The sequence below is a fragment of the Clostridium sp. NkU-1 genome, from assembly GCA_001312405.1.
In genome coordinates, this window is record BBDR01000003.1 from 1 (window position 1) to 56,538 (window position 56,538).

At 43.6% G+C, this 56,538-nt stretch carries 60 protein-coding genes, 5 tRNA genes and 16 pseudogenes (1 of these 81 only partly in view); 71 read left to right on the forward strand and 10 right to left on the reverse strand.

The window, feature by feature from the left end; all coding sequences use genetic code 11:
* From JCM10519_RS05315 to JCM10519_RS26740, 12 genes and pseudogenes are all read left to right on the forward strand, one after another.
* Positions 1–382: S1 RNA-binding domain-containing protein (locus tag JCM10519_RS05315; RefSeq protein ID WP_347843232.1), on the forward strand; the 382-nt coding region annotated here is incomplete at its 5' end.
* 245 nt (positions 383–627) lie between these two features.
* Positions 628–1,309: pseudogene (locus JCM10519_RS05320) on the forward strand (GTP pyrophosphokinase family protein).
* A 95-nt stretch (positions 1,310–1,404) separates the two neighbouring features.
* The gene (locus tag JCM10519_RS26710; protein WP_347843233.1) at positions 1,405–1,866 is read left to right on the forward strand and encodes a hypothetical protein; all 462 of its coding nucleotides are present in this window, start codon (positions 1,405–1,407) and stop codon (positions 1,864–1,866) included.
* On the forward strand, positions 1,811–2,452 hold the full coding sequence (locus tag JCM10519_RS26715; protein WP_347843234.1) for a hypothetical protein: 642 nt from the start codon (positions 1,811–1,813) through the stop codon (positions 2,450–2,452). The genes JCM10519_RS26710 and JCM10519_RS26715 overlap by 56 nt, the downstream gene beginning before the upstream one ends.
* Positions 2,407–3,204: a glycerophosphodiester phosphodiesterase gene (locus JCM10519_RS26720; protein ID WP_347843235.1), complete on the forward strand. Its 798-nt coding sequence runs from the start codon at positions 2,407–2,409 to the stop codon at positions 3,202–3,204. Before JCM10519_RS26715 ends, JCM10519_RS26720 begins: the two co-directional genes overlap by 46 nt.
* A 14-nt stretch (positions 3,205–3,218) precedes the next feature.
* Positions 3,219–3,670: pseudogene (dtd, locus tag JCM10519_RS05330) on the forward strand (D-aminoacyl-tRNA deacylase).
* 58 nt (positions 3,671–3,728) lie between these two features.
* Positions 3,729–5,123: pseudogene (locus JCM10519_RS05335) on the forward strand (aminopeptidase).
* A 127-nt stretch (positions 5,124–5,250) separates the two neighbouring features.
* On the forward strand, positions 5,251–5,709 hold the full coding sequence (locus tag JCM10519_RS26725; RefSeq protein WP_347843236.1) for a trigger factor: 459 nt from the start codon (positions 5,251–5,253) through the stop codon (positions 5,707–5,709).
* A complete protein-coding gene (locus JCM10519_RS26730; RefSeq protein ID WP_347843237.1) occupies positions 5,690–6,346 on the forward strand; it encodes a hypothetical protein in 657 nt (218 codons plus the stop codon). Before JCM10519_RS26725 ends, JCM10519_RS26730 begins: the two co-directional genes overlap by 20 nt.
* A 28-nt stretch (positions 6,347–6,374) precedes the next feature.
* Positions 6,375–6,960 (forward strand): annotated as a pseudogene (locus tag JCM10519_RS05345) (xanthine phosphoribosyltransferase).
* Positions 6,957–7,379: an HAD family hydrolase gene (locus tag JCM10519_RS26735; RefSeq protein WP_347843238.1), complete on the forward strand. Its 423-nt coding sequence runs from the start codon at positions 6,957–6,959 to the stop codon at positions 7,377–7,379. Before JCM10519_RS05345 ends, JCM10519_RS26735 begins: the two are co-directional and overlap by 4 nt.
* On the forward strand, positions 7,336–7,755 hold the full coding sequence (locus JCM10519_RS26740) for an HAD hydrolase family protein (protein WP_347843239.1): 420 nt from the start codon (positions 7,336–7,338) through the stop codon (positions 7,753–7,755). Before JCM10519_RS26735 ends, JCM10519_RS26740 begins: the two co-directional genes overlap by 44 nt.
* A gap of 83 nt (positions 7,756–7,838) precedes the next feature.
* Here JCM10519_RS26740 and JCM10519_RS05355 read toward each other — a convergent pair.
* From JCM10519_RS05355 to JCM10519_RS26755, 4 genes and pseudogenes are all read right to left on the reverse strand, one after another.
* Positions 7,839–9,247, reverse strand: a pseudogene (locus tag JCM10519_RS05355) (NAD(P)/FAD-dependent oxidoreductase).
* A gap of 157 nt (positions 9,248–9,404) precedes the next feature.
* Positions 9,405–9,764 carry a DUF4091 domain-containing protein gene (locus JCM10519_RS26745; protein ID WP_347843470.1) on the reverse strand — a complete coding sequence of 120 codons (360 nt, stop codon included), beginning with the start codon at positions 9,762–9,764 and terminating at the stop codon, positions 9,405–9,407.
* Positions 9,701–10,717 (reverse strand): glycoside hydrolase domain-containing protein, encoded by a 1,017-nt coding sequence (locus tag JCM10519_RS26750; RefSeq protein ID WP_347843240.1) that lies wholly within the window; start codon positions 10,715–10,717, stop codon positions 9,701–9,703. Before JCM10519_RS26750 ends, JCM10519_RS26745 begins: the two co-directional genes overlap by 64 nt.
* Positions 10,718–10,779: 62 nt before the next feature.
* Positions 10,780–11,058 carry a hypothetical protein gene (locus tag JCM10519_RS26755; protein WP_347843241.1) on the reverse strand — a complete coding sequence of 93 codons (279 nt, stop codon included), beginning with the start codon at positions 11,056–11,058 and terminating at the stop codon, positions 10,780–10,782.
* Between the two features lie 271 nt (positions 11,059–11,329).
* Here JCM10519_RS26755 and pth point away from each other — a divergent pair.
* The 5 genes and pseudogenes from pth to JCM10519_RS05385 all read left to right on the forward strand — a co-directional run bounded on the left by pth (position 11,330) and on the right by JCM10519_RS05385 (position 16,702).
* Positions 11,330–11,894, forward strand: a pseudogene (pth, locus tag JCM10519_RS05365) (aminoacyl-tRNA hydrolase).
* Between the two features lie 9 nt (positions 11,895–11,903).
* Positions 11,904–15,468, forward strand: a pseudogene (gene mfd / locus JCM10519_RS05370) (transcription-repair coupling factor).
* 117 nt (positions 15,469–15,585) lie between these two features.
* Positions 15,586–15,771: a hypothetical protein gene (locus JCM10519_RS05375; protein WP_054738453.1), complete on the forward strand. Its 186-nt coding sequence runs from the start codon at positions 15,586–15,588 to the stop codon at positions 15,769–15,771.
* Between the two features lie 195 nt (positions 15,772–15,966).
* On the forward strand, positions 15,967–16,515 hold the full coding sequence (gene spoVT / locus JCM10519_RS05380) for a stage V sporulation protein T (protein ID WP_054738197.1): 549 nt from the start codon (positions 15,967–15,969) through the stop codon (positions 16,513–16,515).
* A gap of 43 nt (positions 16,516–16,558) precedes the next feature.
* The gene (locus JCM10519_RS05385; protein ID WP_013274632.1) at positions 16,559–16,702 is read left to right on the forward strand and encodes a hypothetical protein; all 144 of its coding nucleotides are present in this window, start codon (positions 16,559–16,561) and stop codon (positions 16,700–16,702) included.
* A 104-nt stretch (positions 16,703–16,806) separates the two neighbouring features.
* Here the strand turns inward: JCM10519_RS05385 and JCM10519_RS05390 are convergent, their stop codons facing one another.
* Complete coding sequence (locus JCM10519_RS05390) at positions 16,807–17,748, reverse strand: MBL fold metallo-hydrolase (RefSeq protein ID WP_347843242.1); 942 nt, start codon at positions 17,746–17,748, stop codon at positions 16,807–16,809.
* A gap of 252 nt (positions 17,749–18,000) precedes the next feature.
* Between JCM10519_RS05390 and JCM10519_RS05395 the strand changes: the two genes are divergently transcribed.
* From JCM10519_RS05395 to JCM10519_RS05455, 15 genes and pseudogenes are all read left to right on the forward strand, one after another.
* Complete coding sequence (locus tag JCM10519_RS05395; RefSeq protein ID WP_347843243.1) at positions 18,001–18,453, forward strand: MazG nucleotide pyrophosphohydrolase domain-containing protein; 453 nt, start codon at positions 18,001–18,003, stop codon at positions 18,451–18,453.
* 31 nt (positions 18,454–18,484) lie between these two features.
* Entirely contained in the window at positions 18,485–18,760 is a 276-nt protein-coding gene (locus tag JCM10519_RS05400; RefSeq protein ID WP_013274629.1) for an HU family DNA-binding protein, read from the forward strand.
* 3 nt (positions 18,761–18,763) lie between these two features.
* A complete protein-coding gene (locus JCM10519_RS05405) occupies positions 18,764–19,003 on the forward strand; it encodes a S4 domain-containing protein (RefSeq protein WP_054738198.1) in 240 nt (79 codons plus the stop codon).
* 89 nt (positions 19,004–19,092) lie between these two features.
* Positions 19,093–19,377 carry a sporulation protein YabP gene (gene yabP, locus JCM10519_RS05410; protein ID WP_054738199.1) on the forward strand — a complete coding sequence of 95 codons (285 nt, stop codon included), beginning with the start codon at positions 19,093–19,095 and terminating at the stop codon, positions 19,375–19,377.
* A 17-nt stretch (positions 19,378–19,394) separates the two neighbouring features.
* Entirely contained in the window at positions 19,395–19,751 is a 357-nt protein-coding gene (gene yabQ / locus JCM10519_RS05415; RefSeq protein ID WP_054738200.1) for a spore cortex biosynthesis protein YabQ, read from the forward strand.
* A gap of 2 nt (positions 19,752–19,753) precedes the next feature.
* The gene (locus tag JCM10519_RS05420; protein ID WP_347843244.1) at positions 19,754–20,092 is read left to right on the forward strand and encodes a septum formation initiator family protein; all 339 of its coding nucleotides are present in this window, start codon (positions 19,754–19,756) and stop codon (positions 20,090–20,092) included.
* 247 nt (positions 20,093–20,339) lie between these two features.
* The gene (locus JCM10519_RS26760; protein ID WP_347843245.1) at positions 20,340–21,047 is read left to right on the forward strand and encodes a hypothetical protein; all 708 of its coding nucleotides are present in this window, start codon (positions 20,340–20,342) and stop codon (positions 21,045–21,047) included.
* The gene (locus tag JCM10519_RS26765) at positions 20,953–21,756 is read left to right on the forward strand and encodes a SpoIIE family protein phosphatase (protein ID WP_347843246.1); all 804 of its coding nucleotides are present in this window, start codon (positions 20,953–20,955) and stop codon (positions 21,754–21,756) included. Before JCM10519_RS26760 ends, JCM10519_RS26765 begins: the two co-directional genes overlap by 95 nt.
* A gap of 74 nt (positions 21,757–21,830) precedes the next feature.
* Positions 21,831–22,939, forward strand: a pseudogene (tilS, locus tag JCM10519_RS05430) (tRNA lysidine(34) synthetase TilS).
* 28 nt (positions 22,940–22,967) lie between these two features.
* Positions 22,968–23,153: pseudogene (tilS, locus tag JCM10519_RS26770) on the forward strand (tRNA lysidine(34) synthetase TilS); the annotation flags it as partial.
* Positions 23,154–23,249: 96 nt separating this feature from the next.
* A pseudogene (hpt, locus tag JCM10519_RS05435) lies at positions 23,250–23,776 on the forward strand (hypoxanthine phosphoribosyltransferase).
* A 9-nt stretch (positions 23,777–23,785) separates the two neighbouring features.
* Positions 23,786–25,607: pseudogene (gene ftsH, locus JCM10519_RS05440) on the forward strand (ATP-dependent zinc metalloprotease FtsH).
* Between the two features lie 372 nt (positions 25,608–25,979).
* A pseudogene (locus tag JCM10519_RS05445) lies at positions 25,980–28,045 on the forward strand (glycoside hydrolase family 13 protein).
* Between the two features lie 82 nt (positions 28,046–28,127).
* A tRNA-Tyr gene (locus tag JCM10519_RS05450) sits at positions 28,128–28,209 on the forward strand.
* 40 nt (positions 28,210–28,249) lie between these two features.
* Positions 28,250–28,335 (forward strand) — tRNA-Leu (locus JCM10519_RS05455).
* An 83-nt stretch (positions 28,336–28,418) separates the two neighbouring features.
* Here JCM10519_RS05455 and JCM10519_RS05460 read toward each other — a convergent pair.
* Positions 28,419–29,048: pseudogene (locus JCM10519_RS05460) on the reverse strand (LysR family transcriptional regulator substrate-binding protein); the annotation flags it as partial.
* Between the two features lie 416 nt (positions 29,049–29,464).
* Between JCM10519_RS05460 and JCM10519_RS05465 the strand changes: the two are divergent.
* From JCM10519_RS05465 to JCM10519_RS05475, 3 genes and pseudogenes are all read left to right on the forward strand, one after another.
* Positions 29,465–30,943, forward strand: a pseudogene (locus JCM10519_RS05465) (aspartate ammonia-lyase).
* 191 nt (positions 30,944–31,134) lie between these two features.
* A complete protein-coding gene (locus tag JCM10519_RS05470) occupies positions 31,135–32,880 on the forward strand; it encodes a methyl-accepting chemotaxis protein (RefSeq protein ID WP_054738201.1) in 1,746 nt (581 codons plus the stop codon).
* On the forward strand, positions 32,880–33,080 hold the full coding sequence (locus JCM10519_RS05475) for a hypothetical protein (RefSeq protein ID WP_347843247.1): 201 nt from the start codon (positions 32,880–32,882) through the stop codon (positions 33,078–33,080). Before JCM10519_RS05470 ends, JCM10519_RS05475 begins: the two co-directional genes overlap by 1 nt.
* A gap of 34 nt (positions 33,081–33,114) precedes the next feature.
* Here the strand turns inward: JCM10519_RS05475 and JCM10519_RS05480 are convergent, their stop codons facing one another.
* Positions 33,115–33,507 carry a desulfoferrodoxin family protein gene (locus tag JCM10519_RS05480; RefSeq protein ID WP_054738203.1) on the reverse strand — a complete coding sequence of 131 codons (393 nt, stop codon included), beginning with the start codon at positions 33,505–33,507 and terminating at the stop codon, positions 33,115–33,117.
* A 240-nt stretch (positions 33,508–33,747) separates the two neighbouring features.
* Here JCM10519_RS05480 and JCM10519_RS05485 point away from each other — a divergent pair, with 240 nt between their 5' ends.
* The 6 genes and pseudogenes from JCM10519_RS05485 (at position 33,748) to JCM10519_RS05510 (ending at position 36,628) form a co-directional block, all read left to right on the forward strand.
* Positions 33,748–34,683, forward strand: a complete 936-nt coding sequence (locus tag JCM10519_RS05485) for a DUF1848 family protein (protein WP_054738204.1) — start codon at positions 33,748–33,750, stop codon at positions 34,681–34,683.
* 121 nt (positions 34,684–34,804) lie between these two features.
* Positions 34,805–35,699, forward strand: a pseudogene (locus JCM10519_RS05490) (MBL fold metallo-hydrolase).
* Between the two features lie 204 nt (positions 35,700–35,903).
* Positions 35,904–35,976, forward strand: a tRNA-Phe gene (locus tag JCM10519_RS05495).
* 43 nt (positions 35,977–36,019) lie between these two features.
* Positions 36,020–36,090 (forward strand) — tRNA-Gly (locus JCM10519_RS05500).
* A 108-nt stretch (positions 36,091–36,198) separates the two neighbouring features.
* A complete protein-coding gene (locus JCM10519_RS05505) occupies positions 36,199–36,456 on the forward strand; it encodes a hypothetical protein (RefSeq protein ID WP_054738205.1) in 258 nt (85 codons plus the stop codon).
* A gap of 99 nt (positions 36,457–36,555) precedes the next feature.
* Positions 36,556–36,628, forward strand: a tRNA-Gly gene (locus JCM10519_RS05510).
* A 123-nt stretch (positions 36,629–36,751) separates the two neighbouring features.
* Here the strand turns inward: JCM10519_RS05510 and JCM10519_RS05515 are convergent.
* From JCM10519_RS05515 to JCM10519_RS05525, 3 genes are all read right to left on the reverse strand, one after another.
* Entirely contained in the window at positions 36,752–37,369 is a 618-nt protein-coding gene (locus tag JCM10519_RS05515) for a tyrosine-type recombinase/integrase (RefSeq protein WP_347843248.1), read from the reverse strand.
* Positions 37,370–37,449: 80 nt separating this feature from the next.
* Entirely contained in the window at positions 37,450–37,950 is a 501-nt protein-coding gene (locus JCM10519_RS05520) for a hypothetical protein (RefSeq protein WP_054738207.1), read from the reverse strand.
* A 436-nt stretch (positions 37,951–38,386) separates the two neighbouring features.
* Complete coding sequence (locus tag JCM10519_RS05525) at positions 38,387–38,641, reverse strand: hypothetical protein (protein WP_054738208.1); 255 nt, start codon at positions 38,639–38,641, stop codon at positions 38,387–38,389.
* 362 nt (positions 38,642–39,003) lie between these two features.
* On the opposite strand from JCM10519_RS05525, the gene JCM10519_RS05530 reads away from it, so the two are divergent.
* From JCM10519_RS05530 to JCM10519_RS05670, 30 genes and pseudogenes are all read left to right on the forward strand, one after another.
* Positions 39,004–39,186 (forward strand): hypothetical protein, encoded by a 183-nt coding sequence (locus JCM10519_RS05530; protein ID WP_054738209.1) that lies wholly within the window; start codon positions 39,004–39,006, stop codon positions 39,184–39,186.
* 76 nt (positions 39,187–39,262) lie between these two features.
* Positions 39,263–39,430 (forward strand): hypothetical protein, encoded by a 168-nt coding sequence (locus JCM10519_RS26775; RefSeq protein ID WP_347843249.1) that lies wholly within the window; start codon positions 39,263–39,265, stop codon positions 39,428–39,430.
* Between the two features lie 332 nt (positions 39,431–39,762).
* Positions 39,763–40,083: an HTH domain-containing protein gene (locus tag JCM10519_RS05540; RefSeq protein WP_347843250.1), complete on the forward strand. Its 321-nt coding sequence runs from the start codon at positions 39,763–39,765 to the stop codon at positions 40,081–40,083.
* 36 nt (positions 40,084–40,119) lie between these two features.
* Positions 40,120–40,431 carry a hypothetical protein gene (locus JCM10519_RS05545; RefSeq protein ID WP_054738212.1) on the forward strand — a complete coding sequence of 104 codons (312 nt, stop codon included), beginning with the start codon at positions 40,120–40,122 and terminating at the stop codon, positions 40,429–40,431.
* Between the two features lie 430 nt (positions 40,432–40,861).
* Positions 40,862–41,356 carry a hypothetical protein gene (locus tag JCM10519_RS26780; protein WP_347843251.1) on the forward strand — a complete coding sequence of 165 codons (495 nt, stop codon included), beginning with the start codon at positions 40,862–40,864 and terminating at the stop codon, positions 41,354–41,356.
* 228 nt (positions 41,357–41,584) lie between these two features.
* A complete protein-coding gene (locus JCM10519_RS05555; RefSeq protein ID WP_054738213.1) occupies positions 41,585–41,815 on the forward strand; it encodes a hypothetical protein in 231 nt (76 codons plus the stop codon).
* Entirely contained in the window at positions 41,812–42,024 is a 213-nt protein-coding gene (locus tag JCM10519_RS05560; protein WP_054738214.1) for a hypothetical protein, read from the forward strand. The genes JCM10519_RS05555 and JCM10519_RS05560 overlap by 4 nt, the downstream gene beginning before the upstream one ends.
* Before the next feature lie 134 nt (positions 42,025–42,158).
* The gene (locus JCM10519_RS05565) at positions 42,159–42,536 is read left to right on the forward strand and encodes a VRR-NUC domain-containing protein (RefSeq protein WP_347843252.1); all 378 of its coding nucleotides are present in this window, start codon (positions 42,159–42,161) and stop codon (positions 42,534–42,536) included.
* Complete coding sequence (locus tag JCM10519_RS05570) at positions 42,533–43,315, forward strand: AAA family ATPase (protein ID WP_054738215.1); 783 nt, start codon at positions 42,533–42,535, stop codon at positions 43,313–43,315. Before JCM10519_RS05565 ends, JCM10519_RS05570 begins: the two co-directional genes overlap by 4 nt.
* A complete protein-coding gene (locus tag JCM10519_RS05575; RefSeq protein WP_054738216.1) occupies positions 43,316–43,780 on the forward strand; it encodes a ParB N-terminal domain-containing protein in 465 nt (154 codons plus the stop codon).
* A 68-nt stretch (positions 43,781–43,848) separates the two neighbouring features.
* The gene (locus JCM10519_RS05580; RefSeq protein WP_054738217.1) at positions 43,849–44,100 is read left to right on the forward strand and encodes a hypothetical protein; all 252 of its coding nucleotides are present in this window, start codon (positions 43,849–43,851) and stop codon (positions 44,098–44,100) included.
* A 404-nt stretch (positions 44,101–44,504) separates the two neighbouring features.
* A complete protein-coding gene (locus JCM10519_RS05585) occupies positions 44,505–45,512 on the forward strand; it encodes a tyrosine-type recombinase/integrase (protein WP_054738218.1) in 1,008 nt (335 codons plus the stop codon).
* A gap of 258 nt (positions 45,513–45,770) precedes the next feature.
* Positions 45,771–46,906, forward strand: a pseudogene (locus JCM10519_RS05590) (DUF4317 domain-containing protein).
* Positions 46,907–46,931: 25 nt separating this feature from the next.
* Positions 46,932–47,117, forward strand: coding sequence for a hypothetical protein (locus tag JCM10519_RS05595; RefSeq protein ID WP_054738219.1), 186 nt, complete (start codon positions 46,932–46,934; stop codon positions 47,115–47,117).
* A gap of 28 nt (positions 47,118–47,145) precedes the next feature.
* Positions 47,146–47,496 (forward strand): hypothetical protein, encoded by a 351-nt coding sequence (locus JCM10519_RS05600; RefSeq protein ID WP_054738220.1) that lies wholly within the window; start codon positions 47,146–47,148, stop codon positions 47,494–47,496.
* 18 nt (positions 47,497–47,514) lie between these two features.
* Positions 47,515–47,910 carry a hypothetical protein gene (locus JCM10519_RS05605; RefSeq protein ID WP_347843253.1) on the forward strand — a complete coding sequence of 132 codons (396 nt, stop codon included), beginning with the start codon at positions 47,515–47,517 and terminating at the stop codon, positions 47,908–47,910.
* Positions 47,897–48,112 (forward strand): hypothetical protein, encoded by a 216-nt coding sequence (locus JCM10519_RS05610; protein ID WP_054738221.1) that lies wholly within the window; start codon positions 47,897–47,899, stop codon positions 48,110–48,112. The genes JCM10519_RS05605 and JCM10519_RS05610 overlap by 14 nt, the downstream gene beginning before the upstream one ends.
* Positions 48,113–48,267: 155 nt before the next feature.
* On the forward strand, positions 48,268–48,789 hold the full coding sequence (locus JCM10519_RS05615) for a DUF3560 domain-containing protein (RefSeq protein WP_347843254.1): 522 nt from the start codon (positions 48,268–48,270) through the stop codon (positions 48,787–48,789).
* 66 nt (positions 48,790–48,855) lie between these two features.
* A complete protein-coding gene (locus tag JCM10519_RS05620) occupies positions 48,856–49,941 on the forward strand; it encodes a site-specific DNA-methyltransferase (RefSeq protein ID WP_347843255.1) in 1,086 nt (361 codons plus the stop codon).
* Between the two features lie 58 nt (positions 49,942–49,999).
* Positions 50,000–50,230 carry a hypothetical protein gene (locus JCM10519_RS05625; RefSeq protein ID WP_054738222.1) on the forward strand — a complete coding sequence of 77 codons (231 nt, stop codon included), beginning with the start codon at positions 50,000–50,002 and terminating at the stop codon, positions 50,228–50,230.
* Positions 50,231–50,241: 11 nt separating this feature from the next.
* Positions 50,242–50,472 carry a hypothetical protein gene (locus JCM10519_RS05630; RefSeq protein WP_054738223.1) on the forward strand — a complete coding sequence of 77 codons (231 nt, stop codon included), beginning with the start codon at positions 50,242–50,244 and terminating at the stop codon, positions 50,470–50,472.
* A 41-nt stretch (positions 50,473–50,513) separates the two neighbouring features.
* Positions 50,514–50,915, forward strand: a complete 402-nt coding sequence (locus JCM10519_RS05635; RefSeq protein ID WP_054738224.1) for a hypothetical protein — start codon at positions 50,514–50,516, stop codon at positions 50,913–50,915.
* Between the two features lie 217 nt (positions 50,916–51,132).
* Positions 51,133–51,546 (forward strand): hypothetical protein, encoded by a 414-nt coding sequence (locus JCM10519_RS05640; protein ID WP_054738225.1) that lies wholly within the window; start codon positions 51,133–51,135, stop codon positions 51,544–51,546.
* Positions 51,547–51,612: 66 nt separating this feature from the next.
* Entirely contained in the window at positions 51,613–51,954 is a 342-nt protein-coding gene (locus tag JCM10519_RS05645; RefSeq protein ID WP_054738226.1) for a hypothetical protein, read from the forward strand.
* A 180-nt stretch (positions 51,955–52,134) separates the two neighbouring features.
* Positions 52,135–52,482, forward strand: coding sequence for a hypothetical protein (locus JCM10519_RS05650; protein ID WP_054738227.1), 348 nt, complete (start codon positions 52,135–52,137; stop codon positions 52,480–52,482).
* Positions 52,479–53,189 (forward strand): terminase large subunit, encoded by a 711-nt coding sequence (locus JCM10519_RS26785; RefSeq protein WP_347843256.1) that lies wholly within the window; start codon positions 52,479–52,481, stop codon positions 53,187–53,189. The genes JCM10519_RS05650 and JCM10519_RS26785 overlap by 4 nt, the downstream gene beginning before the upstream one ends.
* Before the next feature lie 76 nt (positions 53,190–53,265).
* Positions 53,266–54,132, forward strand: coding sequence for a terminase TerL endonuclease subunit (locus tag JCM10519_RS26790; protein WP_347843257.1), 867 nt, complete (start codon positions 53,266–53,268; stop codon positions 54,130–54,132).
* A 14-nt stretch (positions 54,133–54,146) separates the two neighbouring features.
* Complete coding sequence (locus JCM10519_RS05660; RefSeq protein ID WP_347843258.1) at positions 54,147–55,400, forward strand: phage portal protein; 1,254 nt, start codon at positions 54,147–54,149, stop codon at positions 55,398–55,400.
* Positions 55,384–56,016: a head maturation protease, ClpP-related gene (locus JCM10519_RS05665; RefSeq protein WP_054738228.1), complete on the forward strand. Its 633-nt coding sequence runs from the start codon at positions 55,384–55,386 to the stop codon at positions 56,014–56,016. The genes JCM10519_RS05660 and JCM10519_RS05665 overlap by 17 nt, the downstream gene beginning before the upstream one ends.
* Positions 56,017–56,085: 69 nt before the next feature.
* Positions 56,086–56,538 carry the beginning of a phage major capsid protein gene (locus JCM10519_RS05670; RefSeq protein ID WP_054738229.1) on the forward strand. It continues 750 nt past the right edge of the window, so only the first 453 of its 1,203 coding nucleotides appear in the window; its start codon is at positions 56,086–56,088; its stop codon lies off the right edge, out of view.

Consider the following 56,538-nt stretch of genomic DNA (forward strand, 5'->3'; position numbering starts at 1 on the left):
CGAGGAAAATAAGAAGCTGGTGCTTTCAGGCAAAGAGCCTGCCCTTATGAAGCAGAAGGAAGAAACAAACAAAAAAATCGCAAAGTGCGAAGTAGGGTCCATCATGGAAGGAACGGTGGACAGCTTAAAGAATTACGGCGCATTTATTAACCTGGAAAACGGGCTTTCCGGCCTTCTTCACATTTCACAGATCAGCAGCCAGAGGATCAAGCATCCTGGTGTCGTGTTAAAGGAGGGACAGACGGTTAAGGTGAAGATCATATCCATAGCGGATAATAAGATAAGCTTAAGCATGAAGCCATCCAGGAGGAGGAAGCCAACGAAGAGGTCTTTGATTACAAAGAGGAAGGTTCTGCATTTACAGGGCTTTCAGCGCTCTTAAAGGGATTGAAATTTTAGAAAGTCGGAAAAAGAATATAAAATATCAGGTTTTTATGGTATACTATTCTTGAGGAGCAGGGGCTGCCGGGCGATGGGGCTGCCCCTTTCTCACTGACTTGCGCGAGCAATGAGCCGGACGAATATGCAGCATATTCATTGGGCGAATGCCGCGTCAACTAAGAAAAACCGGCTTGGCGTGTTATTCTTAGTTGGAAATGCGGGGGCGAGAGAGAGGGGGAATGTGGAATGAATATTCCCAAATCATTCAATCAGGTCGATCAGTGGAAATCTGTGATGTTTTTGTACGATTCGGCATTAAAGGAAATCAGTACAAAATTGAGATACTTAATAATGAGTTTGTGCATATCTACAATTACAATCCCATTGAACACATCAAGTCAAGGCTTAAGACCCCGGACAGCATTGTAAAGAAGCTGAAGCGGTACGGCTATGACGTGACCATTGATAACATGGTGGAAAAATTAAATGATATTGCAGGGATACGGATCATCTGTTCTTTTACATCAGATATTTACCAGATTGCAGAGATGATAACAAAGCAAAGCGATGTTACGGTCCTTAATGTGAAGGATTATATTAAGTATCCAAAGCCTAATGGTTATAAAAGCTATCATATGGTGGTAACCATTCCCATCTATTTAACGGATGGCCGGTGGACACTAAGGTTGAGATTCAGATCAGGACGATTGCCATGGATTTCTGGGCAAGCCTGGAGCATAAGATATATTATAAATTTGAAGGCAATGCACCGGCGTACTTACAGCAGGAGCTGAAGGCCTGCGCGGATGTGGTGAATATGCTGGATGGGAAGATGTTTTCCTTAAACCAGTCGATTCTGGAACTGAGCGAGGCACAGCAGCGGGAGACAGCAGAAGAGGACACGATGGAAGAGGACGATTTGACTTAAAAGATGCAGCCTTGACGATTCCGCTCGCTGAGGCTGCTTTTTGCACGGGCAATGCGGGTTTTTCTTAGTTCTCTCCGCAAAAAGAAGGTTATAGTATGAGCATATTGACAAAAGACACCTGGAAGATCATAAAGTTCAATCAAAAGAATGCGTTTGTTTTTGAATTGCTGTTTCGGCTGGTCACCATGACCCTGTACCTGCTTCTCTTAAACAAAGGACTTTTATTTGCGCTGCGCATGGCAGGATACAGTTATCTGACTGCCGGAAACATTGGCTATTTCCTGGCTAAGCCCTGGACGCTTCTTATAATGGTTGCCCTGTTGTTCGTTGGAATCCTGATTCTTACACTGGAGACCGGCTGTCTTCTTACGCTGTATGAGGGGGCTTTTTATTCCCGGAAACTGAAGCTGTGGGAGATCCTGGAAGGCGGCTTTTTTAAGCTGGGCCATGAGATCCGCAGAAAAAAACTGGCGGCTGGGTCTTCTCATTCTGGCGGATTACGTGCTTGTAAACCTGTATCTCATATACCAGATGCTGACCCATGTAAAGCCTCTTAATTTTGTTATATCCGAGATTTTAAATAAGCCTGTAGGAAAGGTGTCCTTGGCCCTTCTGCTGATTTTTCTATTGGCTGCCGTCATTCCGGGAATCTATACCTTTCACACCTGTATGGTGGAACAGAAGAATTTCCGGGATGGGTATTTTAGAAGCTTATGGCTTTTAAGACGCCGGATATTAAAGGTTGTAGTCCTTTTGACCATCTATTACGCATTGACTGTGGTGGGACTTTGGCTGGTCTATGCATTCTGTGTGCTGATCGCCGCTGTGGGAGTGACCCTGTTCACTGACAACAGTCTGGCCCTTGCCGTCCTTCCGGCGGCATGCGACCGGATTGAGCTGGTCCTGATCTTTTTGACCAGCATCTTCTTTACCGTGGGAAACTGGGGAGCATTGAGCGTCCAGTATTTCAGTTTTACCAACAACTTTGCAAAAAGAAGCAAAAGCAGCGATTATACAGGCAGCAGGTATGGGGACGGGAAGCTGGCAGTTCTTTTCATGGCAGCGGCAGCGGCATTCAGCCTGTTTTCCCTTTTTGGGTGGTGCGGAACGGTTCTGCAATTACCACCGATATGCTCAGCATGATTCAGATCACCGCCCACCGGGGCAGCTCCAGGGAAGCACCTGAAAATACCATGGCAGCCATGTCAAAGGCCATTGACGACCTGGCGGACTATGTGGAAATCGATGTCCAGGAGACAAAGGATGGAGTAGTGGTGCTGGGACATGACATCAGCTTAAAAAGAGTGTCAGGGATAAACCGGACCATCAGCTCCTATACCTTTGAGGAATTGCAGCATTTAGATGTAGGAAAGTGGTTTTCCGACGATTTCGAAGGCGAACGGATCCCCTCGTTAGAAGAAACCATGAAATTATGCAAAGGACGGATCAACATAAACATTGAGATCAAGGACTTGGGAAGGGGCAGTGAGCTGCCGGATAAGGTCTTTGAACTGATTGAGAAATACCAGATGAAGGAACAGTGCGTGGTGACCTCTGTCCGCCTGCCCTATTTAACCAGGATCAAGGAGCTGGATCCTGAGATCCGTACCGGATATATAATTTCAGCTGCCTATGGGGATTATTATTCCAGCGATGCCATCGACTTTATCAGCCTCCGTTCCAGCTTTGTAAGCGAAAGGCTGGTGGAAGCCGCCCATAAAAAAGGAAAGGCGGTTCATGCCTGGACGGTGAACAACAAAAGTGAAATGGAGCGGATGAAGATGCTGGGAGTAGACAATATTATAACGGATTACCCGGTGCTTGCCAGAGAGATCGTGTACCGGAAAGCGGCCACTGAGAGCCTTATGGAATACTTAAGACTGGTATTAAAATAGACAGGAGAATGGATATGAAGATTGTTTTGCAGCGGGTTGCCCATGCAAAGGTTACTGTTGATGAGCAGCAGATCGGCGCCATTGGGAATGGCTTTCTGCTTCTTTTGGGAGTATCCGATACAGATACGGAAGCCATTGCCGAAAAAAAATGGTTGATAAAATATATAAGTTAAGGATTTTTCCTGATGAAAGTGGAAAAACCAACCTTTCCCTAAAGGATGTTGGAGGGGAGATCCTGGTAGTAAGCCAGTTTACCCTTTATGCAGACTGCAAAAAGGGCAACCGCCCCAGCTTTGCAAAGGCAGGAGGACCGCAGCTTGCAAACAGCCTCTATGAATACGTTGTTGAGCGGTTAAAGACCTACGGAAACCGGGTAGAGCATGGAAGCTTTGGAGCCGACATGAAGGTAGAGCTTTTAAATGACGGACCGTTTACTCTGGTCCTTGACAGCAATGAAATCTGTTAATCAGTTACAGGATCACTTTGGGCAAAAGCCTTAAGAAAAATTATGGAGGAATCATAAAATGGAGAAAACAAAAGGACAACAATTACAGGAGGAACTGACATTCAAATTCCCGCATATCGCAAAGGAAGCACCTCATCAGCGTGAAGAAGCGCAGATGTTCTGCGAGGGCTATAAGAGGTTTCTGGATAATGGAAAAACCGAAAGGGAATGTGTCAGAGAGGCTGTGGCAATGCTTGAGATGCAGGGATACCGTCCCTTTGAGACCGGCAGGAGTTATAAGGCAGGCGACAAGGTATATTATGTAAACCGGGGAAAGGCCATCATTGCAACCACCTTCGGCAAAGCCGGAATGGAACAGGGGCTTCGCATCAACGGCGCTCATATAGATTCTCCAAGGCTTGATTTAAAGCCAAACCCTGTTTTTGAAAAAAAATGACCTGGCCTATTTTAAAACCCATTATTACGGCGGAATCCGTAAATACCAGTGGGGAACTGTTCCTTTAGCCATCCACGGGGTAATCATAAAGAAAAACGGTGAAGTTGTGGAACTAAACATCGGAGAAAAAGAAGGGGATCCCGTTTTCTGCGTTACAGATCTGCTTCCTCATCTTGCAGCAGAGCAAAATGAAAGAAAATTAAGGGATGGACTAAAGGGCGAGGAACTGAATGTGATCATCAGCTCAATTCCTTTTATTGACGAGGCGGAGCTTAAGGAGCCTGTGAAGCTTCTGGCCCTGAAGCTGCTTAACGACCGTTACGGAATTACAGAAGCGGACTTCTTCCGCGCTGAGATCGAGCTGGTGCCGGTCCAGAAGGCCTGTGACGTAGGACTGGATAACAGCCTTATCGGTGCTTACGGACAGGATGACAGGGTATGCGCCTATACGGCTCTGATGGCTGAGATCGATGCCAACATGCCTGAATATACTACAGTCACCATTCTTGCAGATAAAGAGGAAGTCGGTTCCGAGGGAAATACCGGCTTAGATTCCGATTTTGTGCTTCACTATATTCAGGATCTGGCTGACATGGCCCAGGTGGATGTAAGAAAGGTGCTTAGAAACTCCATCTGCTTATCCTCTGATGTCAATGCGGCCTATGATCCACCTTTGCACAGGTATTTGAGGATCGCAATTCCTGCTTTTTAAACAAAGGCTGTGTCCTGACCAAGTATACCGGTGTACGTGGAAAATCAGGTTCCAACGATGCCAGTGCGGAGCTGATGGCAAAGATCATAGCAATGATGGACCAGGAGGGCATTTACTGGCAGATCGGGGAGCTTGGCGCAGTGGACCAGGGCGGCGGCGGCACCATTGCCAAATATGTGGCTCATATGAATGTGGACGTGGTAGACTTAGGAGTGCCCATTCTTTCCATGCATTCCCCCTTTGAGCTTTCTTCCAAGCTTGATGTATACAATACATACAAGGCTTTCCGGGTATTTTACAAATAATAACGGAAGTTTGAAATTTTTGTTAATTTCGGGAAAAAGCTTTTTTTACCTTGCCCGATATGGTATAACTGACTGGAAGCAATTTTTTTATCAATATATTAAAAATAGAAAGAAAAAGGATTGTATTATGAAAAAGATTTTTAAAGTTTGTATGTGTGGTCTGGTTGCCGCTGCTCTTATTACCGGCTGCTCTAAAAAGCCTGCAGCAAAGCCTGCAGAGACAGAGACGGAAGCAACAGAAAGCTCAGCAGAGGAAACTGTGGCTGTTGAAGATTTAACGGGTATGGATAACGGTACTGTCACCCTGGGAGATTACAAGGGGATTGAAGTGACCAAGGATACGGTAGAAGTAACTGATGATGAAGTGAACCAGGCGGTACAAAACGATTTATCCGTAAGTGCAAAGGATGTAGAGGTTGACCGGGCCGTTCAGAAGGACGATGTGGTTAATATTGACTATGTGGGAACCAAGGATGGCGTTGCATTTGACGGTGGTACTGCTCAGGGATATGACCTGGCAATCGGTTCCGGCCAGTTTATTGAAGGCTTTGAAGACGGTCTTGTAGGTGCGAAAAAAAGGGGATAAGGTGTCCTTAAACCTCACTTTCCCTGAAAGCTATCAGAATGCGGATCTGGCTGGAGCGGCTGTGGTATTTGATGTAACCGTCAATTCCGTTAAGGAAAAGCAGGTTCCGGAATTAAATGATGCTTTTGTCCAGGAAACTACGTCCTTTAAGACAGTAGATGAATACAAGGAAGACAAGAAGCAGACTCTTTTAAAGGATAAGAATGATCAGGCAGAGCAGAAGCTGAAAAGTGATATTTACACTGCCATCTTAAATGGTTCTAAGGTGGAGCCAAAGCAGGAAGCAGTTGATGCCAATTTCAATAACATGGTTGCCAGATATACAAACCAGGCAGCATCTTACGGCATGGACTTTAAAACCTTTGTAGGAGCATTTACCGGAATGGGAGAAGATGAGTTTAAGGGCATCTTAAAGACCCAGGCAGAGGCCACCGTAGAACAGAGGCTGGTAGTGAACGCCATTGCGGAAAAAGAAGGAATTACAATTACAGATGAAGACCGTAAGGAAGTTGCAGAACAGATGGGCTATGAAAGCGCTGAGAAGATGATCGAGACCGCTGGACAGTTCGACGTAGATGATTATATTATGAACAATAAGGTAATGGATTTCCTGACAGAGAATGCAGTTATCAAATAATGAATAATTTACGATAGGGGGAACCTTTATGCAGCTTTTAAAGGACAGAATACGCAAGGATGGGAAGATTAAGTCAGGTGACGTGCTGAAAGTAGACAGTTTTTTTAAATCACCAGATGGATATCAAGCTGTTCGTGGAAATTGGAAAGGAATTTAAGAGACGCTTTGCCGATTATGAGGTCAATAAAATCTTAACCATTGAGCTTCCGGCATTGGCATAGCCTGTATCGTGGCCCAGTATTTTGATGTACCGGTAGTATTTGCAAAGAAATCCAAGACAAAGAATATAGCAGGTGACGTATATACCACTCAGGTGGAGTCCTTTACCCATGGAAGGACCTATGACATCATGGTTGCCAAGGAATTCCTGGGAGCCGGTGACAAGGTACTGCTGATTGATGATTTTTTTGGCTAACGGAAAAGCCCTGGAAGGTCTGGCAGCGATTGTAAAGGATTCCGGTGCAAAGCTGGTCGGTGCGGGAATCGTGATTGAAAAGGGTTTCCAGCCAGGAGGAGATCGATTAAGAGCGGAAGGAATCCGGGTTGAGTCCCTGGCTATTGTGGAAAGCATGAATGAAACAACAGGAACCATATGCTTTCGGGGTGACCGATGAGTGATGGAAGAAAGGCCCTGTTTTTCGACATAGACGGCACCCTTCTTTCTGAGGTGAACCGGAATGTTCCGGGGAGCGCAAAAGAGGCACTTGACCAGGCACGAAAGAATGGCCATCTGGTATTCATCAATTCCGGACGGACCTATTGCCTGATCGGTTCCATCAAAAAGCTGGTCCAGGTAGATGGCTACTGCTGCGGATGCGGGACCCGTATTGTTGCGGGAGATCAGGTTCTTTTCTCTGCAGCGATCCCCCATGAGCGGGGGCTTGAGATCAAGGGCATCATACAGGAATATGATCTGGATGGAGTCTTAGAGGGAACGGAAAGCTGTTACTTCAAAAAAAGGGATTTCCCGACTTCCCCAGGTGGAGAGAATGAAGGAAACCATAGAACGGGAAGGCAACTTATCGCCCTATAGCTGGGAGGATGACTGCTACGACTTTGATAAGTTCTGCGTTTTTGCAGATGAAAAAAGTGATTTAAAGGGCTTTTCCCGGGCCTTGGGACTGGATTTTGAGATCATTGACCGGGGCAGCGGATTCTATGAATGCATTCCCTCCCAATATTCCAAGGCAACGGCCATTGAACTGGTTTTAAAGCACTATGGGATCGCCCTGGAGGACGCCTATGTGTTTGGTGACAGTACCAATGACTTGTCTATGTTCGAATATGCGAAGAACTGTATACTTATGGGGCATCACAGCGTGGAGCTGGAGCCTTATGCAACCTTTTATACCAAAAATGTCGAAGACGATGGAGTGGCTTATGCGATGAAAAAGCTGGGGCTGGTATGATTTCCCGGAGCTTAACAGGCATTTGCATGAATGGAAAAAACAGATGGGAGCATCAGCTGATGCTTCCATCTGTTTTTATCGTCTTAGTTCATGCCTGCCAGAATGCTTCTTGCAACGCTTATTCCGTTGGCAGATGCCTGCTGAAGCCCTCTTGTTACGGAAGCTCCGTCACCGATGGCCCGCAGGCCGTCTACACTGGTCTCAAAGTCAGCGTTGACCACAACCTTATTGGAGTAGAATTTTACTTCTACGCCGTATAACAGGGTTTCATCGCTGGCAATACCAGGAGTTACCTTGTCAAGGGCAAGAAGCATTTCTTTTATGTCAACCATAATGCGGTGAGGGAAAACAAGGGATAAATCTCCGGGAACCGCATCCTTTAAAGTCGGGATCAGATTGTTTCGGCATAAGCGCTCCTCTGTGGTACGTCTGCCTCTTTGGAAATCGCCAAAGGTCTGCACCAGGATCTTGCCGTCGCAGAGCATGTTGCTTAACTGGGCAATCTGCTTGCCGTATTCAATCGGGGTCTTAAAGGGTTTTGTAAAGTTTTTGGATACCAGGATGGCAAAGTTGGTGTTGTTTGTCTTGTATTCCTGGGATTTGTAGGCATGGCCGTTGACAACTGCCAGCCCGTTTTCATAGTATTCCGTGGCAACCTCGCCGGATGGATTGGTACAGAAGGTACGGACTTTATCATCAAAGGTTGGAGTATGATAAACAAGCTTTGCCTCATAAAGGTTCTTATTTAAGAATTCCATGACCTCGTCCCGGACCTCTACCCGTACACCGATATCCACAGTTCCCACCTTTGTTTCAATTCCGTGGTTTTGGCAGATGTGGCTGAACCAGTCAGAGCCTTCACGGCCGATGGCAGACACGATTTCCGGTGCATAGCAGATTTCTTCCTTGTCGGTAATGACGCCTTTTGCCTTATTATCTTCAATGATGATATCCTTTACCATCGTATTAAATGCCATTTCAACCCCCTGCTCCAATAAATGCTCCTGGAGTCGGGTGTAGATTTTATAGCCTTCTTCCGTTCCCAAATGGCGGATAGGGCATTCGATCAGCTTTAAGTTAGCTCCTATGCCTTACGGCGGATTTCCTGGATCTCCTTTTGCTTGTCAATGCCGTAAACATTGGTGTCTGCCCCGAATTTTAAATAAATGTTGTCTGATTCCTTTAGCAGCTCCACTGTTTTATCATATCCAAGTATTTCAGGGAGGTTTCCGCCAACATCAGGAGATAAGGATAACTTTCCGTCGGAAAATGCTCCGGCTCCCGCAAAACCTGTGGTGATGGAACATGGCTTGCAGCCTACGCATGTTTTTGTCGTCCGCTTGGGACAGGTCCGGTTTTCGATCCGGCGGCCCTTTTCGATCATAAGAATCTTAAGGTCCGGCTTTTTCTCGATCAGCTCATAAGCACAGAAAATACCTGAGGGACCTGCACCGATGATGATGACGTCGTAATTATTTGAAACATCCTTCATGAACATCACTCCTTTTTCTTACTAACCCTTATATTCAACTATTATGGTAGTTATTAGAAACGCTTAACTGATTATGAACTTATATAAGCGCAACAGCTTTATTCTATCATAGCGGATACAGAAATTACAAGAGATATCCATGCTACGGATGAACTTTTTATATGTACCTTTTAATCATCCGGTTGATCTTATTTCTCATTCCCATAAAATAGGCATTTGATTTTGGGTAGGAACGGAAGGTGATGGGTTCGGATAAATCCTCTTCCAAAAGCTCAATGACAGCCTCTTTTCCAATATAATGCTCTAAAAGCTTTAATGCCCTTTGATCCTGTGTGGCCTCAGAGAGAACCATAAGGCGTATGGATTCCTCCGGAATGCCGTGAGGGCCGGGATATACCAGAAAGGCATCACCGGAAGGGAAGCTCCCCTCACAGTCTGTCACCTCATAGGGGTTTATGTGGCGGCGGGAATAATCGGAATTGTAGAAATTGAATCCCCAGTGAAGGATTCCCTCGATTCCATATTTATATACCTGAAGGCCGTAAACCCGGTTTCTGGCTGAGGCATTGCCATGAAGCGGTTGGCCACATCCACGCACTGGGCGGTGCAGTAGTAGCTCCATAAATGAGGAACCTGGTGATCTAAAAACGGTTCTATGTGGTCGATGGCGCAGGCCGGACGTTCTACGATTCCTGATTCATAAAAGGAATAGTCGGACAGGGCGTCTAACAGCTTGCAGTCCTTTAAATGCGCTATCACAGACTCCCTGGCGCGGGCATAGGATTCCAGATGGTCTTTTTCCGGTTCATCTGAAATATGGAAAAAGGTATTCTTAAGGATTCCAAGGCGGTTAAGCTCTTTCTTTAAGGCAGGAAGGAACTGATCCAGGAAAGCGGTGTATGCTCCGGTGGAAGGAGTGTCCCAGCCAAAGAGCCGGATCTCCTTTCCGTCTTTTGTGACCATGATCTTGGGAGCGTGGTAAGCACCCCACTGGGTGAACAGATGAGCCATTTCAAAATACCGGATTCCCGCATTCTTACAAATATCCACCCATCGTTCCAGGCGGGAAAAATCGAAGAGGAAACGGTTATTTTCCTGGATTATGGAGACAAGCTGAATGGTCGTGCGTTCTCCTCCTACCGCAGTGTCCAAAGGCGGTGTGAAAATGGGGGTGAGAATCATATTCATTCCCCTTTTCCCATAGAGGGAAATGAATTGCTCCAGGATATTCCAATGTTCCTCTGAAAATACGGGGACCTTATAATAATCGGCAAGACAATCCCCGTGAAACCATTCCGTATGGAGAAGCTCCTGAGCAGGAAGCTGGATGGGAATCACTTCGATGGAGGCGGTTATTGAAACCATCTCTTTATCTTGGCTGTCCACCAGAGAAAGGGCCACGTAGATATCTCCCGGAATAGCGTCAGGAATGGCGACATCGATCCAGAGGCTCTGCCAGTGCCCTGGCACCAGAACCAGGCTGTCATCCTCTAAGTCCCGGAGAAGATCCGGATAAAGGCCCGGACCATGATTTAAATAATTGCTGTCACGTTTTTCATGGGCAGGGTAAGCGGAGGCACGTTTACTACCTGGCGGACCCGGATACTGTCCTTTAAGGCAGAGGAAACCCGTAGCTTCAGGGTTTCTTTCCTAAGGCCTTTAAAACAGCAGGCGCTCTGAAAGGAAAGGGTTTCTCCGTAAAGGCCGCTGAAACGGCAGCATTCCGGTGAGAATACAGGCTCCTCATGAGGAAATACCTTTTCCAGTGAGCTTAATACGATCATGCGGTAATTGTTCATACATTGTTCCATAATAGTCTCCTTCCCGTTATTAACCCCTTACGCCTCATGCTTCTAAAATAAAATTATCCTTATTATAACTGGAAGCATTTAGCATTTCAACTGTTTAAAAATAAAAAAGGCTGTGTATGCCTTTACATCCGAAGACCGAACTGTTAAAATAAAAAAAGCAGCGTTAGACCCCCCGGTTTTGGGAAATCTAGCGCTTTTCGGGCGTTTAGAATCCCTAAAAAGTCATGAATCGGAACCGTAATTAATATAGACAATAGTAAGGAGAAGCATCATGTATATCATCGCAGGATTAGGAAATCCCTCAAGGAATATGATAAGACCAGGCACAATGTAGGGTTTGAGGCTGTGGACGTTCTGGCGGACAAACTGGGAGCCAGGGTAATGGAAAAAAAGCACAGGGCATTTTGTGGAACAGGAAGGATCGAATCAGAGAAGGTCATTTTGTCAAAACCACAGACTTATATGAATCTAAGCGGAGAGAGCATCAGGGCCATGGCTGATTTTTACAAGGTGGAGCCGGATCACATCATCATCATCTGCGATGACATCAACTTAGCAGAAGGCCAGTTAAGAATCCGGACAAAGGGAAGTGCAGGAGGCCATAACGGCTTAAAGAACATCATAAACCATCTGGGAACCCAGGAGTTTTTAAGGATCCGGGTGGGAGTAGGTGAAAAACCAAAGGAAATGGATCTGGCAGACTATGTCCTGGGCCGTTTCCCCAGGGAACAGGAAGCTGTCATGGACAGGCATACCTGGATGCAGCAGAAGCGGCTATTATGGTGGTTACAGAGGGAGCGGAAGCAGCGATGAACCATTTTAACAGGAAGAAGTAAGGAGATTTCATGAGTGATCTATTTGAAAAACCATTGAGGGAATTAAAGGATTTTGAGGACCTTTCCGGTGATCTGTTAAAACGGGCAGGTCCTGTCATGGCCAGCGGCTGCATGGATTCCCAAAAGGTCCACCTGATGTATGAATCGGCAAAGCAGGAAGGCTTAAGGCTGGTGGTCACTTATGATGACACCAGGGCCAGGGAGATTTATGAGGACCTGCGCTTTTTTGATCCTGATGTGTGGCTCTATCCGGCCAGGGATCTTCTGTTTTACAGCGCGGACATCCATGGAAACCTGCTGACCAAGCAGCGTATGACAGTATTTCGTCATTTAATGGAAAAAACCTCCGGCTGGGTGGTTACGACATTTGACGGTCTTATGGACCACCTTCTCCCTTTGGAGTATCTAAAGGAGCAGGTGCTGTCCGTGGAAGGCGGTCAGACCATTGACGTGGAAAAATGGAAAAAACGCCTTACAGAGCTGGGGTATGAGCGCATGGCCCAGGTGGACGGCATGGGCCAGTTCTCCATCAGGGGCGGGATCATTGACGTGTTCCCTTTGACTGAGGAGCTGCCGGTGCGCATCGAGCTGTGGGATGATGAAGTGGATTCCATCAGAACCTTTGATACCCAGAGCCAGAGATCCATTGAGCAGTTAGAGGGTATACGGATCTATCCTGCCACGGAAATGGCACTGACAGGGAAGCAGATCCAGGATGGAATCGAAGCCCTTGAAAAGGAATTGAAAAAAATACGAAAAGGATTTAAGGGCTAAGTCCAAAATCCAGGAGTCCGCCAGGATCCATTCCATTGTCTCCGAATTTTTGGAGGGACTAAAGGAGGGCTTCCGGCAGCATGGGCTGGACGGTTATATCCATTACTTCTGCCAGGAGAGTGTGTCTTTTCTGGAGTATTTTCATGGGGAAAATTCAGTTCTTTTCCTGGATGAGCCGGAACGACTTAAGGAAAAAGGGGAGACCATTGAAATGGAGTTCAGGGAGAGCATGATACACCGTTTAGAAAACGGCTACCTCCTTCCGGGACAGACCGGCCTTCTCTTTTCTGCAAAAGAGATGCTTTCCAGAGTCCAGACAAAGACAACGGTTTATTTGACCGGACTTGAACAGAAGCTATCTGGTTTTACGGTAAAAAACCGTTACAGCTTCCAGGTAAAGAATGTAAATACCTATCAAAACGGGTTTGAGCTGTTAATAAAGGATCTGACCAGATGGAAAAAGGAAGGATACCGGGTAATCCTTTTATCCGCTTCCAGGACCAGGGCCAGCCGTTTGGCAGGAGATTTGAGGGAATATGACTTACGGGCCTACTGCCCCGACGACGGAGGAGAAGGCCGGGAGGTAAAGCCGGGAGAGATTCTGGTCACCTTTGGAAATCTCCACCGGGGCTTTGAATACTCCATGATAAAATTTATCGTCATCACGGAAGGCGATATGTTTGGAGTGGAGAAAAAGAAGCGGAAACGGAAAAAGTCCTCCTATGAAGGGACCAAGATCCAAAACTTTTCTGATCTTTCCATCGGCGATTACGTGGTCCATGAGGAACATGGCCTTGGAGTATACCGGGGCATCGAGAAAATCGAGCAGGATGGAGTCATCAAGGATTATTTAAAGGTAGAATATGCTGACAACGGGAACTTGTATCTTCCTGCCACAAGGCTTGACGGAATCCAGAAATATGCCGGTGCTGAAGCGAAAAAGCCCAAACTGAACCGGCTGGGAGGGGATCAGTGGAACAGGACCAAGGCCAGGGTTAAGGGCGCGGTAAAAGAGATCGCCAGGGACTTAGTGCAGCTCTATGCGGCCAGGCAGCAGACCCATGGATTCCAGTACGGAGAAGATACGGTCTGGCAGAAGGAATTTGAAGAGATGTTTCCTTATGAGGAAACTGAGGATCAGTGGGATGCCATAGAGGCGACCAAGACAGATATGGAAAGCAAAAGGATCATGGACCGCCTGATCTGCGGGGACGTTGGATACGGAAAAACGGAAATCGCTTTAAGGGCCGCATTTAAGGCGGTACAGGACGGAAAGCAGGTGGTCTACCTGGTGCCGACCACCATCCTTGCCCAGCAGCATTATAATACCTTTGCCCAGAGAATGAAGGATTTTCCTGTCCGGGTGGATTTAATGTCCCGTTTCCGGACGCCGGCCAGATGAAAAAGACTCTGGAGGATTTAAAGCGGGGACTGGTGGACATTGTGATCGGGACCCACAGGGTCTTATCAAAGGATGTACAGTTTAAGGATCTGGGCCTTCTTATCATTGATGAGGAACAGCGCTTCGGTGTGGCTCATAAAGAAAAAAATCAAGCAGCTGAAGGAAAACGTTGATGTGCTGACCTTAACAGCTACTCCCATTCCAAGGACCCTGCATATGAGTCTGGTGGGGATCCGTGACATGAGCGTGCTGGAGGAGCCTCCTGTAGACCGTATGCCCATCCAGACTTATGTCATGGAGCATAACGATGAAATGGTGAGGGAGGCCATTCACCGGGAACTTTCCCGGGGAGGGCAGGTTTATTATGTATACAACCGGGTGAGCAACATTGACGAGGTGGCAAACCACATTGCCTCCCTGGTCCCCGAGGCAGCAGTAACCTTTGCCCATGGACAGATGCATGAGCATGAGCTGGAACGGATCATGTTTGATTTTGTCAATGGAGAAATCGATGTCCTGGTCTGCACTACCATCATTGAAACAGGTCTTGACATTGCCAATGCCAATACCATGATCATCCAGGATGCGGACCGCATGGGTCTTTCCCAGCTATACCAGCTGCGTGGACGGGTAGGCCGTTCCAGCCGGACCTCCTATGCGTTTCTGATGTATAAGCGGGATAAGCTGTTAAAGGAGGAGGCGGAAAAACGTCTTCAGGCCATCCGCGAATTTACGGAGCTGGGCTCCGGAATCAAGATTGCCATGCGGGATTTGGAAATCCGGGGGGCAGGAAATGTTCTTGGAGCCGAACAGCACGGACACATGGAAGCGGTGGGATATGACCTTTACTGCAAGCTTTTAAATCAGGCGGTTTTAGAGCTTAAGGGACAGAGAAAAGAAGAGGAAACCTATGAAACAGTGGTGGACTGTGATATCGATGCATACATTCCCACTTCCTATATTAAGAATGAATATCAGAAGCTTGATATTTACAAGCGGATTTCCAGCATTGAGAATGAAGAAGAATATATGGATATGCAGGATGAACTGATGGACCGTTTCGGCGATATTCCGGGGCCGGTTGATAACCTGCTTAAGGTTGCCGGCTTAAAGGCTCTGGCCCACAGCGCCTATGTGACCGAGGTGAATATTAACCGCCAGGAGGTCCGCCTGACCATGTATAAGAATGCAAGGCTGAAGGTGGAAGGAATTCCGAAGATCATCGACCAGTACCGTGGAGATTTAAAGTTCCAGATGGGAGAAGAACCAAGGTTTACGTATCTTGACAGAAAGAAAAACCAGACCACCGATGCCATGATCAGCCAGGCCGAGGTGATATTGAAGCAAATGTTGGAATTGTCAGAAAAGAACGAAAAAAACATAAAAATTGACTTTTAAAATACCATTCATTCAGTTGATTTTTGTCATATTTGTGATATAATAATAGTAGAAGAAGGGCTTTAGTCCCAGATGCTTTCTTTGTTCCCATTAATGTTTCGGAGAAAGGTGGTAGCTATGGACGTTTTAGGTATGTATCTTCTACAGCGAGTATCAAATGAATTGACGATTCAAAAATATGGTTCTTTTGAAAACCATTTTGTAACTCCAGTTCCAGATAACGTGGCCGCAAAGATGGCCCATGAGGGATATTTGTCATCCTCAAAAGAAGTGGTTCGCCACGTCAGACAAGGTGACTTCTAACCTGGGATAGGAAAAACCCAACTTCTTCAAGCAATAACCTAAGTCTAATTAGAAAATCAGGGTTCGACTTTTTTTTAACAAGTCGGCCCTGATTTTAAATTTTGGGAAAAATGGCAGACTTAAGTATAATCTGTTGCTTTCGTAGCAAAATAATATCAGTGATATAAAAACGCACAAGATGGAGGAATTTTTATTATGAAAGCAACTGGTATTGTAAGAAGAATTGACGACCTGGGACGTGTGGTGATACCGAAAGAGATCAGAAGGACGCTCCGGTTACGAGAAGGGACTCCGCTTGAAATATTTACAGATAGGGAAGGAGAAATCATTTTAAAGAAATATTCTCCGATGGTAGAACTTACTGCTTTTGCTTCCCAATATGCAGAAGCCATGGCTCAAACTACCGGACTTACCGTATGTATCAGCGACAGAGATCAGATCATTGCGGTGGCAGGAGGATCTAAAAAGGAACTTCTCCAGAAGACCATCAGCAAGCAGTTAGAAAACATTATCAATGAACGGACGGTAGTTGTGGCCGGAAAAGATGACAAGAGCTTTATCGCGCTGTCAGGAGAAACCCTGGAAGGCATAACAGCTCAGGTGGTGGCTCCCATCATTTGTGAGGGCGATGCCATTGGAGCGGTAGCCTTGCTGAGCCGAGAGCCGAGAGCACGTTTTGGAGATATGGAGACTAAGCTGGCTACAACGGCAGCCGGATTTTTAGGCCGCCAGATGGAAGGCTGATCAAGCTGACAATCAGCATACATGAATCAGGAGGTGAACAGATATGAAGGTTTTTGTACCCGAGGAAGATGATTACAGCGATGGCGATATTCCGGAAATTGATACGGAACCATACAAAGATGGATTCTATGTTGAACCATTACCGGAATCGGAACGGCCAAGACGGGATGGTCCCGGAGGAAATTAACCGGAGGGTTATGTTATAATCCGGTTCATTGCCCGCACAAAAAAAGAAACGGCGGGAACATGAGTCATCGTGTTCCAATGCCGTTTCTTTTTTCAGCGGAGCCATTAATAAATAATCTGGTCTCCGTCTTTGATACAGTAATTTACTTTTACTCCCAGCTCTTCCATCCACTTCCTGGTCTCAAGAGTTTTCCAGTCCCCGCTTCCGGTTCCGCCGCCGTTGTCGTTATTCCACAGCCAGAGCGGACAGGGCCACAGGGCGATCTGAGGCTTTATGATTGCATATACTTCCTGGCTGACGCCGTACTGGCCATGGTGGGACATCTGGACGATATCGCTTTTTAAATCTTCCGCGCTGCGCTCCGCAGCCAGAAGCTGTCCGGCCTCCGGTCCCATATCGCCTAATACCAGGATGCTCACGTCGTTCAAGAAAAATTTATAAGCAACGGAGCTGTTATTTACAGAGGTGGCATCCAGAAGATAAGGATTATTTAAAACCCTGGCTTTTATCTGGCCCAGCTGGATCTCCTGATCCTTCTGCACGGTGTGGAGCCTTTCTGCAGGGAGAGTTGCAAGGGCTGACCGCAGGTTGTTTACCAGATCCGCCCGATGGGGTTCAACCTTTTCATACCAGGACTGATCTGCCAGGGAATAATAGACATTGTCAATGGTGATCTGGCTGTCCGGGTTGCCTAAAATCTGAACAAGCGCTCCCGCATGGTCTGAATGAGGATGGGTAATAAACCATCCGGATACATGTCCGCCTTTGGAGCGGAGCACTTCCGTCAAGTGGGCCGCATCAATATCCCAGCCGCCGTCAATGACCACAAGGGTTCCGTTCTTGTCCTGTAAAATCATGGATAGCATTTGCCGGTTGTCGTAATCCGAAAGCAGGGATAAACTGCCGCCGTTAAAAATCTTGCTTCCCGGTCCGATATTAAGTGCCGGTCCAAATCCCATGCTCCGCGCAGTCAGCTCCCCGGCAGAAACGCTGGGTGTCAGAAGCTCTGTGGTAAATGCGGTAAATACAATGTTCAAAAACAGCACATAAGCAGCTATTTTTTTTCCATATGCTGAAGTTTTTCATGGTTACCTCCGTTTTCATTAGAATAACTTCTTTAAAATAATCTCTATTATTATATAAGAACAGGCTCTTTTTTTAACAGGGGCAAGGAACAATTGTCAGAAAATCTTCAGAATTAAAAAAAGTCTATGATCTTGCCGCATTTGCCAAATGTTGTTTTGCGGCGCCCTGCTCATTGCTTTCATGGTATAATAAGGGCAAAAGGAGGCGGAATCATGTATACTTTTGAAGATTTAGTAAATATTACAAATAAACTGCGATCCGAAAAAGGTTGTCCCTGGGACAGGGAGCAGACCTATGAAAGTCTGAAAAAATGCCTGGAAGAGGAGAGCGGTGAGGTTCTTGACGCCATTGATCATGAGGATATGGAAAACCTTTGCGAGGAGCTGGGAGATATCCTGTTTCTGGTAATGCTTTACAGCCGGATCGCAAATGAAAAGGGAGATTTTTCCATCGATGATGTGGTGAACGGAATCTGTGAAAAAATGGTACGCAGACACCCCCATGTTTTTGGCGGCGAAATGGCCGGTTTGCAGCAGGAAGGACAGGCTCTTTGGGATGCAATAAAAAAAGCAGGAGAAAGCCCTTCAAAAGTGCGAAAAACCTTGACAAAAACGGGAGAAACAGCTATAAATGATATAGTAATCGTGTTATGCGAAAAATCGTAGCCTGGTGCTACATTCTAGGAGGAAGATATCAATGAACAAAGCAGAGTTAATCGCAGCAGTCGCAGAAAAAGCAGAGCTGTCCAAAAAGGATGCGGAGAAGGCAGTTAAAGCTTTGACAGATGTAATATCTGAAGAACTGGTTAAAGGCGAGAAAATCCAGTTAGTTGGTTTTGGTACATTTGAGGTATCTGAAAGAGCAGCAAGAGAAGGAAGAAATCCAAAGAGCGGCGAAGTTATGAACATCCCTGCTTCCAAAACACCGAAATTTAAAGCTGGAAAGGCTTTAAAGGATATGGTGAATGCTTAATCCATGAGACTGGATAAGTTTCTTAAAGTTTCCCGCTTAATCAAGAGAAGAACCGTAGCTAACGAAGCATGTGATGCAGGCCGCGTGCTTGTAAATGAAAAGCCTGCGAAAGCGTCCTTAAACATTAAGGAAGGCGATATAATAGAAATCCATTTTGGGACTAGCTCTGTGAAGGTTGAGGTTCTTGATGTAGTGGAAACGGTAAAAAAGGATGAAGCAAAGGAGCTTTACCGTTATCTCTAGCTCATAGTTTCGATACGTAAGATAAATTTCTGTAATATTGGAGCGTACCTCCTAATATACTTTATACAGGTATATTAGGAGGTTTTTGTATGGAAGAAAAGGTGAATATCCGCCCCCACAGGTTGACAATAGAAAACCGGGGTTCCGGTATGATGACAGGAATACGGGAAGTAGTATCCTTTGATGAGAACCAGGTGGTTCTGGATACTGATATGGGACTTTTGACTTTAAAGGGAAAGGGACTCCATGTCAGCCGCCTGACTCTTGAAAAGGGGGAAGTGGATTTAAACGGCAATATTGAGAGCCTTACCTATTCCTCCAATGAAGCTCTGCGCAGGTCAGGGGAATCCATGATTTCCCGGCTGTTTAAATAAGAACTAGAAGGAGTCATATGAGCGTTCATATTATTTATGAAGTAAAACTTCTGCTCTACAGCTTTTTAACAGGCGCAGGGCTTATGATCACATATGACCTGTTACGTATTTTCCGTATCTTCATTCCCCATTCCTATGTATTTATAGGAATAGAGGACATGATATACTGGGTATATGCTGCCTTGGTCACATTTTCTCTGCTGTATGAACAGAATGACGGAGGATTAAGAGGATATGCCGTTACTGGAGTATTTGTTGGAATGTTTTTGTATGATAGAATAGTAAGCAGACATTTTATAAAACTCTTGAAACATTTTCGAAGATACCTTAAAATAAAGGCTGAAAGCTGTAACCAGAAAAGGAAGCGGCACTAAAGGTGATTGGTGATTGTATGAACAAGATGGGAAAATCAAGAAGAAAGAGAAAAGACAGGTGGGGCAATCGAATGACGATCATCGGTATTACCTTCGTTGTATTCAGCCTTGCCGTGATTGTTACCATTAAGGGAGTTACATTAAAAGAAAAGGAGCGGGAATATGAGCTCCGTCTGGAAAATCTTCAGGCACAGGTGGACAAGGAAGAAGAACGGTCCCAAAACTTAGAGGAATACCGGGTTTATGTTCAGACCAAACAATATATCGAAGAAGTTGCTAAGCAGAAGCTGGGACTTGTAAATCCTGACGAGATTTTACTGAAGCCGTCACAAAGGCATTGAGGCATTCTGCAGGCATCCCTCTATGTCCAGAAAGCTTGGACAATAAAGGGGAAAGCTGTCGTACAATTTTAAATCATGAGTCAGCCGTTTTGACAAATATTTTCCTCCTGTCTGTATATAATGTGGTTTATGAGAAACTGTATTTTAGTTTCGCATAAAAGGTGCTGCTTTTGCACCGTCCATCCGATTATGAAAACTTGTTTTCATAATATGGTTTAAAGCATGATACAGGCAGGAGGGATTTTTTGTGTTCAGACGTAAGGCGGCACATCACGATATGGCTGATGTGAATGTATATACGGCAAAAAGATTAAACGACATGGCAAACTCTTTAGGTGAGCTTGCCAGAGCTTGTACAGATGACTTGTCAGCAGAACAGGGACTTACAAAGGAAGACGGCATTGCGGCCCTGCAGACGGCAGCGGCTATGGTATGCGCAGGCTGCAACAAATGCATTGTGTATTCCGGCAAAGAACAGGACAATCAATATTATCTGCAATATCTGGTTCGTGCATTTGAACAAAAAGGGAGTGTGGACTACGGGGACATGCCCCGTTTTTTTCTGGAAACCTGTAAAAGGAAAGATGATTACATGGTCCAGCTGAACCGGGGGCTTGGCAGAGCCACCATGAATCTGGCCTGGAAAAACCGTTTTTTAGAAAGCCGGGACGCGGTTATCGTCCAGTTTAAGGAACTTGCCGTGATCCTGGAGGAGTTCTCCCATCAGGTAGAGCATTCCATTGACATAACTCCGGATTGGGAGGATGAAATAAAGCGGGCATTCCGCCGAAATCATATTATCGTTGAAAAAAATGCTCATTTTAGAATACGAGAATCATCAGAGAGAAGCATTTCTGACCATGAGGACCTTAAACGGCCGGTGCGTAACGGTAAAGGAGGCAGCGGAGATCCTGGAAAATGCCATAGAGGAAGGGGAATGGACAGTGGCCCCTGATGGCAGGAACCTGGTGACAAAGCAGGCCGATACCATACGGTTTGTTGAAAAGGGAGAGTACCGGGTCCTCTACGGTGTGGCAAAGGCAGTAAAAAGCGGGGAAGAGGTGTCCGGAGATAATTACACCTTTGGACAAGTCCAGCCTGGACAGGCCATTATGAGCCTTTCAGACGGCATGGGAAGCGGCAGGGTGGCCGAGGAGGAGAGCAGACAGGTCATCGAGCTGACGCAAAGGCTGCTGGAGGCCGGATTTTCCACCAGAGCGGCCCTTAAAATGGTCAATACGGTCCTGCTTTTGACCGGAATCTCCCAGCATCCGGCTACCCTGGACTTATGCTGTATCGATTTAAAGACCGGAATACTGGAGGCAATGAAGCTGGGAGCGGCAGCCACCTTTATTCTCAGTGAAAAGGGAGTGGAGCTTTTGGAAGCCGGTGAGGTTCCCATGGGCATCATAAACCCGGTGGAGCCGGTTCTCCTATCTAAAAAGCTGTGGGATGATAACCGGATCATCATGGTAAGCGACGGCGTGCTGGATGCCCTTCCGGCAGACGACAAGGAACTGATGCTGACGGAGTTCATTTCCGGAATGCCGGTAAAGAATCCTCAGGATATGGCTGACAGGATCCTTTTGTTCGCAAGATCCTTTAGCGAAAGGGCGGCAGATGATATGACGGTTCTTGCCGCCGGAATATGGAAAAGAAAATAATAATTGCAACAGACATGTTTTATGGGTATATTTATAATATAGAGGGGAGAAAATCAACTAAGGAAGGTGACTGAATGTACAGAACGATATTGGATTATATCAGACGGAACCGGCTGTTTGCTCCGGGGGACCGCGTCATCGTGGCGCTTTCCGGAGGAGCCGATTCGGTCTGTCTTCTTGTAGTCTTACATGAGCTTAGGAAAGAGCTGGGGCTTGAGTTAAAGGCAGTTCATGTCCATCATGGCTTAAGAGGGAAAGAGGCGGACCGGGACAGTGATTACGCCAGGCAGCTGTCAGAAGATCTGGGAGTGCCTTTTGCCTGCGTCCGGGTGGATGCAGCCCTTTATGCCAGGGAACATGGCATGTCAGTGGAAGAAGCGGGAAGGCATCTGCGTTACCAGATTTTTGAGAAAGAACGCCTGGACTTTTCGGGCACAAAAATAGCGGTGGCCCACCACAGGATGATCAGGCAGAGACCATTCTTTATAATCTGTTCCGTGGAACAGGATTAAAGGGGCTTGGAGGAATGCGCCCGGTACGGGACAAAATTGTCCGCCCTCTGCTGTCTGTTGGAAGGGAGGAAATTCTTGCATATCTGACGGAAAAAGGGATATCTTATTGTGAGGACTCCACCAATGCCCAGACAGATTATGTGAGGAACCGCATACGAAGGCGGATTTTGCCGGAGATCAGGGAAGAAGTCAACAGACGGGCAGGGGAGAACATTCTTCATGCGGGAGAAATGGCCGCACAGGCAGATGCGTATCTGGAAAAACAGGCGGAAGGCATATTAAAGGCCCGGGGAGTATTGGAAACGGATGACGCCGGAAGCGTAACGGCGCGGGGGATCGATACAAAAGCTCTTTTGGCGGAAGATGACATTATAAAGAACTATGTGATCCGGAGGATGATCCGGTCCGTCAATGAATCCATGAAGAATATTACCATGACTCACGTGGAAAGCGCGGCAGCGCTTATTTTTGGTTCTGACAGCAGGCAGGTGGATCTGCCCTGCGGGCTTATTGCGGTGCGTATTTATGATGAGTTGTGGATAAAAAGGAAAAAACAGGAAGGACCTGTGGATAAGGAAAGGGCTGTTTTGCTCCCTGAACTGGATTTTAAGATATTTCCTTACAAAAAAAGGCCAGGAAATTCCCAAAAACGGGTATACGAAATGGTTTGATTATGATAAAATCAAATGTGCACTGTCTGTGAGGTATCGGGAAACCGGTGATTACATGACACTGGCCGGAGGCGGCAGAAAAACAGTCAAGGCATTTATGATTGATGAGAAGATTCCGAAAGAGGAACGGGGAAAAATACCGCTGGTAGCGGATGGTTCTCATGTCCTCTGGGTCATCGGATACCGGATCAGTGAATATTATAAGATAACAGATGATACCCATACAGTAATACAAATGCAGTTAAACGGAGGAACGCTCTCCGGGCATACTACTATGCCAAAAATACAGGGCAGGAAAGAGGAAAAGACAATGGATGATAAGATACGTATATTGTTATCAGAGGAAGAGGTAGCGGCAAGAGTAAAAGAAATAGCAGAAAAGATCAGCAGGGATTATGAAGGAAAGCCCCTTCATCTGATCTGTATCTTAAAAGGAGGCGTTTTCTTTACCTGTGAGCTTGCAAAGCGGATCAATCTGCCGCTTACCATGGATTTCATGTCCGTATCCAGTTACGCGCCGGAACGGTGTCCAGCGGAATCGTCAAGATCACCAAGGACCTTGATGATCCCATCGAAGGAAAAGATGTATTGATCGTGGAGGATATTATTGATTCCGGCAATACTCTGGCCTATCTGATCGAGGTGTTAAAGCAAAGAAATCCAAACAGCATTGAGCTGTGCACCCTTCTTGATAAACCGGAGCGCCGGGTGAAAGATCAGGTCAAGGTGAAATATACCTGTTTTACCGTGCCGGATCAGTTTATCATTGGATATGGTCTTGACTACGATCAGATATACAGGAATTTACCATATATTGGAGTTATAGAACAGCAATAAGGAGGCAGCATGTTGAAACAACAGCAACCATTCAGAGGCTTGGGCTTTCTGCTCCTTCTGGTCATCATGCTTTTATTTGCCAGTAGGCTGCCCCAAAAGATGGAATCATTACCAACCAGGAGCTGATGCAGGCGATTGATAATGGGACCATAGCCTCGGCAACTATCAGGCAGAACGATCCGCCCCCAACGGGAAGGATCGAGATGACCATGACTGACAACTCGTCAAAACAGGCCAATGTGTCCAATGTCATTGAGATTCAGGACCGTTTGGACCGCAATGGAATCACCTATACGGTGGATGCAGTACAAAAGGAAAACTTATTCCTGACCATTACGCTTCCATTGATTCTCACAGCGGTAGTTTTAGTTTTTCTTTTCATGCTGATGAATGCCAGGGCAGGGGCAGGAAGCGCTAATGCCAAAATGATGAATTTTGGAAGAAGCCGGGCTCATCTTGCAAAGGACGCCAATAAGGTGAACTTCAGTAAGGTGGCAGGGCTTGAAGAGGAAAAAGAGGAGCTGGAAGAAGTCGTTGACTTCTTAAAAAAAATCCTCAGAAGTATACCAGCGTGGGAGCCCGCATTCCAAAGGGGATCCTCCTTGTGGGACCTCCCGGAACAGGAAAGACCCTTTTAGCCAAGGCAGTGGCAGGAGAAGCCGGAGTACCGTTTTTCTCCATTTCCGGTTCCGATTTTGTGGAAATGTTTGTAGGTGTGGGCGCTTCCCGAGTGAGAGACCTGTTTGAAGAAGGGAAAAAGCATGCGCCCTGTATTATATTCATCGATGAGATCGATGCAGTAGCCCGCCGCAGAGGAACGGGTATGGGCGGTGGACATGACGAGAGAGAGCAGACCTTAAACCAGCTTCTGGTTGAGATGGATGGCTTCGGGATCAATGAAGGGATCATCGTTATGGCGGCCACAAACCGTGTGGATATCCTGGATCCGGCTATCCTGCGTCCCGGACGTTTTGACCGGAAGGTAGGAGTGGGAAGGCCTGACGTAAAAGGAAGAGAAGAAATCCTTAAGGTTCATTCCAAGGAGAAGCCTTTGGGAGAAGATGTGGATTTAAAGAGGATCGCACAGACAACAGCGGGATTTACCGGTGCGGATCTGGAGAACCTTATGAATGAAGCCGCCATCTATGCGGCCAAGAACAGCAAGAAATTTATCAATCAGGCTGACGTTGACAGGGCTTTTGTAAAGGTTGGAATCGGAGCTGAGAAAAAGAGCAAGGTTATAACCGAAAAGGAAAAGAAAATTACAGCTTATCATGAAGCAGGCCATGCGATCTTATTCCATCTGCTTCCGGATGAAGGCCCGGTGCATACCATTTCCATTATTCCTACTGGAATCGGCGCTGCCGGATATACCATGCCATTGCCGGAAAATGACCATATGTTCAATACCAAAGGCAAGATGCTTCAGGATATCATGGTGGATTTAGGCGGAAGAATCGCTGAGGAGATCATTTTCGGCGATATCACCACCGGAGCGTCCCAGGATATCAAGCAGGCCACGGCCACAGCAAGGGCTATGGTGACCCAGTACGGAATGTCTGATAAAGTGGGCATGATAAATTATGATAACGACGGTAACGAGGTCTTTATTGGCCGTGATCTGGCCCATGCCAAGAGCTATGGCAACCAGGTAGCCAATACCATTGACAACGAAGTAAAGCGGATCATTGATGAGTGCTATGAAAAGGCGAAAGATATCATCTTAAAGCATGAAGAGGTTCTTCACGCCTGCTGTAAGCTGCTCATGGAAAAAGAAAAGATCGGCCAGCAGGAATTTGAAAGCTTGTTTCCTGCAGCAGCAGAAGGTTAGGAACCCTCTGCAGGCTTGAATAGGATAGAAGCGCAGAGTCTGGGAAAATATCTAAGTTTTCACCCCGGAATCTGCGCTTTTTTGTGTCTAGTGCAGAGACAAAGGAAAAGTGCATAAAAAAATATAAGTAAAAAAAATGATGTTTGTGCACACTTATTTTCACAGTCATGGTATAGTAATAATCGTAAACCCCCCAATACATTATATAGTTTTTGCTACACCCCATAAGAAACGAAATACCTTCTCCGAAAAACGGTCAGCTGCCCCGCTGGCCGTTTTTTCTGCCTTTTAGTTAAAAAGGCAGGGTTGTATATTTTGATTCAATCGGATAAAATAGAATATATAGACAACGAGAAAGGAAATGAAAATCATATGTGCTTCCAGGCTGAGGCGTTAAATAGAGATGCATTATTTACTGATGAGACAGAAAGCTTCCGATTCCCGGCTGAACCCGGTGTGGGGGATGATGTGATTCTGCTTTTCCGAACAGCAAAGGATAATGCAGACCAGGTCTGTTATATCCAGGAGGGATTAAACGATGAGACTGCCATGGAAAAGGCAGAATCTGACGGGCTATTCGATTATTATAAACATAGATTGACGGCAGGGTATGAGAAAATCAGCTACAGCTTTAAGGTAGTCAAAGGCGGAGAAGTCTGCTACTTTAACCGGCTGGGGGTTTCAGGGGATAATCCGGAAGGGTTTTACTTTCGCATTGTCCCCGGTTTTTCTACACCTGACTGGGCAAAAGGGGCCGTCATGTATCAGATTTATGTGGACCGGTTCTGCAATGGAGATGAGTCCAATGATGTGGTGGACGGAGAGTATGTATACATTGGCCGTCCGGTATCCAATGTACAGAACTGGGGGAAATATCCTGACCAGATGGACGTAGGGGATTTTTACGGCGGCGATCTGCAGGGCGTATGGAACAAGCTGGATTATTTAAAGAGCCTTGGCGTTGATGTAATATATTTTAATCCTATTTTTGTATCCCCATCCAATCATAAATATGACTGCCAGGATTACGACTACATTGATCCTCATTATGGCGTGATTGTAAAGGATGGAGGGCAGCCGGTACCATCCGATGCAAAGGATAACCAGTTTGCCACAAAATATATGATCCGGACAACGGATAAGGAAAATTTAGAAGCCAGCAATGAATTTTTTGCCCGGTTTGTGGAAGAGGTGCACAAGCGGGGGATGAGGGTCATCCTTGATGGGGTATTTAATCATTGTGGTTCCTTTAATAAATGGCTGGATGGGGAACGGATCTATGAGATGTCTGAAAAATACCAACCAGGAGCCTATGTGTCAAAGAACAGTCCATACAGGACATTTTTTTAAATTTTACGATGAAGAAGCCTGGCCCTATAACCGTTCCTACGACGGCTGGTGGGGGCATGAAACTCTTCCCAAGCTTAATTATGAGGATTCCCGGACTTTGTATGAGTATATCCTAAAAGTCGCCCGGAAATGGGTTTCCCCGCCCTACAACGTAGATGGCTGGCGCCTTGATGTGGCGGCAGATTTAGGCCACAGCAGCGAATACAACCATAAGTTCTGGAGAGATTTCCGAAAGGTGGTAAAGGAGGCAAATCCGGAGGCCATTGTACTGGCAGAGCATTACGGTGACCCGTCCAGCTGGCTCCAGGGGGACCAGTGGGATACTGTCATGAATTATGATGCCTTCATGGAGCCGGTAACCTGGTTTTTGACGGGTATGGAAAAACACAGCGATGAAAGCAACTTAAGCCTGTTTGGCGACGGAGAAAGCTTTTTTTAAGTCCATGAACTACCATATGAGCCGTATGATGACAGGCTCCATTCAGACGGCTATGAATGAACTGTCAAACCATGACCATTCCCGCTTTATGACCAGAACCAATGGCCGGGTGGGACGGACTTCCACTCTGGGGCCGGAAGCAGCTTCCCAGGGCATTCATAAGGGGATTTTCAGGGAGGCGGTTATGATCCAGATGACCTGGCCCGGTGCACCTGCGATTTATTATGGGGATGAGGCCGGTGTCTGCGGCTGGACAGATCCTGATAACCGGAGAACCTATCCCTGGGGCAGAGAGGATTTAGAGCTGATCGAGTTTCACCGGTATATGACAGGACTTCATCACAGCATACCGGCACTGCGGTTTGGGTCCTTAAAGCAGCTTCTTGCCGGGAACCATCTCATTTCTTACGGGCGTTTCTGGAAGGACAGCATTTGCGCCGTGGCGGTCAATAACCTGGCGGAAGAACGGCAGATCAGTATCCCTGTATGGCAGCTGGGAATGAAGGATGGAGAAACCATGGCCCGATACATGCTGACCTGTGAAAACGGGTACAATGCAGGCAAAGTTCCCTATGAGGTGAAGGGCGGCCAGGTGCTTGTCTCCATGCCGGGAACAAGCTCTGTTTTGCTTGTGGCTGACCAGAATTAGAAAATTTAATTTTTTTATAAAAACCTTGATTTTTTTAATGTCCCTGTGATAAAATAACACTCGCTTGCTTAATAAAAAGCATGGGTGGGTTCCCGAGCGGCCAAAGGGGGCAGACTGTAAATCTGTTGTCGACGACTTCGAAGGTTCGAATCCTTCTCCACCCAGTCCGTACCGTTGTTAAGAACTGAAGCGGTATATGAGAATGCCGGCGTGGCGGAACAGGCAGACGCACAGGACTTAAAATCCTGCGGGACTTACCTCCCGTACCGGTTCGATTCCGGTCGCCGGCATGATGAAAAAGAAACCTTGTACTCCGATATGGAGCACAGGGTTTTTTTAGCGTTTAAAAATAAGAAAATCAGGTATATCAGTTTTATCTGCTTCCAGCTATTTTCAAAAACTCCTCCATTGCCCGGGTGAAACGTCTGCCAGTCTTCCAATAGAAATACAAGTTTCGCTGGCAAATGTTACCTTCGATCTTATAATAGATAACATTTGGATGAGACAGGACCTGTGCGATCAGTGTGTCACTGATAAAGGATATTCCCATTCCCGAACAGGTTATATTATAAGAAGTAAGCTGCTGGTCAAGTTCAAATACAATTTCCGGAGCAATGTCATATTCCTGAAGGATTTCTATTGCCCGCTTCCTTGTATCGTTCTCAGGCTTCAGCATAATAAATGGCTCTTTCTCAAACAGTTTCAGCGGTGCCGGTCTAATATCTTCTTCCAAATAGGAACCATCAAGAATTTGTTTCACAGGAACCTGGTACTGCTTTGCTTCCCGGTTAATTTCAAAGGTTTTGGGCACAGCCAGAAGCAAATGTTCTTTCTTGTAAATACTGCTGTCAAATATGGCTTTGTCCAGGGAACAATTATCAATCATCAAATCAATTCTGCCGTTTTGGAGATATGATGCCAATGCGGCTGTGCTCTCTTCAATCAATTCTACCTTAACCATTGGAAAGCGTTGGGTAAATTTCCCAATTAAAGGAGGCAGTACCCAGGAAGAAAAAAAGGCTGCTTCCCCCTAAGACCAGCTTTCCTATTTTCAAATCTCCCCAGTCATTCACAAAATTGTAAAATTCACTTTCAATAAAAAGTATTTCCTCCACAGACTTAATATATTTTTCTCCACATTCTGTCAGCGTCAAAGGCTTTGTACTTCTGTCAAAAAATTGGATAGCCGATTTTATTTTCTATTCTTTTTATGGTAGCGCTTAGGGAAGGCTGAGAGATAAATAACTTTTTTTGCTGCGTTGGAAAAACTTTGTTCTTTGTACACCATGTATACATAATCCATTCCCTTAAACATCATGAACCTCCAATTTGGTTATATAACTTTAGAATTATACTTGTTATAAGAATATACGTATTTGATTATATTATATATAAATTCTATAATAAATACAATACAAAATGGCATTTTGCCAATTACGGAGGAATAATCATTGGATAATAAAAAATAACAAAGATTACCGGATAGAAAAGGATTCCATAGGAATCAAAGGTGTACCTGGTAATGTGTATTATGGAGTACAATCAATGCGCGCGGCAGAAAACTTTCATATTACCGGTCTCAACATTCACCCTGAAATCATTAACAGCCTTGCTTACATAAAAAAAGCGGCAGCAATTACCAATCTTGAGATCGGTCTTCTGGACAAAAAGACTGCAGAAGCCATTGTTCAGGCATGTGACGAAATTCTGGCTGGAAAATTCCATAAAGACTTTATCGTTGATCCGATCCAGGGCGGAGCAGGAACTTCTCTGAATATGAACGCCAATGAAGTGATAGCCAACCGTGCCATTGAGCTTTTGGGCGGACAAAAGGGCGATTATTCCATTGTGAATCCCAATGATCATGTAAACTGCGGGCAGTCCACAAATGATGTCATTCCAAGCGCCGGGAAAATGACTTCATTAAGGCTTCTTAAAAATTTGAAAAAAGAACTTCTCCGGCTGAATAAAGCATTTTGTGAAAAAGCTGTCGAATTTGACCATGTTCTAAAGATGGGACGCACCCAGATGCAGGATGCTGTTCCCATTCGGCTGGGACAGGAGTTTACCGCCTATTCAACAGCAATTATGCGTGACATCCGCCGTATGGACAAAGCAATGGAAGAAATGTGTACTTTAAATATGGGCGGAACAGCCATAGGGACAGGTATCAATGCAGATGTGAGTTATTTGAAACGTATTGTGCCTAATTTAGCTAAGGTGTCAAATATGGAATTGGTGCAGGCTTCCGATCTGATAGATGCAACACAAAATCTCGACTCTTTTGTTGCCGTATCAGGTGCAGTCAAGGCCTGCGCTGTAACATTGTCTAAAATTGCCAATGATCTTCGCCTGATGTCTTCCGGACCAAGAACAGGCTTTCAGGAAATCAACCTTCCTGCCAAGCAAAATGGTTCATCGATCATGCCCGGTAAAGTAAATCCGGTTATTCCTGAAGTTGTGAATCAGGTCGCTTTTAATATTATAGGCAATGATGTAACCATTACCATGGCCGCAGAAGCCGGACAATTAGAATTAAATGCATTTGAACCAATCATTTTTTTATTGTATGTTCCAGTCGATTGACACTCTTGCCTATGCCGTACAAACATTTGTAGATAACTGCGTATCCGGCATTACGGCGAATGAAACAAGATGCCGTTATTTAGTAGAAAACAGTATAGGAATCATTACAGCGATTTGTCCCCATGTTGGTACCAAAAGGCGGCAGATATTGCCAAGAAAGCCATAAATAGCGGCAAATCCGTAAGAACATTAATTCTCCAGGAAAAACTTATAAGTGAAGAAGAACTGGACCTCATATTAGATCCGGTACATATGACAGAGCCAGGGATATCAGGCAAAAACTTATTATTAAAGAAAAAACGGGAAGCATAAATGCGGGATAGAGAAAACAGGGCGAAAATCATTTTACAGGAGACTGTTTACCCAGTTTGTAAAGAATTGCCTAAATAAATGTAAAACATTAGTAAAATTCGTATAGTTTCTGAATATTTTCCGATATACCCATTAGACCGCTGTAATTGCAATGACAGAGGGGTAAAATGGATATCGGAGGATAACATAATATGAAAAGGAATTACAAGGGAATAAAAAAGGAACTGGTAACATTCACCATTGGATGTATCATCTGCATTGTATTTGTACTGTCCATAGGCTCCATTTATCTGACCTATCATACGACCCGGAAATCCTTAACCAAGAGCTTAAAGGAAACTTCGGAACTGGTTTCTGAAAAAATAACTCAGAAGCTGGAAGAATATTCGATCATATCCGAGTCAATCGCCCTTTATATGAAGGGAAATGCGCAAAATGGGGGCAATATCAATATATTCTTACGGATATCTTGTTCCCAGTACGGCCTTAATAACATCGATATCATTTCATCTGACGGGACCTCTGTTGTTGATGGAAAATCCTATGAACAGGACAATACATACCTCCAGGCAAAAAATGGAACTCCCTTTTTATCCGACCCCATGATTCATAAGGATTCCGCCTCTTTTGAATATGCATACCCTTATGATGATCTGGTCATTATGATTGAATTTCCTTATTCTGTTTTCCAGGAAATGATCGGGGATACAAAGCTTGGAGATACGGGAAGTACCTATATTTTAAATCGGGAAGGCACGAAAGTGGCCCACGAGGATTTTTCCCTGGTATTATCCCGGCAAAATGATGCAGAGGCAGCAAAGAAAGATCAAGCCTCTTATGGAGAAATTGCAAAGCTGGAAACAGCAATGGCGGCTGGGGAAACCGGCTTTGGATTTTATCACTGGAACGGAGATAACAGATTTGGCTCCTATGCTCCGGTAAAAAGCGCCAATGGCTGGTCGGTGAATGTGACCGCTTCGGAATCAGAATTTATGTCCGGTGTTATAACTTCCATGCTAAACGCTGTCATCCTGGGAGCTGTTTCTCTGATACTTGCGGTTTTTGTCATGCTTCGGATCACGGACCGGATAACAAAGCCCATCGGGCAGGTGGTTGATTCCATTGATCAGTTATCTGCCGGAGATTTGAGCATTGAACTGCATATGAAACGTCACGATGAAATAGGGGGAATCGGAGAAAGGGTCAATGAAATGGCGGGGAAATACCGGGATATCATCTATGATATTTCCGGGTTTTTACAGGAAGTCTCCTGTGGGAACCTTACGGTCCAAAGTAATTGCGAATATCCAGGTGAATTTAACGGAATACGAAGTTCCATGGAAATGATCGCTTCCCGTTTAAATGATACCATATTAAACATCCGTTCCTCTGCCCAGGAGGTGAGTTCCGGAGCAGAACAGGTTTCCGGTGCCTCCCAGGCCCTTGCCTCCGGAGCAGCCATGCAGGCGGCAACGGTGGAGGTATTAAATGCTTCCATTGTAAATGTTTCGGAAATGGCAGAAAAGAATTCAGAACATGTGCGGAAAGCTTCCGATTATGTAAAGCAATCCGGATCAAGAGTCAGTGCAGGCAACCGGCATATGCAGAACCTTCATTCGGCAATGGAAGAGGTAAGCCTGTCTTCTGAAAAAGTATCCGGCATCACAAAAATGATTGAGGACATAGCATTTCAGACCAACATACTGGCCTTAAACGCGTCCGTTGAGGCAGCCCGGGCCGGAAGCGGGGGACAGGGATTTGCGGTGGTTGCAGGAGAGGTACGGAATCTGTCGTTCCAATCCGCTGATGCGGCAAAACAGACTGCCAAGCTGATTGAGAATACGGTAAAAGCGGTATCAGAGGGAAAAGACAGACGGATGAGGCCGCAGGAATCCTTAAGGAGATCGCCGATAAATCTATTCTTGTGGAACAGGTGATGGAGGAAATCCAATCAGCCTCCCTGGAACAGGCCAGTGCTATGGAGCAGATCCTGAAAGGGCTGTCCCAGGTATCTGCAGTTGTCCAGTCCAATGCAGCGGCAGCAGAAGAAAGCTCGGCTTCCAGTGAAGAGCTGGCGGCACAGGCACAGGTATTAAAGCAGGAGGTTGCAAAATTCAAATTGTTTGGGAATAATTAAAAAAGCCAATCCCGGTTTGGGAAGGCTTTTTTCGTTATGCTTCTGTTTTCCAGAATCCATGAAGATTGCAGTAGGCGAAAGCGGCTTTTGGAGAATCGCCGTTTTCCAGCGTAAAGAGGGCCACCGGTTCACAGTCCGGGCTTAAGCTTACTCTCATAACGCTGCCTGCGGTTGTCTGTAAGCAGACCCAGGCAATGTTGTGCTCTTCGGTCATGGGATGAAACGCGCTGCCTACCTTTACGGTCACATGATTCCCTTCTGTTTCAATGACCGGGGCATGCTTTTCTGCGGCGCCATCCGAGGTATTAGGCTCCAATATTTCAAAAGGCTTCAAGCTGTCCGGGAGTGCAGCGTTGGGAGCTCCGGCGATGGCTTCCAGGATGACATTATGGTTTTTGTCGGTTAAAAATACAGGTTCGTTTTTCATGGGGATCCTCCAATCACAAATTCTTCTTTTTATCTCATATCAATTAAAATGGGCAGTATTGCAGGCATTGATGTAAAATGCTTCAATTCATTTATCAGAATTCCCAGATGGGAGCCGAACCATTATGCCAACTTTATCCAAAGGAATGCCGTAATCTTATAAAATATGGTTAAAGCGGTTGAAGCGGGCCCCTTGGCGGCTTATAATGGTTTTATTAAGAAGAGACAGGAGTAAGATGAGATGATACTCAGTGTCAGCAGGCGGACTGATATTCCGCAGTTTTACCCGCATTGGTTTTTTAACAGGTTAAAGGAAGGGTATCTATATGTAAAGAATCCCATGAACAGCCGCCAGATCAGCCGGATCGATCTTTCTCCGGAGCAGGTGGAGCTTATGGTTTTCTGGACGAAAAACCCGGAACCAATGATGGGACGGATAGGGGAGCTGGGGAACATTCCTTTTTATATCCAATTTACATTGACTGGATATGGGAAAGATATTGAACCCGGCCTGCCGGATAAAAGACGTCTGATTGATGTTTTCCGGAATACAGCAGAACAGGTGGGAAAGGACCGTATGGTCTGGCGGTATGATCCCATATTTCTCAATGACCGGTACAGGGAAGAATACCATTTGCGGGCTTTTGAGGAAATCGCCAGGAACTTGTGCGGTTTGACGGAAAAGGTAGTGATCAGTTTTCTGGACAAGTATGGAAAGACAGAGCGGAACATGAAGGGAATTTTGGCAGAAGAACTGGATGAAGAGGGGATGAAGAAGCTTGGCGGAAAGCTGGCCGCGATTGCAGGAGCTTATGGGCTTAGAATGGAAGCATGTGCGGAAAAAGCAGATTTAAGCTCTGTTGGAATTTCCCGGGGAAGCTGCATTGATCCCGTTATGGCGGAACATTTAATAGGTGGTCCGATTTGCCGGAGAAAGGACAAAAACCAGAGAATGGAATGCGGATGCCTGGAAAGTGTTGAGGTGGGAACCTATGACACCTGCCTGGCCGGGTGCAGATATTGCTATGCCAATGACAGTGTGGAGGCAGTGAAGAGGAAGCGGAACTTATATGATGTCCATAGCCCTCTGCTATGCGGAAAGGTGGAAGAAGGGGATAAGATCACCCAGCGGAAATGCAGGTCTGTCCGGGAAGAACCGACTCTTCCATTTTTGTGAACAGGATTACTTCTTAGAATATGGGGCCCATTGAAAGTTTATAAAAATGTGTGGAAAATACAGGGAGAAGTCTGGTATAATTTGTTATTAAAAGGATTTCTGATTACAGGAGGTTTTACAAATGTATGAGTTAAATCAGGTTGGTGCAAATAGTTATTACGTTCAAAGTCCGGCAAAGATTGGGCTTGTTAAGCTTAACGATACGGATGTATGCCTTATTGACAGCGGAAGTGACAAGGATGCGGGGCGAAAAGTCAGGCAGATACTGGAGGCCAATGGCTGGCGGCTGACAGCAATATATAATACTCATTCCAATGCCGATCATATCGGCGGCAATAAGTATTTACAGAATCAAACCGGATGTAAAATTTATGCTCCAGGTATTGAATGCGATTTTACAAATCATACGCTTCTTGAGCCGTCTTTTTTTGTATGGCGGGTTCCCTCCAAAGGACCTGCGGCACAAATTCCTGATGGCGCAGGAAAGCAGTGCAGAATATCTTACTGATGATGTTCTTCCAAAAGGACTGAGCGTCATTCGGCTTCCCGGCCATTTCTTTGATATGGTGGGTTTTAGAGATATGGATGATGTTGTTTATCTGGCAGACTGCTTATCAAGCAAAGAGACGCTGGAAAAATATCAAATCGGATTTCTCTATGATGTATCCGCTTACCTTGAAACCCTGGAAATGGTGAAGACCTTAAAAGCAAAGGTTTTTGTACCGGCCCACGCAGAAGTGACGGACAACATCGCCCCCCTGGCTCAGATTAACATTGACAAGGTTCATGAAATAGCAGACAGGATACTTGATATTTGTAAGAAGCCGATTATCTTTGAAAAGGTCTTACAACAGCTTTTCAATGATTATGGTCTGGAGATGAACTTTGAGCAATATGTGCTTGTTGGCAGTACCGTTCGCTCTTATCTTTCCTGGCTAAAGGATACGGGACGGATTGCAGTAATTTTCGAAAACGGACAACTGCTTTGGAAAACAAATATTGGGTTCACTGTATAAAATCAGGAGACATTCAAGGTGTGTAAGCTTTGAACAGGCATGTGGTATGTTTTGATTTGCAGACTGCGTCAGAGGAGTATCTGGCGCAGCAGGTGGAAGAGGAAAATTTTATTTGGAATTATGTTTTTTTTGACATAATTTAGAAAACTTAGCTTGACAAGAGAAGAAAAATCTTGTAAAATTGTTCATGTTGCAGGTGATTATGCCCAGATAGCTCAGTTGGTAGAGCAGAGGACTGAAAATCCTCGTGTCGCTGGTTCGATTCCGGCTTTGGGCATTGTGCTTTTCGAAGCACCTTTGAAATATCTTCGGAAATTCCTGCGGGTGTAGTTCAATGGTAGAACACTAGCCTTCCAAGCTAGATACGTGGGTTCGATTCCCATCACCCGCTTTAAGGTTATCAGGCTAAAATGGATGCAAAGTTGTATCTGTTTTAGCTGATTTTTGTTATATTTAAATAGCCTGGAACGCAAAATAGATTTGAACTTAAAGGAGAAGAATGCTGTTAAAAATCGAAACAGAACGATTGACTATTCGTGAATTGCTGTTAAATAATCATTTGGCATATATTGAAATGGCATCGGATGGTTCCTTATCAGATGTTTTTGGTGATTACACTGAATGGGCTAAGTGGCTGATCTTTCTCTTCGCACAAATGCTTCGAGACCCAAACTCATTGAAGCTGCCAATGCCGGAAGCGGGCTGGCACGGTTGTCCAAAAGAGGTGAAATTAAAAGGAATTAATGAAAATATATAGCACAAAATAACAAAAAAAAGTGATATTAACCTCTTGCATATTTTAAAAACGTATGATATAATTCCAGTGTTACAAAAGATGAATAAAAGTTGTTTTTATGCGCGAGTGGCTCAGTTGGTGGAGTACGACCTTGCCAAGGTCGGGGTCGCGGGTTCGAGTCCCGTCTCGCGCTCTTTAAAATATGTAGTGTTTATGAGGGTTTCCGGGTTTCGGGACCCCTCTTTTTGTTTACATAAGTAAAAGTACTTAAAGTTTTTCCTTAAAGTTTTTGCTTTACTACGTTGCATTACATGTGTCATGATATAGTCCTTTCCAGATTAACGTAGTTATTAATCAATTCTTTTTGCATTTCTGTATCTGATTGGGTATAAAACTGAATCAGCGTCTTTGGACTGTTTCCCATAATGGAAGAAATCAAAGCAGCATTCGGGCAGCGGCGCATATTATTGGTTGCGAAGCTTGTGCGGAAACCATATAGGGTAATGTATGGAAGCTTCATTTCACTATTTGGAAGTGATCCATGTTCTGTTTCATATTCTTCCATGGCCTTGTTATGAGCCGTAAGCAATCGTTTAAAAGCATATGCATATTGTTTCGGCTTGATAGGATTTCCGTTCTGACTTACAAACAGGTAATCATTATCAGACCATGATTTATCCTCTAAGCGATTTTTCTTTTTCCATATGAGCCGTTTGTGCAGCAGATCATAAAGATGTTTAGGAATTGGTGGCTGCCTGTGTGATTGATGTGTCTTAAGGTTTGTTTCACATTCCCAGTTATCGTATCCCCTATCAAAATCAATTAAGTAAGTAGGTTTATTACTTAAGCAGTTTTCAGTCAGGCCGCATACTTCCCCTGGACGCGCCCCAAGGAGAGCAGATAAACAAAACATAGGATAATAATGGGATTCCACTACTTCCGATAGTGTTAAAAAATATGCTATTTCATCATCTGACCATGTAATCTTTTTACGGACCGGGACTGTACACCGGGTTATTCCTTCCATTGGATTTTCTGCGGAAGTAATGCACTTAAGCGGTGACACAGCATATCTGAAAAGATTAGAAGTATATTGATGCATTTATTAACGGTACCAGGGCTATGACTTTGCTTCATAAGATTTACATACTTCTGCATATGGGTAGCCTTGATTTTAGATATTGCCTTATCTCCAAACACATCTTTGATATAGTCTTTGTAAAATCTCTCATAAACCCTCCATGTACTATTTGCATATGTGGGCGGCGCGGTTGCATCATGCCATATATCAAAAATTTCCTGAATGGTAGTCATTCGTTCTTTCTGCTTGCGCTTACCTTGCCCGGCATCAATGGAACGCATGATATCAGCTTCATCTATCCGAGCCTCCCTTTCCTTATCTCTCAAAGGCCCGGTGATGGATCTGCTTTCAGCAGCATACCAGACATTGGCAAAATAACGAACCGTTGTTTTGCCCGTTTTCTTTGATGTGTAGCGTTGTTTTTGAACACTCATTACATCATTCCTCCATAAATTATTTATTTTAGAGTATAAAAAAATACACCTATACAGGCGCATGGAAAAATGATATAATATTTATGACCATATATTATATCGGGATCATGCCCGTATAGTAGTTCTGAGCCTTTGCGTTAGCCGCGCAAGGGCTTTTTTTATTTGGTAGATAATGGAAGAAAATACCACTATCAATAAGTAAAAACATATTTATAATGGAACGTGCACCCAATCCTTAACAAAAGAGGAAGGCGTGACGGGGGATATGAAGGTAAAGTATATTAAAATTAAACGCAAAGATGTATATGCTATAATTTATCGCAATTTTCATTTGATTTGCTATAACACAGACTTCATAGGTGAGACACAACTTTATTTTATATGTAATATGTAATAATTAAACTATAAATAAGATTGGGTGCACCCTTCGCGCCTATCAGCTAATACCCTTCGTATCTTCATCTAAAATATCTGGATACATTTCTAATAATTCATCTGATGATGGTATTCCATCAAAACCACTTTTTGGTTTTGGTGGAGGAAAGAACTTGTTTTTAAAATGATCGAATATGGCTTTCCTCATTTCTGGATCCAATTCAAAGTAAGTTTTAATAATTTCCTTTTCTAAATCCGTTCCGCCTCTTTCTTTTATGAAATTGTCAAGACTGAAAGTCTCAGGTTCTATTATCATAGGCTCTACACCGTAACGTAAATAATCTTCACTTATATTAAGAACTGAACAAAGTGATCTGATAGTACTATCGGGGACATTACTTCCAGGCTTTTCACTCCAACTAATGGATCTTTGCGACATTCCTATTTTTTTCAGCTAATTCTTGTTGGCTTAAGTTAAAATGTTTTCTAATATTTCTAATTCTTTCATTTATTCCCAATACATTCACCTCGCTTTCTGTTGTTGCTAACATTATAATAGCAACTATGGCTAAAAAAAGTCAATCTATTTTATAAAAAGGTATTGACAATTAGAAATGAATGCTATATTATGTGAATATAAGATACATAGTTGCTAAAAAGAAAGGAGGAAATACCAATATGGCAGAAGAAAAGAAGCTGGAAGTAATCGAAGGGACCAAAATGGAGATCATGCTTCCGCAGGCCAACAGGGCGGAAGCCGAAGAAGTAGCGGAGTTCTTGGAAAGCCTGACTATGGCACAGAAGCAGAGATTCATGGATCTTGTTGATGATATGAAGCTTGCAATGAAGTTACTGGCGTAAAGCCCTGGAGCATAGGTAACAGCCAGGGCAGCAGGACGTACATTGAAAATTGATAGGACGGGATAGAGGCAGAAAGATGGTAAATGCAAGAGTAAAGGTAGAAATACCGGGAATTGAAAAGGTTGAAGAACTTATTAAAAAGCATTATGAGATACTCAAAGAAATGCAAGAAAACCTTAATCAAATTCATTGCGCAAGGCTGGATTTAGAATTAAAAATAAATCAACCGCCAGAGAGTAACTGACGGCTGAATTAGTCATGCTTTGAACGTAACTGTAATATCTGCATCATCTGGTATCTTTTGTACTGTCATTCCCGCATCAGAGAAGTAACTTTTAAATCTTAAAAAGTCATCATGGCCAGGCAAATAGTGAACTGCTTTGCTACAGCCTTGACACGTCAAGTAGCTCGATATGGGAACGACATCATCTTTTGTGGTAAAAAGGCAACCACATTTACATTTGATTAATAGCATTAACATGGACTCCTTTCTTATGTACTCGGCCCGGCATGGCCTGTAAGTACATTATAGGACAGGTGAATTATGGATGCAATAAAAAGGAGGTAGGAAAAACGGTGTCAAAGGATCAGCAGACCAAGGCAATACCGATTCCTGAAACAATCATTCAGGAGATTTTTAAAAGAGTGGAATCGCTTAACGATGAAATATTGAAGATGCAGGCCAGAGAACAGGAACGTTTTGTTACGCTAGATGAATTGGCTGAAATAATGCAATGTACCAAACAAACAGTACGTAACAAACTTAAATCTGGTGATATTTACGCCACAAGAAAGCTGGGAGATCCAAGAATACCCATGAGCCAGTTTTATAAAACCGATCCGGTCAACCTGATAAAGCGTAAACCAAAGGAATTAAAAAAAAGTTTCCGGTGGTGAATCTATGGAGCAGCTTATTTTCGGAAAGGGGTAGTCATGGAAGAAAAAAGGAAGCGTGTCACAAAGAAGATGGCATGTGAAATAGCGGCTTTGGTTATCGGAACTCGTAAGATGGACAAGCAGGACGATATAGGATACTACTTCTCAACCGGGAGCATAACACTTAGGGTCATAGACCGCTGCATAATCCCCAAGCGCTCCACATTCAGCCGTTTCCATCTGAACGGAGAACTGTATGAAGGACAAGCATTGGACTGTACTATATTCGTTGGAGGTTATGTAAACCATGACTTGTTTTACACGCTGGAAGGGCATCAGGAAATTGATTATGAATACGCAGAAGAATAGAAAAAAAGCACCTGTCATTACTGGAATAATGGCGGGTGCTAACTTGTAACGTCAACATACATAAATCATCAAATAAAGTGTACCATGTTGACGTTTGGAAGTCAAGTCAAAAGGCCGGGGAATTACCCGGAAACCGGGCTTGTATGGGGTATTAACATTCCTACGATACTTACCAGATTATGGTACATAGCTAATGAAATAGGGATAAGGGCAGGGGAGAAATAGAGGGGAACACTGCCAGTAGTTAATATACCCGGTAAGAGGTACACGGAAAGGCAGTAAATGTCAAGAGCATTTCAGAGGGAGAAAAAAAACAGACTGCCGGGACTATAGAGAAGTAGACATTCTACCCAGGACAGAAAGTGCAGATCGAGCAGTAAAGGGTAAGAGGGGGAAGCGGCAGAAGGTATCAGAACCAAAACAGAAAGATTTGAATGATAAAAATTCAAGGCGTTATCTGGTGCAGCTTGGAAATGGAAATTTTGGAATAGGGGATATACACCAAACGGCTACATATAGTCCAGAGTTTCTTCCAGATACAATAGAAGAGGCAGAAAATATAATAGGTAACTTCCTGCGCCGGGTAGATTATAGACGCAAGGTCTTGGGGCTGGAACGGTTAAAGTACATATTGGTCACAGAGTACAGTTACGGAAAGGACGGAGAATCTATTAAAAGAATCCATCACCATATTATCATGAATGGTGGTATGGATCGGGATGATCTGGAATTGATGTGGACGCATACCCGCATTAACTGGCGCAGAGTTTATGAAGAACCGGGATACCGTGAAAGTATCAAACAGATAGGCTGGACAAATGCAGACCGTATCCAGGTGAATGAAAACGGGATAGAAGCCTTATGCAAATATCTAACAAAGGACCCGAAAGGTAAAAAAACGCTGGTCCTCTTCACGAAACCTTGAACGTCCGATCCAACAGCCAAACGCAGATTATAAATACACCAGAAAGCAAATTGAAAGATTAGCAAAAACTCCTGATTGCGGGAGAAATTTTTTTGAGAAGCAGTTTCCAGATTTTAACATTGTTTCCATTATCTCGGAATTTTATGAGGAAACAGGGTGGCATATTTACATGAAGATGTGGAGGAAGCAGGATAGGCGGAAGCCAGAAGGGAGGAAGAAGAAAAAGAAATGCCAGCACCGGAAGGATTAACACCAGAATTAACGGAAGCATGGGGAAATGCATGGTCATATGATGGCCGTCCCCCTGGAAAATATATTGGATCAATAAAAAGAGGGAACATAACATTTTATTACTATAAAAATGGTCAGGATTATTATTATGAAAATGATTATGACATTGAAATGAGACATAAAAAGAAGCTTAAAAATCGGTATGAAAAGAAGGAGGGGACCAAGTGAATAATTCATGGACCAGACCTGTTATCCTGAGAAAAGATGTGGATAAGATAAAGGAATCTGTAAAGATTGGGGATAAATTCATCTATAAAACAATTTATAAAGATGTTGATGATGGAACGGTAAGGCCAAAGATAGAAAGAGTTGCCGTTGTTAAAAAAATATCCCCACATAGTGCAGGTAGTAAATGCAAAAAGACCGGGACACCTTAAATCAATGACATACATAGAAATTCTATTTCAGAAAATGGGACTGAATTATTAGGAGGGAGCAGGAGTGAGCGGAGGATTTAGAAAAAGAAGTGAAGCAACAGAGCAGGAGCATGTAGTTTCATGGTGTTTTCACCGTGAGGGTATGTACCCGGATCTTAAATGGATTCATCATTGTCCGAATGGCGGCAGCAGACAGAAAAAAAGAAGCTGCGAGATTGAAAGCCCAGGGCGTAAAGGCAGGAGTACCGGATCTTCATCTACCAATTCCGAAGGGAGCATATGCAGGATTATACATAGAAATGAAATACAATACCGGAACGGTGGAAGATGAACAGAAAGAATGGATAAAGGCCATGAAGGCAGCAGGACATTATGCTTGTGTGTGCTATGGCTATGATTATGCGGTTAAGGTCATAGAAGAATATGTATCCCTTCTGCCTGATCAGACCATGAGCCATGAAAATGGAATCATCTTAAAAGACCGGAAACGGGGAAAGGAAGTTGTTCTATGAGAGTGATAAGCATTATCAACTTAAAAGGCGGAGTGGGTAAAAGCTTTACTGCCGCACAGATGGGATATCTATTAAGCCAGAAATATGACGCAAGGGTGCTTATGCTGGATAACGATAAGCAAGGGAATTTGTCAAAGCTTTTCGGGGCCTATGACAGAAACGGGCTGTGTCCGGCGGCCCAGTTACTTATGGGCCGGGTAAAAGCCTGGGAAGTGAACCAGGAAACAGAATACCATAATCTTGATATCATCAGTGCAAATATGAATCTTCTTACCGCTACTATGCAGTTGCAGCAGGACGGGTCAGAAGGTCAGTGCGGAAGATTTGAAAGTATCAAATATGCGCCAAACCGTGAGGGGTGCGCCTATGATTATGTAATCATAGACAATCCGCCGGACATCGGTCTAAACGTCATTAATGCCCTTGCGATTACTCATGATGTGATTGTACCCATAAAAATTGATCAGTGTGCATTGGAGGGTATGGATATCATGACCGGGCAGATAGCACAAATGCAAGCGATAAATCCGAAAATCAGTTTTATGGGCGCACTGGTTACGATGTATAAAAATAATGTCACTAATGCAGCAGGCTTGGAATGGCTAGGTAAGCACGATGTAAAATTATTTGATACCTGTATTCGATACAGTGATAAAGCCGCTGAAAGCACAATCTTTGAGAAACCAATACAGGAATACAGCCCACGGAGCGGAACCGCCAGGAGTTACAGGCAGTTTGTGCAGGAGTACCTAACTAAAGTGAAAGCGGAGGTGGGGTAAATGGGGATATCGGGAGAATTTTCCGTATTTGATATGGTAAATAGTGCTACAAGAGGTAAAACAGGAGTAAGTACCAAGGATTATACAGAAATATGGTTAAGCCCATATGAGGTGCAGGAAGCCCATCAGAACACACGCCAGGAGTACAAAAACATTGATGATTTAGCCGACGATTTTCTTTTAGTAGGGCAACATTCGCCTACAATATTAGGAAGAGTAAACGGGGAATACCGGATTGTAGACGGTCACAGAAGAAACCGGGCAAATATCCTATTGATTGAAAGCGGACATGAGCAATTCAAAAAGGTGCGGTATTTCTACAAAGATATGTCAGAGAACATGTATGAATTATCTTTGCTTTCCGGGAATGGGTTCACTCAGGATTTGACACCGTATGAAAAAAACGGAACTGGCCGGGAGGTTGAAAAAGGTTCTGGAAAAGATGCGAGATACGGGAGAAATTGAGGTAAAAGGAAAAATCAGGGATATCATCGGCAAGTACCTGGGAGAGACTTCTGGTCAGATGGGAAGGTTTGAAAAAAATAAACAATAGCCTTACGGAACCAGCAAGGGAGCAGTTCAGGGCGGGAAACATGGGAGTAACAGCAGCTTATGAAACTGCCCGGCTTCCTCCAGAGGACCAGAAGATAATTGCAGAAAAGGCAGCAGAACAGGGCGGAGTGGAAGGAAAAGAGATTGCTGCCATTGTAAAGGAACGTAAGGAGGAAGAGAAACAAGCAAAAAAAAGGCGGAAGAATTTGCAAAGCAAGCAGAAAAGTCATTAAAGGAAGCCAGGAAATCAGAAGTTGGAGCAGCGCAGGCCAGCCTACATGCAGAACGGGCGGCAGAAAACGCAGATCAGAGTGCCGGGATCATAATAGGAATGAATCCGCCTATCGTGTCCGATTCGGACACTGAAAGTAATCTGCCATTACCAGAGGAAATTAAACAGGAAGCAATCACCATTCTACATCAGCTTTTGACCATACCAGAGAAACTTACATACGATGATGTTGTTTCTTTACAGGGGATATTTATTGAACGTAACAGTAGGGGGTAAACATGCCGGGGGAGGCAGCAGGACGGAAGAAAAGGGGTAATGCATAAGATAGCGCAGTAATCAGCCTATCCATAAAAATTGAATTGATAATATCATAATCGTAATCACGTACAAAGGAGAAGGGGCCGTATGAAAGAGAAGATTATCAATGAGATTTTGATGCAGATGGAACCGCATATCAGCACCGAAACATTAAGAATACTGGAAACTGTAATCATTAAGGCTTTGTATTATGTGGAGGTAGTCAGAAAGGAAACCGAACTTTCCACCGAAATGGACGACAACCTGTACTTATTGCAGATGTATGAAATGAATGTCAAGAAGGACGGTTTAAGCGAAAAGACCATACGGGCCTATATGGGAGCCATGCGAAACATGCTTTGCGTGACTGACAAAAATATCAGGCATATTACCTCAGTAGATATCAAGTACTATCTGGATCTGTATACAGGGAAAGGTAACAATACCAGGACTGTAAATAATGAGCGCCGTTTCCTTTCGGCAGTATTTACTTGGTTCAGAAAGCACGGGATTATCAATGCAAACCCAGTAGAGGCAGTACCTATCAAAAAGGAACGAAAACCACCTATTGACTACCTTAAAGGCGTAGAGGTTGAAAAGTTACGGGTGGCCTGTAAGGAACCGAGAGAGCGGGCATTGATGGAATTTCTATTGAGTACAGGGGCCAGAATCGGAGAAGTACCTCAAATTAGAAAACAGGACATTGATTGGAGTACCGGGGAAATCCTGATCTATGCACATAAAACCTCTGATTATCGGACCGTATACCTTAATGATGTGGCAATGGTGCACTTAGAAAAATATCTGGATTCTAGGGAGGATAGCAGCGAGGCATTATTTGCAGGAGCACGGGCACCTTACAATGCGGTTCATGAAGATGGATTAAGGCTGATTATAAAGCAGATTGGAGAAAAGGCAGGATTAAAACGCCGAGTTTATCCTCACCTATTCCGTAAGACAATGGCAACAACGTTAAGAATGAAGGATTGTGCTATCGAAGATATTCAGCAGATCCTTGGACACAAGGACCCGTCTACAACGCTTGGATTCTATGCAGCAGCCAATCAGGTACATCTAAGGCAAGTGCATAACAGATATATGAGCGTTGGGGCTTAATATAAATTCTCATTAGGGATAGGGCGCAGCTCCCGAAGCAACCACGAAAACAAACCGGTTTGTAGTAACTCGTCAACCAATCTTTTGTAAGCGTATAAGTATAACGGAAAAAAGGAATCAATGTGTCACGACATTGCGAGGGGCATAGAAGCCCCTCTTCCACAAAAATAATCAGGCAGCAGGATTTTTGTGCAGCCTTAATCAATAAAGCAACAGTTTAATGAAGCTGCCGGGAGGCAGCAGGAAGGATAAGTGAACATGAACAAAAAAGAGATAAGCGAGATTAAAAAGTTATTTACTCCTGCAAATTGCGCAATCAGCCGGATATGTGGTTGCTACGTAGATGCGGAGAAGAACCGGAGAACAGAGTTAAAAGAGGCTTTTTTATCACTTCCAGAAGCGGAGGCTTTTAAGTATTTCAATATTTTCAAAAGTGCTATGTCCGGGACCATAGGAAAAAACTTGCTTAATATGGAATTTCCTTTGGAAGCAGAAGGAGAGGGGGGAACACAGGAACTACTTCTTGGGCTTAGAGAAGAAGGACTAAAAAATGAATATTTGGTAGAAAAATTCTATGATAAGGTGATCCAAAGTTATGATTACGGTGAGAACTATTACATAATCCTGATTCATTGTGCTTATGACATTCCTGGAAAATCAGCAGACGGACTGGAAATGTACGATGCATCAGATTTTGTTTATGAATTCATTCAGTGTATCATATGCCCGGTAAAACTGTCAAAAGCTGGACTGTATTATAACACAGAAGCCAATGCAATAGAAAACAGGAATCGTGACTGGCTTGTGGAAACACCTGACACAGGATTTATATTTCCGGCTTTTAATGATAGGAACACAGATATTCATAGCCTGTTATTCTATGCCAAAAACCCGGAGCAGATGCCGGAACGATTCATCAATGAAACACTTGGTTGCGTAAGGCCAATGTCTGCCAAGAGTCAAGCAGAAACATTCCAGGCGATTGTAGAAGAAGTAATGGGAGATAACTGTAGCTTTGAGACTGTAAAAAGTATCCATGATAATTTTCATGAATTATTGGAAGAGTCAAAAAACGAAACGGAGCAGTTTACTCTTAAGCCTGAGCAGATCAAGAAGATTCTGGAGAATAATGGGCTGATGAAGAAAAGTTGAAAGAATTTGAAAAGCGGTATGAAGGATTTGAAGCGCAACAACCGGAATTCCTTCTTACAAATATTACAAATCAAAAGAATTTTGAAATCAAAACTTTTGATGTAAGCATAAAGGTAAAACCGGATAAGACATATTTGGTAGAATCACGCATGATTGACGGCAGGCCGTGTATTGTGATCGGAGTCAATGAAAATGTAGAGGTAAACGGAATAACTGTAAAGCCGTTACAACCGGAGGGGTAAACGCGGGTTCAGAAAGGAGCCGACAATGGGAACGAAAAGAATATTCTCATGTGACAGGTGCGGAAAAGAATGGCCGGAAGAAAATAGAAATGGGTTTGTAAATTATCCTCGCCATGTAGATTATGAGGATCTAAAAAGGGTCGATCTTTGCAAAGAGTGCGAAAAGGAATTCTATAGGCTCGTAGGTAGCTTTATGAAAAAGGAAAACTAAACGCGGGTTTAATGGAGGAAGGAGATACATGGAAAAATCAAATGGATCTATTGAAATCAGTGATACAACCTTAGAACAGGTACAGGAATTTCACAACTGGCTACAAGGGAAAAGCTGTCCTACTGATATTGAGTTTGTGCATTCGCTGAATCTGACACCAGAAGAGGCGTTCAGCGTGATCTATTACCTTCAGGAAGAATTAGGGATACTGCCGGATAATTACGAAATGTGCCGGGAATGCAAAGATATTTATGACAGCGACAACGAAGGGACTTGTATCAACGAGGAAAGCACTGTGATTAAGGACGGGGAAGAAATTGACGGAAATTTCCCAGAAGAAATATATGGTTTTTACTGCGATAGTTGCCGACCGGATTAGATAGAAAAGGAGATATCAATGATCAGAGAAGTGATACTTAAAACCGCAGGAATGTTTGATAATTATGATCAAAAGTTAACGGACTATGAATTATGGAAATCCATAGCAGAGTATATGGACGGAGAAAAAGCCCTTGTTGTTGACCACTACACAAGGGACGGAACATATACATTCCTTTGTCTGCAAGATGCCAATAAAGATAAAGAGTATTCATATATGAGGGAACAGGACAGTATGATGGGCTGCTATATTGATGATCGGGAAAGATTCGAAAAAGACTGGGAAAACGAAGAATACGAACCGGATGGACTCTTTATTTTATCGGCGGAAAATGTGATTACATCAGAGCCGCAGGAAGCGCATATACACATGATCTGCCAGGGCAGCAAGAGGGAGACAAGTGGAACCCAGTGAGTTTCATGTTAGGAACATCATCGAACAAACTGCCAGGGCAGCAGGAAGGGAACGAAGAATGAATAAACCATGTGAGCATTGCGACAAGGCTGAAAAGAGCCGACCTGAGTACTTCAAGTGTGATCAGCCCTGCCAGAGAGCAAAGCAATGTTATGAGAACGACAAGAAACTGATGGATATTTTCAGGGGCTTTATGCCTTAAACCAAAGTTTAAAGGAGAATGAAAATGAATAAATTTAAAAAAATATTACCCGAATGTGTGGGTAGCAGAATGTGACGAAGAATATGAAAAGGGAGAAATCATTGAACTTGAAACCAAATATGGAAAAGAAATTGAGTGTGAGGTTTACAACTTAATTGCAAAAAAATGATGAGAAGTATTTTTATTCTATTGTGCGTATTGAAGATCAGTCATATGCACAAAGAAGAGCAGAACGATATGCGAATAGTGCAGTAAATCATAATGTTAAAAGCAATGAATATATTAAAGCTTCCAATGAAGGAAAAGAATTCTTATCTTTAGGTGAGCCTATCAAAGTAGGGCATCACAGCGAGAAGCGTCACCGTGCTCTTCTTGACCGAAACTGGAGGCGAATGGAGAAGAGCGTTGAACACTTTGAAAAGGCAGAGAGTGCACAGCATAAGGCTGAATATTGGGAAAACAAGGCGCAAGAAATAACTCTGGCTATGCCCGAAAGTATCGAATATTTTTCAGATAGGCTTGAAAAAGCAATTGCTTATCACAAAGGTTTAAAGGACGGTTCGATAGAAAGAGAACATTCTTATTCCCTCACTTATGCAAACAAAGAAGTTAAGGAACTAAAGAAAAAGATTGAAATCGCAAAAATATTATGGGGAGATCGTAAGTCGCAAAATTAGGATTTGATTGATTAAGAAAGGAGGCCGGAGCCGTCCGGACGATAAGGTACCTGGCTCCTTTCGAAAATGGGATTAGAAGTATTTGATAATTATAAGTGTGATGGTCAGATAGAAATGCGGCCGCTGGAAATAAATAAAACATATACAGGTGATTGCCTGGACGTTTTAAAAACTTTTCCGGAACAATCCGTAAATTGTTGTATTACATCACCACCTTATTTCAGGCTAAGGGATTACGGTATTGACGGGCAGATCGGAATGGAAGAGACACCAGAACAATACATAGACAGGTTGACGGAAGTATTCAGGGAAGTAAGGCGAGTTCTAAAAGATGATGGGACGCTTTGGGTTAATATTGGCGATAGTTATGTAGGGACAGGAGGGGACAGAAAGAACCCTGTTAAAAATATTATATTTAATCAGCAGCAACAAAGCAATCCTAAAAATGGACGGTATGAAAGCATATGCAAAATGAAGGATTCGGGATTGAAACAAAAAGATTTAATCGGAATACCTTGGCTGCTTGCTTTCTCATTACGGGCTGATGGCTGGTATTTAAGGCAGGATATTATATGGCATAAACCAAACCCAATGCCGGAGAGTGTTACAGACAGGTGCACTAAGTCCCACGAATATATATTTCTCCTATCAAAATCTCCTAAGTATTATTATGATGCGGAATCCATTGCGGAAGATGTAACCGAGAGCACGACAAAACGGTTATCTCAAAATATCCAGGAGCAAAAGGGCGGCGTTCTGCCAGGGAAAACAAATGGAAACATGAAAGCAAAATCGCCACGTTTCGGGGGGAAAAAATATACCGAGGATCCTGAAACATTCTTTCGGACCAAATCAGGGAATGCTTATGAATATAGACCGAAACGAAATAAGCGTGATGTATGGAGCGTGACAACGAAACCGTATAAGGGTGCTCATTTCGCAACATTCCCCCAAGATTTGATTGAACCTTGTATTTTAGCAGGCTGCCCCAAAGATGGCATTGTATTAGATCCTTTCTTTGGCTCGGGGACCACGGGAGCTGCTGCACAAAAATATAACCGAAATTACATAGGGATTGAGATTAATCCTAAATATTGCAACTTAGCAGATTCCAGAAATGCAAGTGTGCAAATCAGTATGGATATTGTTTAGGTAAACGAATATTTTCAGGAGTAAGGTTGCTGATGGCAGCAGGACCAGAAAGGAATACATGAGCAGAAAAACATCAAAAGAAAATAGAGAGGAAAAGGCAAGAAGGGAAAAGGCAAGAAGGGAAAAGGCTTTACAGGCTGAAATTGCAATGGCAATCAAGGCTCCACCGCCTAAGACGGGAAGTGCAGCAGATCCACCATATTTATTTACTTGCATTTGTCCTGATCCTGATAGAAGGGAAGCGAAATATGCACCAATATTTAGGATACATAAAACTATGAGAAAGTGAGGCTTGGTAATATGAATGCTGCGGAAATGAGAAACGAGAATGAATATTACAGAACGAAAGCGGCTGAACTTGAAAAGGACGAGAATATAGGAAAAAGGCATATGGATATTATCGACAATGAAAAACAACGGTATAGCGATATAGTAGCATTAAGCCATGATGATAAGGTAAGGGCAACGGCACAAAACAAATGGAAAGCCTTAGATGATTTACAGAAACAGTTTGAACAGATGCAAATATAGCCTGCCAAAAGGCAGGCACGGCAGCAGGATAAGGAGGTATTATGGTAGAATCACCTGTAAGAAAACGGGATATTAAATTAAGTGATTATAATATCTCGCGTGCAAAGTATAATGAATTAAAATATTTCTGTATGCAATATGGTGAGAAAAGGCAAGAACTACATAAAAATTATGGATTAGGTTCCGTTTCAAGTGATGGGTTACCAAAAGGAAACTTACCGGGGAACCCTACGGAAAAGACGGCAATCAGAAATTCAATCCTGAAAAAAGATATCGATTTAATAGAGCAAACGGCAATGGAAGCAGATTCAGAAATTTATCTATGGCTTATAAAAAATGTGACAGAGGGAATACCATATGAATTTATGCCGGTTCCATTGTCACGAACAAAATTTTATGATTCAAGGAGATATTTCTTTTATCTTTTAGCACAAAGAAGATAAAATTTGAAAAAGTGGGGAACTAGAAGGGGGCACTTCCGTGATATTATGATATCATGCAAAAGGTAAAAAGTACCGTTTGCACGCTTACTTCCTCCCCTTGTAAGTGGATATTTCATACTTCATGCCCTCCGGGAAAAACACCTGTCGTAATTTGAACGATGGGTGTTTTCTTTTAAGCGAAGATGGTATATACTGGTAGCATAAGGAGGGATTTGCTATGAATGATGAAAAGAAGAAAAAGGTTTATTTATTATTTATATTTGTATTCGCAGCAATCATAATTGTAAGTGTAGTAATTATATTTCATGCATTAAAACCTAAAGTGGACTACGAAGCAATGGTTACAGAGATGTGCGAATACGTTTACAAATACGACAATGTTACAGATATAAAGGCCGTAAGTGAGCGCCAATACAAAATCACAGTAAAAGGCGATCCATGGTATAATGCATCTGAAAGAGATAAAATGGTTTTTTGCAAGGACATAAATACGGCTTTGACGGGAATAAGCTGGAAATACAAAGCAATTAAGGATATAGAAAGAGTAAGCGTATATTATTACGACGAAGACGGAATAAACGTTGCAGAGCCTGGAAATAGCACATCGTTTGAAAGCGTAATATTACATTAACCATTAAGCACTGAGGCAATAGTCTTGGTGCTTTTTATATTGCATAAGCGCAGGAGGGAGTGAGACATGGCTAAAGAATTCGCCAGAGCATTCTATGACGGTATGCCGTGGCGTAGATGCCGCAAGGCGTACATAGCGAAGCGCATTGCCATTGATGGTGGACTGTGTGAGAAATGCCGTGAGAGATTAGGATACATGGTACATCATACTGTAATGCTTACACCAGATAACATAAACGATCCAGATGTATCACTTAATCATGATAAGCTGGAGTATGTATGTAAGCAATGCCATGACAGGGAAGAAGGGCACTTCATACAGCGGAAGGATAGTCAAAGCCGTTGCACGTTTGATGCAGAAGGGAACCCTATACCGATAGTGAAGGAAAAGGAGGACGAATCCGTTTGATAAAGTAATAAAATTGCAGAAAAATAAAAATAAAACCAGACGATTCCGTTATGAAAAGAAACCATAGGCCCCCCCTTAAAACAAAATGGGGGTTGTTTTGATTTCACCGAGTCCCCAACCTCAAATTTTACGCATGAGATTTTACAGTACCCCCTCCCCAATGAAAGGAGATGATGAAAGATGGATAAAGCTGAGAGGATTAAGAAAGAGGAAAACAAACTTAAGAGGATTTTCAAAAATCTGGACGAAAATAAAAAAAGAACAGTTGAAGGTCTGATAAGGCGCGCTGCTTTTATGCGTGCCAGCCTTGAAGAGTTCGAAGAAGACCTTGACGCGAATGGATTCGTTGAAAGATTCTCCCAGGGGGATAAACAGGAACCATATGATCGCAAGCGCCCGGTGGCTGACCTGTATAACACAATGAATACCTCATACCAAAAAATCATAAAGCAGCTTACCGATCTTCTGCCAGAGGGGAAAGAAGATGTTGACGAGCTACTTGAATTCGTGGGCGGTGGTAAACATTGACGGAATTTGAATCATATTTTACTCAAATTGCAGACGGGAAAATAACTGCTTGCGATAAAATGAAAAGAATATCGGATCGATTACTTGAACAGTATTTAAATCCGGGAGAGTTCCATTTTGATTATGATATTGCAAGTCGACACACCACATTCATTGAAAAGTTCTGCAAGTTACCGACCGGAAAACTTGGAACGCCTTTGAAACTTGAATTATTTCAGAAAGCCAGATTACAAGCCATATTCGGTTTTGTTGATGATAACGATATCAGGCAATACAACGAGGTTTTAATCATTGAAGGACGTAAGAATGGGAAAACCACCGAAACCGCAGCCATTGAGTTAGACATGCTGGTAAATGACCAAGAAGGATCACCACAGATTTACAATGTGGCAACAATGCTGGATCAGGCGAAGCTTGGTTTTACCGCAGCCGACAAAATGAGGATGCAATCCCCACTTTTGAGAAAGCATATCAGGAAAAGGGCGGCCGATCTCTATTGCAAGATTAATATGGGCTTTATAAAGGCACTTGCAAGTAACGCAAATAGCCTTGACGGCTTGGACACTCATTGCGGAGTTATCGATGAATTGGCAGCAATCAAAAACAGAGATATTTATGATCTGGTAAAACAATCCATGGGAGCGAGGGCACAACCGCTCCTTTTTTTGCATTACAACAAATGGATTTGTACGGGAAGGAATATTTGACAGCCAATACAAATATGCAGGCGATATCATTGACGGGAAAGCGGACAACAAAAGATTTCTTCCATTTATCTACGAATTGGACCATATCAACGAGTGGGATAAAGAAGAGTGCTGGATAAAAGCAAATCCAGGACTTGGCACGATAAAAAGCTATGACTACCTGCGGCAGATGGTACAAAAAGCAAAAGACGACAATTCTTTTAAACCAACTGTCCTTGTAAAAGACTTTAATATAAAGCAAACCTCAGAAGCGGCGTGGCTACGATATGAGGACTTTGAAAACGAGGAAACATTTAATTATAAATTCCGGTATGCAATCGGAGGAATGGATGCTGCTGATTCTGTGGATCTAAGTGCTGCAAAGGCGATTTGCATGAAACCAAATGATGATAAAATATATGTTAAACAAATGTATTGGATTCCACAATCTGTTTTAGATAAACAAGAACTTTTAGGTGATAGAAAGGGTAGAGATAACATTCCTTATCAGTTATGGAAAGATGAGGGGATACTAAGATCTGTAGAAGGTAACAAGGTAAATAAAAGGGTAATGTTAGACTGGTTTTGTGAATTAAGAGATCAAGAAGATTTATACATACTTTATATTGGCTACGATCCGTGGCATATAGATGATTCTCTATTGACAGAATTCAAGTCTGAATTTGGGGAAAAGTCAATGATTCCAGTAAGGCAAGGTGTGATAACTTTAAGCCAACCAATGAAAGAACTTAAAGCAGATCTTCAAGGAAAGAAAATCATTTATAACAATAATAAAATTGATAAGTGGTGTTTTTATAATACATACATAAAAACCGATATTAACGGAAACATACAGCCAATAAAAGGAACTGATACAAGACAGAGAATTGATGGTACTCTTGCCCTAATTGATGCGTACAAGATACTGCAAGACAAGATGCTTGAATACCAAAGTATCATATAGGAAGGAGGTAAAACTTGGGAATTGGTGCAAAAATAAAAATGGTACTTAACAACGTTGCCATGCAATCTGCTTTTAAAATGATTACAGAGCAAGGAAATGGATTTTTCGCATGGAATGGTAAACTATTTCAGTCCGACATGGTTAGAGCGTGTGTAAGACCATATTCCAAGGCAATAGGAAAGTTAAAAGCTAAGCATATACGCAACTTTAACGGATCAATAAATGTTAATCCTGATGTATATATGCGTTTTTTGTTAGAAGAACCGAATCCTTTAATGTCCGGGCAGATAATGCAGGAGAAAGTTGCAACGCAGTTAGCATTAAATAATAATGCTTTTATCCTAATTGTAAGAGATGAAAATGGAATACCGCAGCAGCTTTACCCGATACCAGCAGCGGGGGTAGAGGCTAAATACGAAGGAGGGGACCTTAATTTAAAATTCTATTTTATCAATGGCAATACATTGACATTCCCTTATACTGAAGTAATACACCTGCGTAAGGATTTCAACGACAACGATGTTTTTGGGGAGTCTCCGGAAGCTCCGCTTAAGCAAATCATGGATATTATTACAACTACTGACCAAGGTATAATAAATGCAATAAAAAACAGCAGTGTAATAAGATGGTTGCTAAAATATACCACGCCAATGCGACCGGAAGATTTAAAGAAGAATGTGCAGGAGTTTGTTGATAATTACTTGAATATATCTAGCACTACGTTTGGGGCTGCTGGAGTAGACGCAAAAGCAGATGTTATAAGAATTGAACCAAAAGACTACGTCCCAAATGCTCTGCAAATGAGCAACACAAAAGAACGCCTATATGCCTTCTTTAACACAAATGACAAAATTGTACATTCGAATTATACCGAAGATGAATGGAATAGTTATTTTGAAATTGTAGTAGAGCCTGATGCACTGCAATTATCAGCAGAATATACCAGGAAGCTGTTTAATCGCCGTGAGCGTGGATTTGGTAACAGTATATACTTTGATGCTTCTAATCTGCAATGTGCCAGCCTTTCTACTAAGCTTGCTCTACAAGCCATGGTGGACCGTGGAGCACTTACTCCAAACGAATGGCGTGAAACATTCAATCTCAGCCCGGTTGCTGACGGTGATAAGCCGTTGCGTAGACTGGACACACAAACAATAGATAAGGTCACAAACCTTTTATCTAATATGCAACTCGATAACATAGCAGAGACAAAGGCAGCAATTTATGCTTTGTTGAAAGGTGGTGAGAAGAGTGCCGAAAAAGATTGATGTGAAAGGCGAGATCGTGGGAAATAGTAACGCCAGGATTTATGAGTGGCTTGGAATTGAACACACATCGCCACAAGCCATAGTAAAACAAATCGCAGAAGCCAACGGAGAAGAAATTGAGGTTGAAATCAACAGCCCTGGAGGTGAGATTTTTGCTGGATCAGAAATTTATACGGCTTTGCGGTCTTACAATGGAAATAAAAAGATCCGTATTGTGGGGCTTGCTGGGTCGGCAGCATCGGTCATAGCGCAGGCGGGAGAATCAGAGATAAGCCCAACAGCCATGTTTATGATACATAAGGTATCAAGCCGCGCCAGTGGAAATCATAGAGCCATGGAGCATCAAGGAGAGGTGCTTAGGGCTGCAGATGAATCTATTGTAAATGCTTACGTAGATAAAACTGGTATGTCAAAAGAGGAATTGCTTGAAATGATGGATAAGGAAACATGGTTATCTGCGCAGCAGGCGGTTGACTATGGATTTGTGGATAAGGTAATGTTCCAAGACAGCCGTATACCGCTTACAAACTCTATCGGTGGAATTCCGCCAGAAACAATTGAAAAAATAAGGAATCTCATTAAAGGTCCGGGCAATAATGCCACGGATTTTTTTTAATGCAGAAAATTTAGAAAAGCAAAAAGCAGAGGCCAGATTACGCCTGCTTAATTTGAAAGGAGATTTTTAATGAAAAGAGAAGAGTATGTTGCAAAAAGAGAAGCAATGAAAAACGAAGCGCAGGAGCTTATTAATGCCGGAAAGGTAGATGAAGCCAATGCCAAAATTGATGCGGTTGGAAAACTCGATGAACAGTTTTCAAACGAAGCAAAAGCGGAAGCTAACCTTAAAGCTCTGGGAGAAATTCCCCAGATCATAAATCTTTCGGGCGCTGGAACAATTCCATCTGTTACTCCTGCTGCTGAATCAGATCAGGAAGATATTTATGATTCGGTGGAATACAGAAGAGCATTCATGAATTATGTGGTCAGCGGAAAGGCTATCCCGGATAAATTTAGGAATGCGTCTACCACAACCAAGACAACGGACGTAGGAGCGGTAATTTCGCCTATTGTTATCAACCGGATCGTCGAAAAGATGGAGTCAATCGGAATGATCCTTCCGCTTGTTACAAAAACTACT

Excerpts from the sequence above, each read along its gene's own strand:
- JCM10519_RS26710 (WP_347843233.1), top strand. The coding sequence starts at position 1,405 with ATGAGCATATTGACAAAAGACACCTGGAAGATCATAAAGTTCAATCAA.
- JCM10519_RS26725 (WP_347843236.1), top strand. The coding sequence starts at position 5,251 with ATGAAAAAGATTTTTAAAGTTTGTATGTGTGGTCTGGTTGCCGCTGCT.
- JCM10519_RS26735 (WP_347843238.1), top strand. The coding sequence starts at position 6,957 with ATGAGTGATGGAAGAAAGGCCCTGTTTTTCGACATAGACGGCACCCTT.
- JCM10519_RS26740 (WP_347843239.1), top strand. The coding sequence starts at position 7,336 with ATGAAGGAAACCATAGAACGGGAAGGCAACTTATCGCCCTATAGCTGG.
- JCM10519_RS26755 (WP_347843241.1), bottom strand. The coding sequence starts at position 11,058 with ATGGAACAATGTATGAACAATTACCGCATGATCGTATTAAGCTCACTG.
- JCM10519_RS05375 (WP_054738453.1), top strand. The coding sequence starts at position 15,586 with ATGGACGTTTTAGGTATGTATCTTCTACAGCGAGTATCAAATGAATTG.
- spoVT (WP_054738197.1), top strand. The coding sequence starts at position 15,967 with ATGAAAGCAACTGGTATTGTAAGAAGAATTGACGACCTGGGACGTGTG.
- JCM10519_RS05385 (WP_013274632.1), top strand. The coding sequence starts at position 16,559 with ATGAAGGTTTTTGTACCCGAGGAAGATGATTACAGCGATGGCGATATT.
- JCM10519_RS05395 (WP_347843243.1), top strand. The coding sequence starts at position 18,001 with ATGTATACTTTTGAAGATTTAGTAAATATTACAAATAAACTGCGATCC.
- JCM10519_RS05400 (WP_013274629.1), top strand. The coding sequence starts at position 18,485 with ATGAACAAAGCAGAGTTAATCGCAGCAGTCGCAGAAAAAGCAGAGCTG.
- JCM10519_RS05405 (WP_054738198.1), top strand. The coding sequence starts at position 18,764 with ATGAGACTGGATAAGTTTCTTAAAGTTTCCCGCTTAATCAAGAGAAGA.
- yabP (WP_054738199.1), top strand. The coding sequence starts at position 19,093 with ATGGAAGAAAAGGTGAATATCCGCCCCCACAGGTTGACAATAGAAAAC.
- yabQ (WP_054738200.1), top strand. The coding sequence starts at position 19,395 with ATGAGCGTTCATATTATTTATGAAGTAAAACTTCTGCTCTACAGCTTT.
- JCM10519_RS26765 (WP_347843246.1), top strand. The coding sequence starts at position 20,953 with ATGAGGACCTTAAACGGCCGGTGCGTAACGGTAAAGGAGGCAGCGGAG.
- JCM10519_RS05470 (WP_054738201.1), top strand. The coding sequence starts at position 31,135 with ATGAAAAGGAATTACAAGGGAATAAAAAAGGAACTGGTAACATTCACC.
- JCM10519_RS05475 (WP_347843247.1), top strand. The coding sequence starts at position 32,880 with ATGGAGGAAATCCAATCAGCCTCCCTGGAACAGGCCAGTGCTATGGAG.
- JCM10519_RS05480 (WP_054738203.1), bottom strand. The coding sequence starts at position 33,507 with ATGAAAAACGAACCTGTATTTTTAACCGACAAAAACCATAATGTCATC.
- JCM10519_RS05485 (WP_054738204.1), top strand. The coding sequence starts at position 33,748 with ATGATACTCAGTGTCAGCAGGCGGACTGATATTCCGCAGTTTTACCCG.
- JCM10519_RS05505 (WP_054738205.1), top strand. The coding sequence starts at position 36,199 with ATGCTGTTAAAAATCGAAACAGAACGATTGACTATTCGTGAATTGCTG.
- JCM10519_RS05520 (WP_054738207.1), bottom strand. The coding sequence starts at position 37,950 with ATGAGTGTTCAAAAACAACGCTACACATCAAAGAAAACGGGCAAAACA.
- JCM10519_RS05525 (WP_054738208.1), bottom strand. The coding sequence starts at position 38,641 with ATGATAATAGAACCTGAGACTTTCAGTCTTGACAATTTCATAAAAGAA.
- JCM10519_RS05530 (WP_054738209.1), top strand. The coding sequence starts at position 39,004 with ATGGCAGAAGAAAAGAAGCTGGAAGTAATCGAAGGGACCAAAATGGAG.
- JCM10519_RS26775 (WP_347843249.1), top strand. The coding sequence starts at position 39,263 with ATGGTAAATGCAAGAGTAAAGGTAGAAATACCGGGAATTGAAAAGGTT.
- JCM10519_RS05545 (WP_054738212.1), top strand. The coding sequence starts at position 40,120 with ATGGAAGAAAAAAGGAAGCGTGTCACAAAGAAGATGGCATGTGAAATA.
- JCM10519_RS05555 (WP_054738213.1), top strand. The coding sequence starts at position 41,585 with ATGCCAGCACCGGAAGGATTAACACCAGAATTAACGGAAGCATGGGGA.
- JCM10519_RS05570 (WP_054738215.1), top strand. The coding sequence starts at position 42,533 with ATGAGAGTGATAAGCATTATCAACTTAAAAGGCGGAGTGGGTAAAAGC.
- JCM10519_RS05575 (WP_054738216.1), top strand. The coding sequence starts at position 43,316 with ATGGGGATATCGGGAGAATTTTCCGTATTTGATATGGTAAATAGTGCT.
- JCM10519_RS05585 (WP_054738218.1), top strand. The coding sequence starts at position 44,505 with ATGAAAGAGAAGATTATCAATGAGATTTTGATGCAGATGGAACCGCAT.
- JCM10519_RS05595 (WP_054738219.1), top strand. The coding sequence starts at position 46,932 with ATGGGAACGAAAAGAATATTCTCATGTGACAGGTGCGGAAAAGAATGG.
- JCM10519_RS05600 (WP_054738220.1), top strand. The coding sequence starts at position 47,146 with ATGGAAAAATCAAATGGATCTATTGAAATCAGTGATACAACCTTAGAA.
- JCM10519_RS05605 (WP_347843253.1), top strand. The coding sequence starts at position 47,515 with ATGATCAGAGAAGTGATACTTAAAACCGCAGGAATGTTTGATAATTAT.
- JCM10519_RS05620 (WP_347843255.1), top strand. The coding sequence starts at position 48,856 with ATGGGATTAGAAGTATTTGATAATTATAAGTGTGATGGTCAGATAGAA.
- JCM10519_RS05625 (WP_054738222.1), top strand. The coding sequence starts at position 50,000 with ATGAGCAGAAAAACATCAAAAGAAAATAGAGAGGAAAAGGCAAGAAGG.
- JCM10519_RS05630 (WP_054738223.1), top strand. The coding sequence starts at position 50,242 with ATGAATGCTGCGGAAATGAGAAACGAGAATGAATATTACAGAACGAAA.
- JCM10519_RS05635 (WP_054738224.1), top strand. The coding sequence starts at position 50,514 with ATGGTAGAATCACCTGTAAGAAAACGGGATATTAAATTAAGTGATTAT.
- JCM10519_RS05640 (WP_054738225.1), top strand. The coding sequence starts at position 51,133 with ATGAATGATGAAAAGAAGAAAAAGGTTTATTTATTATTTATATTTGTA.
- JCM10519_RS05645 (WP_054738226.1), top strand. The coding sequence starts at position 51,613 with ATGGCTAAAGAATTCGCCAGAGCATTCTATGACGGTATGCCGTGGCGT.
- JCM10519_RS05650 (WP_054738227.1), top strand. The coding sequence starts at position 52,135 with ATGGATAAAGCTGAGAGGATTAAGAAAGAGGAAAACAAACTTAAGAGG.